General features: G+C 42.0%; 36 protein-coding genes. 16 read left to right on the plus strand and 20 right to left on the minus strand.

All coding sequences use genetic code 11. The features are described from left to right. Positions 1-163 precede the first annotated feature (163 nt). The 3 genes from ABF638_RS17870 to nfi form a co-directional block, all read right to left on the minus strand. A complete protein-coding gene (locus ABF638_RS17870; RefSeq protein ID WP_435024274.1) occupies positions 164-2,122 on the minus strand; it encodes an FHA domain-containing protein in 1,959 nt (652 codons plus the stop codon). Positions 2,123-2,184: 62 nt separating this feature from the next. Beyond that, a complete protein-coding gene (locus tag ABF638_RS17875; RefSeq protein ID WP_435024276.1) occupies positions 2,185-2,733 on the minus strand; it encodes an FHA domain-containing protein in 549 nt (182 codons plus the stop codon). Between the two features lie 107 nt (positions 2,734-2,840). Beyond that, positions 2,841-3,506: a deoxyribonuclease V gene (nfi, locus tag ABF638_RS17880; RefSeq protein ID WP_412981027.1), complete on the minus strand. Its 666-nt coding sequence runs from the start codon at positions 3,504-3,506 to the stop codon at positions 2,841-2,843. Positions 3,507-3,749: 243 nt separating this feature from the next. On the opposite strand from nfi, the gene ABF638_RS17885 reads away from it, so the two are divergent. The 5 genes from ABF638_RS17885 (at position 3,750) to ABF638_RS17905 (ending at position 7,347) form a co-directional block, all read left to right on the plus strand. Then, positions 3,750-4,271, plus strand: coding sequence for a hypothetical protein (locus ABF638_RS17885; RefSeq protein ID WP_435024279.1), 522 nt, complete (start codon positions 3,750-3,752; stop codon positions 4,269-4,271). Positions 4,272-4,439: 168 nt separating this feature from the next. Then, positions 4,440-5,597, plus strand: coding sequence for a hypothetical protein (locus ABF638_RS17890; protein ID WP_435024280.1), 1,158 nt, complete (start codon positions 4,440-4,442; stop codon positions 5,595-5,597). A 70-nt stretch (positions 5,598-5,667) separates the two neighbouring features. After that, complete coding sequence (locus ABF638_RS17895; RefSeq protein ID WP_435024282.1) at positions 5,668-5,901, plus strand: hypothetical protein; 234 nt, start codon at positions 5,668-5,670, stop codon at positions 5,899-5,901. After that, a complete protein-coding gene (locus ABF638_RS17900; RefSeq protein WP_435024283.1) occupies positions 5,889-6,338 on the plus strand; it encodes a type II toxin-antitoxin system VapC family toxin in 450 nt (149 codons plus the stop codon). The genes ABF638_RS17895 and ABF638_RS17900 overlap by 13 nt, the downstream gene beginning before the upstream one ends. A gap of 43 nt (positions 6,339-6,381) precedes the next feature. Further along, on the plus strand, positions 6,382-7,347 hold the full coding sequence (locus ABF638_RS17905; protein WP_435024285.1) for an aldo/keto reductase: 966 nt from the start codon (positions 6,382-6,384) through the stop codon (positions 7,345-7,347). 34 nt (positions 7,348-7,381) lie between these two features. On the opposite strand, the gene ABF638_RS17910 is transcribed toward ABF638_RS17905, so the two are convergent. The 7 genes from ABF638_RS17910 to purC all read right to left on the minus strand — a co-directional run bounded on the left by ABF638_RS17910 (position 7,382) and on the right by purC (position 16,274). Further along, positions 7,382-8,635 carry a DNA cytosine methyltransferase gene (locus ABF638_RS17910; protein WP_435024287.1) on the minus strand — a complete coding sequence of 418 codons (1,254 nt, stop codon included), beginning with the start codon at positions 8,633-8,635 and terminating at the stop codon, positions 7,382-7,384. A 19-nt stretch (positions 8,636-8,654) separates the two neighbouring features. Next, positions 8,655-9,821, minus strand: a complete 1,167-nt coding sequence (lpxB, locus tag ABF638_RS17915; protein WP_435024289.1) for a lipid-A-disaccharide synthase — start codon at positions 9,819-9,821, stop codon at positions 8,655-8,657. A 177-nt stretch (positions 9,822-9,998) separates the two neighbouring features. Beyond that, positions 9,999-10,817, minus strand: coding sequence for an acyl-ACP--UDP-N-acetylglucosamine O-acyltransferase (gene lpxA, locus ABF638_RS17920; RefSeq protein WP_435024291.1), 819 nt, complete (start codon positions 10,815-10,817; stop codon positions 9,999-10,001). 305 nt (positions 10,818-11,122) lie between these two features. Continuing rightward, positions 11,123-11,647 (minus strand): 3-hydroxyacyl-ACP dehydratase FabZ, encoded by a 525-nt coding sequence (fabZ, locus tag ABF638_RS17925; protein WP_435024293.1) that lies wholly within the window; start codon positions 11,645-11,647, stop codon positions 11,123-11,125. Positions 11,648-11,746: 99 nt separating this feature from the next. Next, positions 11,747-12,595 (minus strand): UDP-3-O-acyl-N-acetylglucosamine deacetylase, encoded by an 849-nt coding sequence (gene lpxC, locus ABF638_RS17930; protein WP_435024295.1) that lies wholly within the window; start codon positions 12,593-12,595, stop codon positions 11,747-11,749. 227 nt (positions 12,596-12,822) lie between these two features. After that, the gene (locus tag ABF638_RS17935; RefSeq protein WP_435024296.1) at positions 12,823-15,417 is read right to left on the minus strand and encodes a BamA/TamA family outer membrane protein; all 2,595 of its coding nucleotides are present in this window, start codon (positions 15,415-15,417) and stop codon (positions 12,823-12,825) included. A gap of 119 nt (positions 15,418-15,536) precedes the next feature. Continuing rightward, positions 15,537-16,274: a phosphoribosylaminoimidazolesuccinocarboxamide synthase gene (purC, locus tag ABF638_RS17940; RefSeq protein ID WP_435024298.1), complete on the minus strand. Its 738-nt coding sequence runs from the start codon at positions 16,272-16,274 to the stop codon at positions 15,537-15,539. A gap of 687 nt (positions 16,275-16,961) precedes the next feature. Here purC and ABF638_RS17945 point away from each other — a divergent pair. After that, positions 16,962-17,237 (plus strand): DUF7219 family protein, encoded by a 276-nt coding sequence (locus ABF638_RS17945; protein ID WP_435024300.1) that lies wholly within the window; start codon positions 16,962-16,964, stop codon positions 17,235-17,237. Positions 17,238-17,330: 93 nt separating this feature from the next. Here ABF638_RS17945 and ABF638_RS17950 read toward each other — a convergent pair whose 3' ends face one another. The 5 genes from ABF638_RS17950 to ABF638_RS17970 all read right to left on the minus strand — a co-directional run bounded on the left by ABF638_RS17950 (position 17,331) and on the right by ABF638_RS17970 (position 23,361). Beyond that, positions 17,331-19,970 (minus strand): GAF domain-containing protein, encoded by a 2,640-nt coding sequence (locus ABF638_RS17950; RefSeq protein ID WP_435024302.1) that lies wholly within the window; start codon positions 19,968-19,970, stop codon positions 17,331-17,333. A 174-nt stretch (positions 19,971-20,144) separates the two neighbouring features. Then, positions 20,145-21,275: a glycosyltransferase family 4 protein gene (locus ABF638_RS17955; RefSeq protein WP_435024304.1), complete on the minus strand. Its 1,131-nt coding sequence runs from the start codon at positions 21,273-21,275 to the stop codon at positions 20,145-20,147. Positions 21,276-21,509: 234 nt separating this feature from the next. Then, positions 21,510-22,664 (minus strand): NAD-dependent epimerase/dehydratase family protein, encoded by a 1,155-nt coding sequence (locus tag ABF638_RS17960; RefSeq protein WP_435024306.1) that lies wholly within the window; start codon positions 22,662-22,664, stop codon positions 21,510-21,512. Then, positions 22,639-22,818, minus strand: coding sequence for a hypothetical protein (locus tag ABF638_RS17965; protein WP_435024308.1), 180 nt, complete (start codon positions 22,816-22,818; stop codon positions 22,639-22,641). The genes ABF638_RS17960 and ABF638_RS17965 overlap by 26 nt, the downstream gene beginning before the upstream one ends. A 24-nt stretch (positions 22,819-22,842) precedes the next feature. Next, on the minus strand, positions 22,843-23,361 hold the full coding sequence (locus ABF638_RS17970) for a hypothetical protein (RefSeq protein ID WP_435024310.1): 519 nt from the start codon (positions 23,359-23,361) through the stop codon (positions 22,843-22,845). A 337-nt stretch (positions 23,362-23,698) separates the two neighbouring features. On the opposite strand from ABF638_RS17970, the gene ABF638_RS17975 reads away from it, so the two are divergent. From ABF638_RS17975 to ABF638_RS17985, 3 genes are all read left to right on the plus strand, one after another. Continuing rightward, positions 23,699-24,052 (plus strand): hypothetical protein, encoded by a 354-nt coding sequence (locus tag ABF638_RS17975; RefSeq protein ID WP_435024312.1) that lies wholly within the window; start codon positions 23,699-23,701, stop codon positions 24,050-24,052. A gap of 99 nt (positions 24,053-24,151) precedes the next feature. Continuing rightward, on the plus strand, positions 24,152-25,663 hold the full coding sequence (gene ycf46, locus ABF638_RS17980; protein ID WP_069074698.1) for a stress-responsive protein Ycf46: 1,512 nt from the start codon (positions 24,152-24,154) through the stop codon (positions 25,661-25,663). A 142-nt stretch (positions 25,664-25,805) separates the two neighbouring features. Beyond that, the gene (locus ABF638_RS17985) at positions 25,806-26,156 is read left to right on the plus strand and encodes a DUF1257 domain-containing protein (protein ID WP_015136553.1); all 351 of its coding nucleotides are present in this window, start codon (positions 25,806-25,808) and stop codon (positions 26,154-26,156) included. Between the two features lie 81 nt (positions 26,157-26,237). Here ABF638_RS17985 and ABF638_RS17990 read toward each other — a convergent pair whose 3' ends face one another. From ABF638_RS17990 to ABF638_RS18000, 3 genes are all read right to left on the minus strand, one after another. Further along, positions 26,238-26,804 (minus strand): HEPN domain-containing protein, encoded by a 567-nt coding sequence (locus ABF638_RS17990; RefSeq protein WP_435024316.1) that lies wholly within the window; start codon positions 26,802-26,804, stop codon positions 26,238-26,240. A 4-nt stretch (positions 26,805-26,808) separates the two neighbouring features. Beyond that, a complete protein-coding gene (locus tag ABF638_RS17995; RefSeq protein ID WP_435024318.1) occupies positions 26,809-27,996 on the minus strand; it encodes a DUF262 domain-containing protein in 1,188 nt (395 codons plus the stop codon). Positions 27,997-28,245: 249 nt separating this feature from the next. Next, positions 28,246-28,392: a hypothetical protein gene (locus ABF638_RS18000; protein ID WP_435024320.1), complete on the minus strand. Its 147-nt coding sequence runs from the start codon at positions 28,390-28,392 to the stop codon at positions 28,246-28,248. Between the two features lie 235 nt (positions 28,393-28,627). Here ABF638_RS18000 and ABF638_RS18005 point away from each other — a divergent pair, with 235 nt between their 5' ends. From ABF638_RS18005 to ABF638_RS18030, 6 genes are read left to right on the plus strand one after another with little or no spacing between them, the layout of a single operon-like run. Beyond that, positions 28,628-29,557: a polysaccharide deacetylase family protein gene (locus ABF638_RS18005; RefSeq protein WP_435024322.1), complete on the plus strand. Its 930-nt coding sequence runs from the start codon at positions 28,628-28,630 to the stop codon at positions 29,555-29,557. Between the two features lie 11 nt (positions 29,558-29,568). After that, the gene (locus ABF638_RS18010; RefSeq protein WP_435024325.1) at positions 29,569-30,423 is read left to right on the plus strand and encodes a polysaccharide deacetylase family protein; all 855 of its coding nucleotides are present in this window, start codon (positions 29,569-29,571) and stop codon (positions 30,421-30,423) included. Positions 30,424-30,427: 4 nt separating this feature from the next. Further along, positions 30,428-31,000, plus strand: a complete 573-nt coding sequence (locus tag ABF638_RS18015) for an ureidoglycolate lyase (protein WP_435024327.1) — start codon at positions 30,428-30,430, stop codon at positions 30,998-31,000. Between the two features lie 34 nt (positions 31,001-31,034). Continuing rightward, positions 31,035-31,838: an FAD binding domain-containing protein gene (locus ABF638_RS18020; protein ID WP_435024329.1), complete on the plus strand. Its 804-nt coding sequence runs from the start codon at positions 31,035-31,037 to the stop codon at positions 31,836-31,838. Continuing rightward, a complete protein-coding gene (locus ABF638_RS18025) occupies positions 31,823-34,477 on the plus strand; it encodes a molybdopterin-dependent oxidoreductase (RefSeq protein WP_435024331.1) in 2,655 nt (884 codons plus the stop codon). Before ABF638_RS18020 ends, ABF638_RS18025 begins: the two co-directional genes overlap by 16 nt. Before the next feature lie 47 nt (positions 34,478-34,524). Continuing rightward, complete coding sequence (locus ABF638_RS18030; RefSeq protein WP_435024333.1) at positions 34,525-35,487, plus strand: XdhC family protein; 963 nt, start codon at positions 34,525-34,527, stop codon at positions 35,485-35,487. A 231-nt stretch (positions 35,488-35,718) separates the two neighbouring features. Here ABF638_RS18030 and ABF638_RS18035 read toward each other — a convergent pair whose 3' ends face one another. Next, the gene (locus ABF638_RS18035) at positions 35,719-41,076 is read right to left on the minus strand and encodes a translocation/assembly module TamB domain-containing protein (RefSeq protein ID WP_435024335.1); all 5,358 of its coding nucleotides are present in this window, start codon (positions 41,074-41,076) and stop codon (positions 35,719-35,721) included. Positions 41,077-41,592: 516 nt separating this feature from the next. Between ABF638_RS18035 and ABF638_RS18040 the strand changes: the two genes are divergently transcribed. Next, positions 41,593-42,246 (plus strand): nucleotidyltransferase family protein, encoded by a 654-nt coding sequence (locus tag ABF638_RS18040; protein WP_435024338.1) that lies wholly within the window; start codon positions 41,593-41,595, stop codon positions 42,244-42,246. Between the two features lie 77 nt (positions 42,247-42,323). Here ABF638_RS18040 and ABF638_RS18045 read toward each other — a convergent pair whose 3' ends face one another. Continuing rightward, positions 42,324-42,521: a hypothetical protein gene (locus ABF638_RS18045; protein WP_435024340.1), complete on the minus strand. Its 198-nt coding sequence runs from the start codon at positions 42,519-42,521 to the stop codon at positions 42,324-42,326. Positions 42,522-42,729: the final 208 nt, after the last annotated feature.

Genomic DNA, 42,729 nt, shown 5'->3' on the forward strand with positions numbered 1-42,729 from the left:
TTTTATCCTCGAAGTTGCGCCTTTTATCCTCGAAGTTGCACCTTTTATCCTCGAAGTTGCGCCTTTTATCCTCGAAGTTGCACCTTTTATCCTCGAAATTAGGATTTGCTACTCAAAACAGCCAGATAAATACTCTATCCCTTCTGCCCCCTGCCTCCTAATATTAAGGTGACTGATTTAACACCCACTTCAACCATTGCCTAAAGGAACTTATAGTATTCAAACGATGGACTCCAGGCGCATGGGCAGCTGACAGTCCATCAACAGCGACTAATGCGGCGTACTGCAAGCCCAAGAAACTATCAACTGCTGCATAAGGGCCACCTAAAGTAATCGCTCCCGCAGCATACATTTGACCTTTATCACTACGCATTTCTACCAGTTCAAAATTGTTCGCTACAGTTAATCGCCCCAGATGATTCACTGGCAGATTGTAATGTTTCACCAAATCTGCTAGCAGGGGATTGGCATCTACTTTGGCATCCAGTCCAGTAGCGTCAACAATAAAGTCAGCTAGCAATTTCATTTCTCCAAAGCTTTGCTCTCGGATACGGGTAATAGTCCGGTTTTGGGCATCTCGTTCTACATCCAGAACCTCACCGAAAGTAATTTGATACCAGCCTTCGCTTAACCCTTGGGCGGTAATTTGCTGCCAGTCTTGGCGGTCGGCGGTGGTAGTTCCACCCCAGTCTGCTAGTAAACGCTTGCGTTCATCGGGGGTGGCTTTTTCTAACATTGCCCGGAGTTCGCCGCCCCAACAGGCTTTCGGCCAGTTAAAGGGTTGAAATTCGTAATGATTTTTGACTAGGCGCTGGGTATTTTGAAATTTGTTGCCTTGGGGTTTAGGCGATCGCATTAAATGCAAAACTGCAATATTCCGATTTCGTTTTCTGGCTTCGTAAATGCGCTGAACAATCCGCGAAGCCACAATTCCCCGCCCCCGAATCAACACCGTACCACCATGTTGCTCTAGTTGCTCATAAACATGATCGTGGGCTTCATAAGCATTAACTACAGATTTAAAATCTTGATATTTTTCTCTATAAGCTTGCAAATCTGGGAGAAACTGAATTGCTGGATACCCAGTAGCTAAATGTAAATAACGACTAACTAAAAAAGCATAATTTCCTGGGCCGCGAGAATAGGCTATGCAATACCTGCCATCATCAGTTTTGCGAATTCCCCGAACTCGCCCATAGCGATAAATTTGATTCCAGCCAATGCGTTTCGCCTCTCGGTCTATGGAATCAAAGACATTACCCGCACGGGGAGTATAAGTTTCTGCAAATGTTGGTTCAGCAAACACTTGCCATAAATACTTGAATGCTGAATTTATCTGTCCTTTGGCTAAGTCTCCCCAAGCTTCTCGCAAGGCATAACTAGGCCAGCCCCAAATATTATCAGGACAAGAGTCAGAATTAGAACGCAGTCTTTCATATAAGGGAATTTGCGAATTCAAACAAAGGCGTTTGTAACGGGCATAAGGTTCCGCCTCTAATCCCAAAGCCACAATTTTGTCAGCACGCACACCACTAATTCGCAGCAAATCAGCCCAAACGAAGCTACCCAATCCCGCCCCGATCGCAAGATAATCAGATTCATCTACTGGTAATCCTGTAGCATGAAGTGCTTGCACAGAAACCTTTTGAGCCTGAAATGCCAATGGTGGGAAATTACTTGCCACGGGCGTTAGCGGCTGGACTACAGGCAAACTGGGGTCTGGGTGATTGGTATTTGCGTTGAAATGAATCGTTGAAGGAGGGCTGGTATCTGGTGCAGAGGTGCTAGCAGCAAATGTCACCGTTATCATATAGGGGCCAATTTGCAACGTATCGCCATTAGCCAGAACACTGCGCGTTTGTGGTTGACCGTTGACATACACACCGTTAACGCTGCCTTGGTCAATCACCACCAGATGGTCTTGTTCCCAGTCAATTAGGGCATGATAGCGAGAAACTTCGTTACTGTTAAGCAGCATCCTAGAAACCCGCACTCCCCTGAGTTCAGCAGGTAAACGAGGGAATTCTCGACCAAAAGCGATCGGCATATTCAACCTTGGTTCTCGCCGTTCACCCGTCGCTGGATCGTCCCAACTCAATTGGATTTGTAAGTCATTAGTCATTTGTCATTAGTCATTAGTCATTAGTCATTTGTCATCTGTCATTGTTCCCCACTCCTAACTCCCTAATTCTTTGCTACTAAAACACTTACTGCCGCAGCTAGAGATGTCCCACACCAATGACAGCCTATGTTTAGATTTTCTCCTGGGGAGACTTTATGACATTTGGGGCATTCTAAGCCATAAACTCCTGGCGGTGGTGCGGGGGGTGTTGATGGATGGTGGTGATATCCTATATGTGCTGGTGGATTGGGTGGCAGCAAAATTGTTGCTGGAATGCTACCTGTGGAAACGCTAGTAACATTGAGTTTTATTTGTCCCAAAGAGATACTAGTGCCCTCAGTTAAAGGCATTTCACCTTGGACTAATTGCCGTCCATCGATAAGGGGGGGATTTTGCGATCGCAAATTCCTGATATAAAAGCGCTGTTGCTGGTGATGAAAAAATATTTCAACGTGTAAACCGGAGACAGTGGGGTGACTCAGAACAATATCGCACCGGAGGGGGTCACGACCGATACGGACAGTACCATGATTTTGACTTGGCTGTTGTTCGTAAATGTTCTGAGTTTTATCTTGACCAGCATCATGCCACTGTAAAGTTAGTGTGTTCATTGTTCTAACTTCGTAAATCGTATTTAGCTATTTCAACATCTTCCTGTGCGATTCCTAACACGATTGAGTAGGTGCAAGCAAGTATTTAGAAAAAACTTCAACAAGCTTTATTTCGCCGATGCTAATTTATCAGCAATGCGTGTAGTTTCTGGCAGCCGATATTTGGGCGTGCAGCGTAATACATAGTCAATTGCTGTCGGTAAACTAATTCGATGACCACTGGAGATGTATAGAGGTTTTACTCCTGTGCGCGATCGCAAAACTACCCCAATGGTTTCACCGTTATATATCAGTGGTTGCGTGCTGCCTTTGGTTTCTGCCAATTCCTCATGCTTACCTATCAACCTAGACTTGGCTACACCAATTGTTGGCATATCTATAAGTAACCCCAAATGGCTAGCTATACCTAATCTTCGGGGATGAGCAATTCCCTGACCATCACACAGAATTATATTTGGTGTTGTTTTAATCTTTTCCAGGGCATCGAGAACGGCTGGAATTTCCCGAAATGAGAGGAACCCAGGAACATAAGGAAAGGTTGTAGGACGGTGTGCTAGGCTTGTCTCGATTATTTGCAAATCAGGAAAACTCAGTACTGCGACAGCTGCACGGCTAATTGTTCCATCAGCTTCAAAACCCATATCCACTCCAGCGACGTACTGAATAGGTTCTTGCAGTTGATCCTCAGTAATTACTTGATCTCGCAGCTTTTCTTGGATAACTATGGCTTCTTCTAGCGTCGAGGGCCAAGCATGATCTCGATAAAACTTCATATTAAAAATTTGAATTAAACTGATTAATATTAAACCTGTTAATTTGGCAAGCACAAAAACACTAGTTTTTGATTTAAAAACAGAGAAAATATAATTTTTGCAAAAGTCCGTGAAAGACTATCTTTATAGTAGACATTTTAGCCCAGCTTAGTTGATATTTTGCATCATAATGTTACTTAAGGCTGTCAAGAGGGAATCCTGAGAATATAAGTTTATTTTCCCAGAGTTTTTCTTTTACTGGTTATGACACAGCCAAATATTCTAAAACTTGCAAGACAGGGAGATTCCCAGGCGATCGCATCTCTAATGAACCGCCACCTACACGCCAAAGGGATCACTGCAACAGTTGCCTTTAAAGATACTTGTTTAGAGGTAATGCTAGAATCTGTCCAAGTACCAAATCAGCAAATTTTAGTTCCATTTATCCGCAAAGGGTTAACAGCTTTAGGGGCTGCATCTGTTGAGATAGTGAAAGTTTATGGACAACAGACTGGTAAGGAATTTCCAGCTTGGAGTAAGGAATTTGATTTGGGCATAATAGAAGCTGAAATAGAAGCAGTAGATAATGAACAGTCTTCTAGTAATCCTCAAACTTTAACTATTTGTATTAACTTAAGTGGTGATACTGTACAGGGATTAACAAACCAAGATTTTGAATTTATTGCCAATCAAATCAGCACTGATATTTTATCCTCTTGTACCGACGTTTTTATTCAAAAAGTAAGCATTACTAATGGTAGCTCTGTAATTACAAAGGAACGCTAGTTTTTAATTAGGTTTATGTGGATGTTATAGAAAGATTCTAAAGTCAGAGTTTATACTATCAATAAAATAAATCTATAGTTCTAAATTATTTTGAGAATGTTGCTTTTGCCTATAAATGGGGAATCCTAAAATAGACGATTTTTTATTGTTTTTTCGCATTTATTAGTTATGAAACAACCGAATATTAAGGAAGCTACTAAGCAAAAGATACAAAAGTTTTACTGGCCTTTATGGTTTCCTTATCCTAGTTCTTGGTTAAAATCATTTATTTTGACTCTATTTTTGAGCATTATTATATTCGTAGTCAAAAATACTGGAAAGGTAGGCTATCGTATCGCATATTTTGTACAAAGTCCAGAATTACTTGCTATATTTACAATACTGTTAATCCTATCTCCAATCCCTATAATTTCTTTTGCTCATCACTGCTTACACTTGCTAGTTAGTCGGTTTACATCAGAAATTCAGGCTCCAGAAACAGGTAAAACCCAAGGGTTATTACCGGGAATAATGAGTTGGTGGGAAGGATTGTATGCTTGGCTTGTAATTGCAATTTCTACACTGATAGCAGCTTTATTTTCTACAATACTCCTACCTTTATTTAATCTTAGCTACGCCAGACCAATAGAAGATTACACACAAATACAAGATAATATAATAGTAATGTTTGGTCTGTTCCAAATTTATGGCATGGCACTAACTTATCAAATTGAATATTTGGTAATACACCGCATAATATCTGTTTATTCTGGCAACAAAGAAAGAGATGCAAGCAAATACAACACTGACTTAAAAGCAGAGAGAGAAGTTAATACATTGCCTGGAGAAATGGGCGTAAACAAAATAAAATCAGAGATTTTGTCGAATAATCAAGAAACTAATATAATCAATAACAAACATAAATATCGTAATTTAAATAAAAATTTGCTACTTGTTTCTTCTATATTTTTAATTGCTGTGGGAATATATTTTTCTTCAAAATTCCTAGAAATACTTCCCTTCACCTCTAAAATGCCAACACAACAAATACCATCAAAGTCCGTATTAGTTATACCCTCACCAGTGATCTCAGAATCTCCGACTGTGTTACTTCCAACTGATGCATTCCCAGATGCAGTAAGTAAAGCAATGAATGCAGCTAACCTTACTCAATCAGCAAAATCTCCAGATGAGTGGAAGACAGTTGTGAGTCAGTGGGAAGCTGCGATCGCGCTTCTAAAAACTGTGCCATCTTCCAGCCCAAATTATGCAATCGCTCAACAAAAAATCATAGAATATCAGAGAAATCTCAACTACGCTGAGAAAAATTCCCTTAGTAATAAGTAAAGCGATCGCACCTCAGCGCTAAACTAGAAAAAGCACTGCGATATTCCGGCACTAATGAGAATAAATTATCATGCTTAATGGAATCAGGCAACAGGCGATTGTCAAACCTGGCGGTATAGTAGAAATCTCTTCTCCAGAACTTCCAGCAGGTGCAACTGTCGAGGTGATAGTCCTTCTGGAGTCACCCCCAGAGCATTCTAAAAAACCTCTAACTAGCTTTCTCGGATCTGCTAAAGGTAGTTTTGCGACACCTGAAGAAGTGGATAAGTTTATTCGCCAAGAACGAGATGCATGGGAATTCTAGATGCCATTCAAGGCACACGGATCTACCTCGATACCAACATTTGGTGGATCTATGCTGTAGAAAGATATCCCACATTCATCCAAGATTTAACTGAGTTATTCCAAAGTATTGACCAAGGTAACTTGAGTATAGTAACTAGTGAATTATCACTTGCTGAAGTATTGGTAAAATCTTTCCAAAATCAAAACTTAGCTCAACAGACAACTTACAAACAACTGATTAGCAATTCTCAGAATTTAACAGTAATTCCTGTCAGTCGTCAGATTTTAATTGAAGCTGCTCAACTGCGTGCGAGTATTAACATTAAATTACCAGATGCTATCCATGCAACAACAGCACTTTTGGCTCAATGTTCTACTTTTCTAACTAACGATCGGCGCTTTCAGAGCGTCCCTAATCTATCAGTAATTTTGCTTTCTCAGATTAATTCTCCTTAGCTAAGATATTAGAATAAAAATAATTTCGCCCCCGAAGCCAATCATGACAGAAGGAAAAACGCGGCGTAATTTCCTAATTACCAGCATTGCTGTGACTAGCAGTATTGTGGCAACTAATGCCTTACAGCAAAATACTACCAACATCGCAACACCGGCAGCAATGATTCCAGAACGGTTACTCGGACGCACGGAAGTAAAACTCCCTATCTTTGGTTTAGGAGGAGCAGGACAAACGCCGCTATCCTGGGAAGGAAAAGAGGGTGATGCTGTGGCAATTATTCAAAGAGCGCTAGAACTTGGCATTCGCTACTTTGATACAGCCGCTAGTTATGGGCCGAGTGAAGATTATTTAGGCAAAGTGCTACCACCCCATCGCTCAAAACTGTTTCTAGCAAGCAAGACTGATCAAAGAGATCGGGATGGAGCATGGCGAGAATTAGAGCGATCGCTTAAACGTCTCAATACAGATTATCTCGATTTGTGGCAGTTGCATCACGTCTCTTTTTCTGAGGAACTCGACACCATCTTTAGTCCATCTGGTGCAATTAAAGCTTTAGAAGAAGCCATACAACAAAAATTGGTGCGGTTCGCAGGTATTACCGGACATCACGACCCTCAAGTGATTGCCGAAGGGTTACGTCGCTATCCTTTCCACACTACACTGATTCCTGTGAATGCCGCCGACAAACACCACCCACGTCCATTTATCCCGGTAGTTCTACCACTTGCTCAAGAAAAAAATGTCGGTGTGATTGCGATGAAAGTCCCGGCTTATGGTCGGCTGTTTAAATCAGGTGGGTTGACAGGTATGGAGCAAGCTTTAGGTTACGCAATGTCTCAGCCTGGAGTTCATTGTTGTGTAATTGCCGCAGAGACAGTTTCACAGTTAGAGAATAATGTCAAGATAGCGCGGGCTTTTGTGCCTCTTAAAAAGGAAGAATTAACAGCGATCGCACTGGCGACTGCTAACATCTGGGAAGATAGTACATTTTTCCGTGCTTGGACTTAGCCCAACCTTGCACATATTACAAAGTGTATTCTTACTAGTCACACTGATAATATTGTGCCGCTTGCGACATATTAAATTGTAATAGCTTCTCCTCTCCCAACTTGTATCGGAAACTCGGCTTAAAAGGCGAAATATTCAAACTGCGAATAATTTCTGATGCCACAGCCTTGGCTAGTAACGGTGGTACAGAGTTACCAACTTGCCGAAATCCGTGCCATTTAGTTACATGAAATCTAAACCAATCTGGGTAAGAGTGCAATCTCGCCGCTTCCCTGACTGTGATACAGCGGGGCGTAATCGGATGAATGGGTCTAGGAGATGTGAAAGAACCTCTGTATTTGTCTGTTCCGGCTCTTAAAGTATTACAGACGCCAGCAGGATGGAGCTTATAAAAACGACTAATTTTTTCTCTCTCGCCTTGTTGAGTCTCCTGGAAACGTTGAATAGTTTCCGCAGAATGCTTTGTTCTTAAACTTGAATAAAGTATTCGTAAATCATATTCACGTTTGTAAGAATAATCATCCTTTAGGCATTTAAGACCGCGAAGTACAAAAGCATATTTACTAGGTTTTTCGTATTCTGCTACAACCCAATCTCTTATTAGTAACTCAGGATATTTTTCTATTTCTGGTAAATCTCTAATTGCATCCCATACTGTAGGACTTAATGGAATATCAGATTTTTTTTTAGAATTTAAATTATTTGGTAATGCTTGTTTAGTAATTGGCTGAGGGTATTTCGGTAACTCTACATCCTCCCTTGCACCTATAAGAAATAATCTCTCACGGGACTGTGGTACTCCATAATTTGCAGCATTGAGAATTTGGTAATTTTCTTCTATTTTATAGCCGTAGATTTTAAATTCGCTAATTAAGCTTTGGAGGATTTTTTTATGTTCACCAACCGTTATCCCCCGGACATTTTCCATCACAAAAAATTTCGGTTTTAGCTCAAAAACTAGCCGATGGAAGTGAAATACCAAAGAATTTCGGGGGTCATCAACAGCCCGTTTACCGATTAGAGAAAATCCTTGACATGGTGAGCCACAAATTACCACATCAATTTCGCGATCGCCAATCTTAGACCGATTCCTAATTTCTTCCCCAGTTGTATCCACAACACTTTTACATAACACTGAGCAATAAGGGAAGTTAAACTCATGTGTTGCACAGTGGATCGGGTCGATTTCCACAGACGCCAGTACATCAAAACCAGCTTGCTCAAAGCCAAGAGTCATACCGCCCGCGCCAGCGAACAAATCAACTGCGATCGCTCTTTGTTTTTTCATCTCATAAGCCATAACACCTCTAAAGGGATTGGGGCAGCATTTGCAAAATTTCTTGAGCAGCGCGATCGCACACTCCAATTTCTCCTAAACTCTGCCGCATTTCATCATAATCTGCCAAAGTTTGCTCTCTGCGACTGGGATTGAGTAGCAGTTCCATCGCAGCTTGGATGATATTCTCTGCTGTGGCTTCCTCTTGTAAAAATTCTGGCACAATTGGCTTCATCACTACTAAATTGGGTGGCGATGCAAAGCTTATAGAACCTTTGAGCATTTTACGAGCTATCCAAGCAGTCAGGGCACTGAGGCGGTAAACTACAACTTGCGGCACGTTTAACAGAGCAAGTTCTAGATTGACAGTACCAGATTTGCTAATGGCTAAATCAGCAGCAGCAAAAACTTCTTTTTGTTGACCTGATAGAACTGTAGCCCGTAGACCGTAACGCTCAATAGCCTCCTCAATTGGCTGTCTATAGACTTCCAGCGATAGGGGAATCCAGAAACGAACTTCAGGTAATTTAGTTTGAATAGTTTGGGCAGCTTGAAAAATAACTGGCAAAAGATATTTTAGTTCTTGGTGGCGAGAAGCGGGGAGGAGTGCGATCGCAATTTCTTCTGGTGCAATCCCCAGTGTTGCACGGGCTGCTTGGCGATTGGGAGCGTCTTGCATCAGGTCAACCAAAGGATGCCCTACCCAACTAACTTTTGCGCCTTTCTCGCGAAAGTAACGGGCTTCCTGTGGGAAGATTGCCAAAAGCTTATCTGTAAAACCAACAATCCGGTTAGTTCTACGCAAACTTAATGACCAAGCCCACTCTTGGGGAGCAATGTAATACACCACAGGCACATCTGGTAACTGCCGTTTCATGTAAGTCCCAATTCCTATATTCGGACTCATGTAATCGATCAGCACCACTAAATCAGGTGGATTTTGTTTTAAGGAAGCGATCGCCTGACGTTGCACCTGGAGAGTCGGTAAAATATAAGGCAGCCCTTCTAAAATACCCATTGAGCCAATACTACTAGTATTACCCAGCAGAATTGCTCCAGCCTCTACCATTTTTTCCCCACCCAGCGCCACAATCTCTAATTCCAACCCAATCGCTACAGCTTGACGCTTCAGCGCTGTAATTAGTAGCGACCCTTGTAAATCGCCAGATACTTCGCCAGTGCTGATAAAAATCCGCATTTGATAATTGGTAATTAGTAAAAACTTAGGAATGAATAGTTAGAAGTGAGGAGTTAAGAGTGAGGAATGAAAAATTCAAATCATCAACTCATAACTCCTGTAAAGACGCGATTAATCGCGTCTCTACTCCCACTTTTTGTACAGACGCGATTAATCGCGTCTCTCCTAACTCATAATTCACGATTCATCACTCGTGCCTTTTTTCCCTTTACTGGGAATCAAGCCACGCCTTCCTGGCATCTGAGAAAGTAGCAGAAAGCGGCGCAGATGTTGCAATTCTTCGCTATCCCCTAACAATTCCAACTGTTCCAAAGCATCCTTAAAGGACAAATCAGAACGGTAGAGAATGCGGAAGGCTTTTTTCAGCATAAGCAAATCTGTTGAATCCATACCAGACCGTTTGAGTCCGACAAGGTTGAGGGTTCGCACCCGCGCGGGATTTCCCTCCACGAGCATATAGGGAGCCACATCCCGGTCAATACGTGCCATACCTCCCACCATTGCATGTCTACCAATATGTACAAATTGATGGACACCTAAAACCCCACTCAGCCTAGCGCGTGATTCTATATGAACATGACCTGCTAACGCCACAGAGTTAGCAATCACAACCTGGTCTTCAATCACGCAGTTATGAGCTACATGGACATAAGCCATTAGTAAGTTACCATCGCCAATTACCGTCGCTTCACCAGCCCCAGTAGCGCGGTTAATGGTAACGTACTCACGAATCAAGTTGTTATCACCAATTTTGACCCAGGTTGGTTCTCCCACAAACTTGAGATCCTGGGGTTCCATGCCGATGGCTGCACCTGTAAAAATCTGATTTTGCGCCCCAATTTCACAAGGCCCCTCTAGCACTGCATGAGCGCCGATTATTGTTTCAGGGCCCACTTTGACATGCGCTCCAATCACAGCATAGGCACCGACTTGCACTGTATGGTGGAGTTCCGATTTAGGATGAATTACAGCAGTTGGATGAATTAGCGTTTTCAAGGGTGAATCTCCAGAACTGTCTTGATAAGTCAGCGCCAGGTAGGGTGTTTGAGGCAGCGTGTTACTCTGGTTAAGAGAGTTGTACAGACTACCGTCCTATCGAGGCGGCTGGTAGAGCGTAAAGTATTTCAGTGAACGAAAGTGTCGGGCAAAGCAAGTTAAGTGTGTTCGAGTAGCATCTCGTAAAGAGGGCGTCGAAAATCAAGAAATTATCAGATGCTGTTGTGGATTTTTTTTAACTGTTATCCTTTTTCAGGATTCAGTTGGGGCATTTCACGGCTATGCCAGACCACGAAAGCAAACTTTTAGTTAACTAGAGAAAACATTAATTCCCCTTCACAAGCAAGTTGACCGTCAACTTCGGCACGGCCTTGCATCTTACCGAAACGACGTTGTTTTACCCATAACAGTTCCACTGTCATGACTAGTTGATCCCCCGGTACGACCTGGCGGCGAAAGCGAACTTTATCGATACCAGCGAAGACAAACAGCCCGCCTTCTACCGAAGACATTTGAGTTAAGACAATGCCCCCAACTTGTGCCATTGCTTCGACAATTAACACTCCTGGCATCAGTGGACGTTCAGGGAAATGTCCTTGGAAATGGGGTTCGTTGATGGTGACATTTTTAACGCCAACTGCTTTTTTACCTGGAACGTAGTCAATTATTTTGTCTACAAGTAAAAATGGGTAGCGGTGGGGTAGCAATTTCTGAATTTCTTCAGATGTGAAAGTTGTTTTAATCTCAGAACTGATTGTAGTCTCATTTATAGCCTGTGGTTCAGTAGATGTAGTCGTATCGATGGTATTCACTTCAGTGAGAATTGACATTGGCCGTGTAGTTGATTTTTCATTTTAAAGTTAAGTAGGCAGGCGTATATCCAAAACCTTAATAATCCTGGATTTTAAGCTTTAGTTCTTATCCAAAATCTAAAATCCTAAATCTAAAATTCTTTGAGCCAGTTGAATGTGTAAATTATGACTGGCTTTATACGCCAAGAAATGAGCACGAGGAAAAGTTCCTAGTAAACTTAAATCTCCTACTAAATCCAAGATTTTATGACGGACTGGCTCATTTGCAAATCTCAATGGTGGATTTAGCCAGCCTTCTGGACTACAAACGAGTGCATTATCCAAACTACCACCTTTGATTAACCCTGTTTTTTGTAAGTGTTCAATTTGATGCAATAACCCAAAAGTACGGGCAGGAGCAATTTCCGCAGCAAAGCTAGCAGAAGCTTCTCCTAATTCAGCAGTTAGTGACCAACTATGCCATTGATTGCCAATGGCGGGCAGGTTAAAATCAATACCGTAACTAAAGCGGGTTTCTGATGCTGGGAGAGCAGATACAAAGGCATCCTCTTGATAGACCCATATTGGTTCTGTAACAGCCAAGGGAACTTGGTTGTTAACGGGCTGTGATACTAAACCAACTTGGGCAATGTTGGTTGTCCACACACTTGCTGAACCATCTAAAAGTGGGATTTCTGGGCCATCAATTTCAATCCTGGCATTATCCACGCCCATACCCGAAAGCGCTGCCAACAAATGCTCTACCGTGCGAACAGATACCTCACCCTTACCCAACTGAGTTGAGAGAACAGTGTGACTAACTGCCGCCACTTGGGCTGGAATAATCGGCAAATCGGGTAAATCTACCCGCACAAAGTAACGTCCACTTCCCGCCTCAGCTGGTAGTATCCGTACCTGAGTACTCACACCGCTATGCAGTCCCACCCCTATTTGAGTGATTTCCGCTGCTAGAGTGTGCTGTTGCATAGCCGAAAAGTCAATATATTTCCTTTAGTATTGTTCATCGTCTGTTTTGGTAAAACCCCTGATATTCCCCTAAAAATGTCATTAATCCCTTTATCGGAACAGTATTGAGGTAAATGTAAAAATTAGCAAGCTAATCCAAAAAAAGATAATTGTCATTTGTCCTTTGTCCTTTGTCCAATTGCGATTCACTAATCACAACTGACTAATGACAACTGACTAATGACAAATTAAAATCTTTCGCCAATACCGAAATTAATCCGGCTATCACCATCATCGTTAATACCGTAGTCAATCCGAATTGGCCCCAGTGGAGACTGGACGCGAACGCCAAGACCATAGCCGAAGCCACTGCCATTTTTGTTCAATACTTCAGCCGCCCTAGTACTAGTTCCCAAGTCAGTGCCGAGATCAAAAAATAGTGCGCCGCTGACTACTGAAAAAACTGGAAACCGATACTCAACTGATGCTTGCACATAAGAGCGTCCACTACCTAATGCTCCTTCTTCATAACCCCGAACGGAATTGCTACCGCCAATGGTAAAGGCTTCATAGGGAGGCAAGTCACCAAGGATAGTTCCTGCTTGCACATTAAATGCTAAAGTTTGTGCCCCTTTGCTGAGGTTAATCAATTGGACAGGTAAATATTGACTGTAGCTACCCCGCAATCTGGTAAGGAAAATGTTACCTTGTCCCACAGGCACTGATTGGTCTACCCCGAAGCGGAGGTAAGAACCGCTAGTGGGTTGCAGAGGGTTATTACGGAGATCGCGCTGTGCCCCTAGTTGCAATAGTACTAAATCATCTTCACCTGAACCAGAGAAGCTCAATGGAACATCTGTTCCGGGGATAAGGTTGCCATTATCATCGAATACTGCACCATTTTCTCTGACATCGCCTTCGGCATCACGGGCTGAAACTCGTTGATACTGGAAACCCGCTGAGGCAGTCCATACTGAACTTTTGTAGGGATTAGCAGATAGGGGACGGGTAAAGGTGACACCACCACCTAGACGGAGAATACGGGGGCGATCTTGAGAATCTGTATTACTAGGATTAACTGGGTCAAATGTTCTAATATCTTGATCTTTGCCATCAAAAATCAACGAAATGGAACTACGGCGGAAAAGATTGGTTGTGTAAGAAGTCCGGTAAGGATCTCCCGCAATCCAGGGGTCGGTGAACCGCAAGTCAAACAGCAGTTCCCGTTCTCCCACCTGCACTTCTGCCCCCAGTTTTTGGTTCCTACCATTCAGGTTTTGCTGTTGATAGCTAACTGTTCCAAAAAGTCCGCTGGCAGAACTAATCCCTGCCCCAGCCGCAATAGAACCGCTGCTACGTTCAGCGACATTCACTACTACATCTACCTTGCTGGGGTCAGTACCAGGGTCAAGGGACACATTCACATCTTCAAACAGTCCCAGTCCATACACGCGCTGTAAGTCTCTTTGGACTGTGTTGCGATTGAATACTTGTCCTGGCTTCAACTCCACTTCTCGTGTAATGATGTAATCCTGTGTTCGTCCCCGAATTGGTTGTCCTTTCTCGTCTGTCTCCTGACCATCTTTATTGCGGAACCGGACTCTAATATTCTCTACTACCCCTTCTGCTACTTGTAAGGTAACAACTCCGCTTTCAGAGACTTGTGGCGCTCCAATCACGTTGGCTAGTACATAACCTTGGTCTTGATACCGCTTGTTTAACTGCTTGATGCCTTCTTGCAAGTCACGCAAGTTGAGGATTTTGCCATACTGATCCTTAAATACTTCATCCACAGTATTAGCTGGGAGTACAGAAGCGACACCAGTGCCAGGATTGGCTTGCACTTCTACTTTGCTCAGGACGGGGTTAGGCTGCACAACAAAGCTCACCCGCACTCCCAAGGGGGTATCTTCTGGCGCTGCTTGGACGTTGGAGAAGAAGCCAGTCCCAAAGATGGCGTTAATATCTTCTTGCAGTTGGCTGCGGGTTGTCGTTTGTCCTGGTTGGGTACGAATTACTCTGTAAACTTGGTCTTCTAATTCTGATGATAGTTGCCCAGTCTGTGATCTAATTACTACTTCCGACACCAGTACGCGGGGGTCATTGGCTTCTGGGGCTGTGTTGGGTTGAGTGTCTTCGGGAGTTGTCGACGGGTTAACATTCTCCGGACTGGGAGTAGCACCTGGGTTTGGGGCCGGTGTTCGTTGTTGACTATCTGGAAATGGAATGTCGGGAGTGGGAGATGGCTGTTGAATATCTCCTGGAGTTCCTGGGCTTGGGGCAGGTGTTCGTTGTTGACTACCTGGGAGTGGAATATCAAGAGTGGGAGATGGCTGTTGAGTATCTCCTGGAATTGTGGGTAATACAGGTTCTGTTACAGGGGGGTTGACATTTTCTGGGACTGGAGTTGTCTCAGGAGTTGGGGAAGGCGTTGTTTGTTGAATTTCTGGCGGTGGAATGTCTGGAGCGGGAGACGGCTGTTGAGTAGGGCTAGGAGCTATTTCAGGGGTTTGTGCCGTTTTTGATGTTGTGGAGGTTGGCACTATTAACCCTGGGGTCGTGTAGGCGTAGCCCAACCCAGGCATCGCTGCTGGATTGGCAGGATAAACTGCAACAATGCGGGATTTCTCCGCCTCTATAACCCCAGTGGAATTAGATCGAGATTCTAAACTTTTACTAGAGTCAACCTGACCAGTATCCTTTTCTGGCTGCTGATTCGTTTCTAGTGTCAAAACTTCTGTTGTCTGTTTTGAACTGTTGGCGGTTTCTGCATTTGCACTCAATGAACCGCCCAAAGGGACTGTAATTGCTACTACTGCCAGCAATACGGGAGATAAACGCATTTTACTTATGATTCCTCTTCACGACCACACACCATCACAATTAGTCATTAGTCATTGGTGAACAACAAAGGACAACTGACAAATGACAATCCACACGAGTTTAATTGATTTTTACCCACTTAACTATTACTCTCTACTGCTTTTAGCACTCTTTGTAAAACCTCCTGGTAAGCATCCTCTACATTTCCTAAGTCTCGGCGAAAACGGTCTTTGTCCATTACCCGGCGGTTTAAGTCTTCTTCTGCGGTATCCCACAAACGGCAGGTGTCGGGGCTAATTTCATCTGCCAAGAGCAACTGCTGTTGTGAGTCCAAACCAAATTCTAGTTTGAAGTCTACTAGAGTAATGCCGCACCGCTGCCAAAAATTCTTGAGAAATTCGTTGATTTGCAATGCAAGATGTGTAATTGCGTCTACTTGTTCCGCAGTAGCTAGTTCTAGCAGGTATAGGCGATCGCGTGTCAATAATGGATCTCCTAACTGATCGTTTTTGTAATAAAACTCAACCATTGGCTGTTTCAGAATTGTACCCACTGGTAAACCTGTTTGCTGACACAGACTACCAGCAGCAATATTTCTGATCACCACTTCTAAGGGTAAAATCTTTACTGCTCTCACCCGCATCTGATTCGGGGCAGGGCTATCGATAAAGTGAGTCTTTATACCATAAGCCTCTAGCTGTTTAAAAAGCTGGCTGGAAATGCTACAATTTATTTTTCCTTTACCTTCGATATTGCCACGTTTTTGGGCGTTAAACGCCGTGGCGTCGTCCTTAAAATCAGCCAACAGGATTTCCGGATCGTCCGTTGTATAGAGAATTTTAGCTTTGCCTTCGTATAACTTGGAATTAACAGACATGGTGGCAGGTAAAGTTTTAGGCGATGGACACAAATTGTCCTTTGAGGCTTCACCATTTTATCTTTAGTTATTAACTATTAGCCATTGTTGAAGAGGAAGCGGAGCTACCGATAATTGGGCAGAGGAAAACAAGGGAAATAAAAGGGACAAGGAGGACAAGGAAAATAACCATGCCCAACGCCCCTCAGATTGCTGAATCTGACTTTTCACGGGTTCTGGAAAACCTCTGCTAAATATTCACTACTAAATCTCTAACTTTTAACAGAGGACAATTAGCTTTGGTATCTAGTATATTCTTCTAAGTAGTTTTACAGTTTAAAATGTAGCTATTCTTGCGGGTAAAATTTTAGCAAGATATACGGATATGTTTTAATAGTTTTTGACTCCGGGTTTCGACTGAAGTTAATTACAATTGGAACTTCATAAATTAAGATGAGATAAATTGACAACTGGGAGGAAAATCAAATATTCTCTCTAGTTACTTTAGCAGAAACTTTTTTCTGTAACATTTACAACAAAAGTATTTTAAGCTTTCTCCTTTAGTATCAAAATCTGAGTCAACCAATTCCGGCATCGCCAATTGAAAAAGGAGTTGAATGATTTGATTTCCCCAAATCTGACGAAAGTAAAGATCAAGGCAGCTAGTGAGTCAGCTTAAGAGATCCAAACACAAAGAAAATTGAATAAATGGAAAAAAACATAGTGAACAAAGATGATTTTCTCTTTCCTCGTGGCCGCTACTACGGTCAGGTAAAGCCTGAAAACTTGGTTTTTAATGCAAATCTACAGGAATTTGCCCAGCGAGTAAGCTACATTTGCAATTTAGAAACAGGTGGAAAACTGCCTCCAGGTGAAGCTTACAGACAAATAAAGGAGCTATGGAAACAGTTGAAACACTCAAAGAAAGAACTGCGAATTGGCGAAGACCCGTTTCAGGATGACCAGGGAGAGGTTCAAGGTTGAAGGCGAGACGCAAAGATGAGGGAGATGAGGGAGCAGGGGAGCAGGGGAGCAGGGGAGCAAAATTAATAACCAATTCCCCATGCCCCATGACGACTACTTAGTAAGCATTGTCCAGACACCATCCCAGGACTCTGGGGGCGGCGTTTGTTGATAATTATGTGCACGTTCTAGGTGGATATCAACAGCTTGGTCTTTGGGTTGGATGCATTTAGCGGCTTTAAAACTGGCGATCGCTTGTGAGAAGTTGCGCGATAAATAAGCCGCGCGTCCAGTATGATAGTGAAACAAAAACTCTTGGATTTTGGCATCTAGGGGAGTATTGCGATCGCCAATTAACTCGTAGATATTTACAGCCTGGTGTTTCCCTTTGACTCGGATTTTATCTAACTGACGTACCCAAATGCGATCGCTGCACAATTGGTAAGTAAATTCACTTAAAAGAATATCACAGCCATAATCCTTGGTTACTGCTTCCAAGCGCGAACTCAAATTTACACCATCCCCAATTACGGTGTAATCCATCCGTTTGCGGGAACCAATATTACCCGAAACCACATCCCCAGAACTAATCCCAATACCAATACGAATTTGTGGCTGCGCCTGGACAATTCGCCGCTGGTTAAATTCCTCTAGGCGGCGTCGCATATCTAATGCTGACTGCACAGCCCTCCACGCATGATTTTCTGTCAGTGGTAGCGGCGCACCAAATACCGCCATTAAGGCATCACCAATAAATTTATCGAGAGTGCCTTCATAGTTAAAAACTGCCTCCACCATTGTTTCAAAATACTGATTGAGCAGCAATACCACTTCAGCTGCACCGAGATTTTCCGTAAGTGTTGTGTAGCCCCGGATATCAGAAAACAAGATGGTTACTTCCTTGCGCTCACCCACCATTAAAGCGTCTTCCCCTAGTGCCATCACTTGCTCGGCTACATGGGGCGTCAGGTAGCGAGACATGGTAGTTTTCATCCGTTTTTCCTGACTAATGTCTTCCAATACCACCAAACCACCGCGGACACCGCCTTCTGGGTTAGTTAGGGGATTAACGGTGAGATTGATACTGCGCTCTAGTGTTTGTACTTCATCAGCGGTGAGAAATTCAGATTGGGGAGTGAGGGGTAGATTCCAGGGAATGAAAAAATCGGGGTTAGTGCGATCGGGTACTGCTAAGATTGAGTGCTGAGTGCTGTTAATGGGGCTTTTAGCCCGTGCTGTTAGTGGTAGCGTGGCGTTGAGCCAGTGCTGAGTTTCAGTCAGCACTCGACATTCAGGAGTCAGGACTTGATAAAGTCCCAGTATCAAACTTTGCTCTGGCACATAATGTTTAGCTCCAGTTTTTAAACTATCTTCTAGTCGCATTTGGAGATTTTCAATTGGCACAACTTCCCAAACTAAGCGGCCAATCAAATTTTGTTCCCACAACAGCTTGTTGTTCTTGCTATTAGCATCTCCTATCGGACAACCCAGCAATTCCAGGGCCGCATCATTAATCGTAACAATCTGTCCTGCCATATCTGTAGAAATCACCGCATCTGACAGACTTTGTAAAATGTCTTTTTGATACTGTTTTTCTAACAGCACATTTTCAAACAGGCGGGCATTTTCTAAAGCAATTCCTGCCTGAATATTAAAAGCCCGCATAAATTCTTCATCAGAAGCAGTAAAACTGCTTTGTTGCTTATTGATTAATTGAGTGACCCCAATCAATTCATTTGCAGAATTAAATACTGGCAAACACAGGATATTGCGAGTAACATAACCAGTTTTGCTATCTGTCGTTGGGTCAAAGCGGGGATCTTTATAGGCATCGGAAATATTTAAGGCTTCACCAGTGGAAGCTACATAACCAGCAATGCCACGGTTAGCGGGAATGCGGATTTCTATCAAGTTTGTGCCATCCGCCGCCGCTGCAACTTTCGTCCAGAGTTCGCTCATCTCTTTACGATATAAAAACAGTGTGCTGCGGTCTGCTTGCATTAAAATCCGAGCTTGTTCCATGACTATCTGCAAAGTTGCTTCTAAATCAAGACTTTGGCCCAGTGTCTGAGTTGCCCGCAACAAAGCTGTTGCGCCTCTTTGATTACGAGCGGCTACATAAAAAGATTGGCAGCTTTCCAGAATAATACCAATAGAAGCAGCAAAGTCTCGAAAACGTTCTTCATCATCATGATTAAACGGAACATTCCCGGTTTTATTAGCCAGTTGCACTACTGCGACAGTCTGATTTTTGCTACTAATAACAGGCATACATAAAATATTACGGATTTTGTAGCCCATTTGTTTTTCAAGTTCTGGGCTAAATAGAGGATGAGTATAAGTTTCAGATATATTGAGATATTGACCGGTACTGGCAACATGACCGGGGATACCCACTGTAATGGGAGTACGAATTTCTAAAAATTTCTGGCTATTATCTTGAGGAACTTTTGACCACAATTGACCTTTGTCATAGTCAACTAAAAAAATGGCTGTGTGTTCTGCTTGCAGTATTTGACCAATTTTGAGTGTGATAGCTTCTAGCACCTTCTCCAACATAGTTTCTAGAGCTTCATTATTGATCAGTTCAATAGCTCTAAGAAATTGCTGGAACTCAGCAGTTATGAAGTCGAGTAAGCAAACAAATTCATTAACAGATAAGTCTTTGACGCGACGCAGTAGAGCGTGAGTACGATTAACTTGAGTCAGTTCAGTTAATGTAGCCAAGACGCTGCCAGGATTGGGGAGTGTCACGTCGCTTCGCTCCGAATTAAAAATTCAAAATTCAAAATTAATAATCCCCATAAATAAATGGGCTTGTATCATAAGTCTGTTTTGGGCATAGCACATAGGGCATGGTTATTAATTCTTCTTCCCCTGCCTCCCCTGCTCCCCCTGCCTCCCCTGCTCCCTCATCTCCCCACTCCCCTATTTTGCCAACTGTTGAGAAAATATCACCTTTTGGTAATAATCTTGTAGCTGCCTGGTGGCAGCTGCCCAACCCCAACTTTCTGCTTCCTGGCGAGCATTTTGACGAATGATGTCTCGTTGTTGTTTTTGTTCTAAAAGGCGAACAGTAGCAGCTAACGCTCCTTGAACATCTGCTTTTGGCTCAAAAAGATATCCATTTACCCCATCTGTCACAATATCAGGAATTCCCCCCGAACGGGCTGCTACCACTGGACAGCCAGCTGCCATTGCTTCTAGTAGTACTAAGCCTAGTGTTTCTGTACGGGAGGGAAAGATAAAGGCATCAGCACTTGCAAAGGCAGAACCTAATTCTTGCCCCATGAGATACCCAACAAAATAAGTGTTTGTGCCAGCAAAGTGTTTTTCCAGTGCTTGACGGTGGGGCCCATCCCCAACCAATGCTAACCGCGCTTGGGGAATTGCCTCTAAAATTGGTTTGATGCGCTCAATTTCTTTTTCAGCAGAAAGCCGTCCAACGTAAAGTAGCAATGGACTTTCTGGATGATTTTGTGATAGCTGCGATCGCATCTCTACATTAGCTAAATCGGGGTGAAATAATTCCGTATCTACCCCACGCTGCCATAAATCTACACGTTCAATACCGTGTGCTGTCAGTTCCTCTATCATTGCTGTGGAGGTACATAGATTCAACGCTGCTTGATTATGAGCGCCTTTCAATAGTTCCCAAAGAACACCTTCCAGCATACCCAAGCCATAATGCTGGAGATATTGGGGTAAATGGGTATGGTAAGACGCCACTAAGGGTATTTTGAGGATTTTACTGTAGAATATGCCTGCTAAACCCAAAACGGCTGGATTTACGACATGAATAACATCTGGCTTAAACTCTTCTAAAACATAACCAATAGCTGGGCGGGGTAATGCCATTTGCAATTCTGGATACAATGGCAGAGGAAAGCCACTAACGCCGTAAACTTTAGCGCCTTTGTGTTCTGTGATGCCTCCATCAGGGGCAATCACCATCACTTGATTACCACTACGCTGTAGATGATCAACAGTATGGCGCAGGCGCGTTACAATGCCGTCAACCTTGGGTAAAAAGGTTTCGGTAAATAGAGCAATTCTCATATAAAACTATTCAGTCCAGGCAGATAATCTCAGCTTAAGAGTGCATTTTGCTTTAAAGACAGAATAAACTGTCTCGTGTGCTGCAATCAATTTTGCACAGTCAAAATAACTGTAGTAAACGGCAATATTTAGTAGTAGCTGGACGATACGCCTGATAAATAATAACTGGTTGGTCGTCATATTGTGCTAAAATACGACGACCAATTTTAGACCCACGATTTACTGGGGTTTAACTTAATTTCTGTGCCAAGAGACTTTAGGCAGAATTTGTTTGTGATCAACTCGTTTCTGATACTTGATGGCAAAGTTTAACAGAGAATCGAGTAGAGAATCAGAGAGCAAGTGAGGCTGTAAACCTAAATCGAGCAATTTTGTATTTTTAGCGTTGAAATAATGTTCTTCTTTTTCAACTCTGGGATTATCTAGGTGATTGATTTCTACGCTCAATCCCATAGCGTTACCAGCTTTTTTCACCATCAAGGCCAAGTCGCCGACGCTGAATTGTTCGGTAAATTGGTTAAATACGCGGAATTCACCTGGTTGTGCAGGGTTAGCGATCGCTAATTCTACACATCTTACTGTATCCCGAATATCCAAAAATCCGCGAGTTTGCCCACCTTTACCGTAGACAGTTAACGGATGTCCAATTGCTGCTTGAATACAAAAGCGGTTCAGTGCTGTACCAAACACACCATCGTAATCCAGGCGATTAATCAATAGTTCGTCCATTCCCGTTTCTTCGGTTAAGACGCCATAAACTATACCCTGATTTAAATCTGTTGCCCGCAATCCCCAAATCCGGCAAGCAAAGTGGATGTTATGACTATCATGAACTTTGCTTAGATGGTACATTGAACCGGGCTGCTTGGGATAAGGTAGGGTATCCTTGCGTCCATTGTGTTCAATGGTGATATACCCTTCTTCTATATCGATGTTGGGTGTCCCGTATTCGCCCATCGTTCCCAGCTTCACCAAATGACAGTCGGGGAAATCTTCCCGCATGGCGTACAGTAAGTTCAACGTCCCAACTACATTATTGACCTGGGTAACAACTGCATGTTCTCGGTCAATCATGGAAAATGGGGCCGAACGCTGTTCGCCAAAATGCACCAGAGCATTTGGCTGAAATTGCTGTAATGTTTTATGGAGAAACTCGTAATTCGTAATATCGCCGATGAACAAGTCGATCGATTTACCCGTCAAATCTTGCCAGCGCTGGAGACGTTGTTGAATTAGTGCGATCGGAGTGAGAGTTTCAACACCAAGTTCATTATCCCAGTGCCGCCGCACCAAACTATCTAAAATTCCAACTTCATAACCTCGATTGGAAAGGTAAAGAGCAGTTGCCCAACCGCAATATCCATCACCACCAATAACCAGGACTTTCATCTTCACCAGTTTTTACTCGCTGATAGCTAAATCTACCAGGTTTCTGTCCCCTCTTAATCATCATTTTGGGGGAAATGTGGATTTTGGGGAATTGGAGAGTGGAGAAGAAGTAGGGAGTAGGGGAAGCATGGGGAGAAGCGGGAGAAGAATTCACAACTAAATGTCCAATGCCCATATTTCAGAACTTTAAAATCCGATACTGCTGGGCAATGTAATAAAACAAACGATAGTAATCTGGAAATTCTTGGCTCTTGCTTCGTCCCTGCAAATAGTATTTCACTTGATTCTGAGTTAGTGTCAGTGTCATTGAACCTACTTGTTGATCAACTTCTACAACCATTACCCCAGATACTCCTTGGGTGGTTTGAAAGTTGTGTTTCATCTTTTTCACAGACTCTTGAGCATTTGGTAGCTGATGACTTGCCCATCCCCGAATTTCCACTGAGTTATCCTGTGGTGAAATAAACGCAATTCCATCACCATTTTCTGAGGCTGCTAAAGAAGTCCAGTTACTCGGATATGGAAATTCAAAGCCATAACGGGAGTTGCTATAAGTTTTCCAGGCGATCGCTCCGGCGTTAAAATCATTTGCAGTACAACCCCACAGAATTATTAACAGGGCAATGACTCCGCTAACGCTGGCGGCAAACCGATAAATTATTCGCCCCAAACTACAGGTTTTATTAGCAGTCGCCATTTACATTACACATTTTGTCAAAGTCACTGATTTTATAGAAATACCAGAAACTCAGAGATTGCACCATTCTCAATCAGCCAACTAGTAGTCTGCCACATTAGATTTGTAGTCAGCGATAAATCGCTCAATTTCAAGAGTTAGAGCCACTGACTACGAACCACAACCCATGAAATTTTCTGCTGTATACAGTTGATGATGGCTATTTGTAAATAGCATCTCAGTCGAGAATGTAAACGAATGTAACAAAATTGGCGTCAAAACGCTTTACTGTCTTGACAACTAATAAAAGAACCTATAACTTGATATACATACCCGGGTAAGACCGTTAAAGAGTTATATGCAAACGCAAACTAAGCAAAAGGTCACTTTGTATTTATCGCCAGAGTTGCACAAGAAACTGAAGATTCGTTCAGCAGTCGATTCCGAACCAATGTCAGAGCTTGCCGAACGTGCCCTCGTTTTTTACCTATCTAATTCAGAATTGGTTGACGAGGCAGAAGATTCTTCTTATGGGCGGACTCATAGAGTTTATTCATGCCCAACTTGTGATAGTTCACTAGTCTTACGTGATGGGGAACTGGTTGCTTTGGGCAATCAACCAGGATTAGTTGGTCAAGAGCATCTTTCCATTGATGAGATGGATGAAGATGAAACCAATCCCAAAGGTGAGGAAGAGTTAGTTCCTTGCTAAATAATAGATAGGAATTATGAATTATTCATTCATGATTCGGTTGTCTTTACCAGAAGCAATGTCTCTACTGTCTCTATAAGGTCTCAAGTAGGTCGAAGTATGAAAGAAGAGCTCAATATCCTAATTCAAGCTCAATACCCTTTAATCTACCTTGTGACCTCCGAGGAAGAGAGGGCCGAGCAAGCAATTTCCACAATCGCTCAGTTGTTAAAGCCCCAGCGCCGAGTATTTATTTGGACAGTAACACACGGGATTGTGGAGTATGGTCAACCCCGGAATGTCACCCAACATAATACCGTGTCTCCAGAGGCGGCGATTGAGTGGATCATTAGGCAGAAAGAACCAAGTATATTTATTCTTAAAGATTTACATCCCTTTATAGATGCGCCTGCGACTAACAGATCGTTGCGTGATGCGATCGCTAGTTTCAAAGGTATGCAGAAGAACATCGTTTTGATGTCTCCGATGCAACAAGTGCCTATAGAACTGGAAAAGGAAGTTGTCGTTCTCGACTTTACCTTGCCAGATATGGTTGAGTTGAATAAAGTACTAACTCACCATATAGAGCAAAATCGTGGTCGGCGGCTGACAACAGAAGCCAGAGAAAAACTACTCAGAGCTGCTTTGGGTCTAACTAAAGATGAAGCTGAGAAAGTCTACCGTAAGGCACAGGTAACAACAGGGCGATTGACGGAAGATGAAGTAGATATCGTTTTATCTGAGAAAAAGCAGCTAATTCGGCGCAACGGCATCTTAGAATACATTGAAGAAGATGAAACCATTGATGCTGTAGGTGGCTTAGAAGAGTTAAAAAGATGGCTCAAGCAACGCTCTAACGCTTTCACAGAAAGAGCGAGAGAGTATGGTTTGCCTCAACCAAAGGGGATGTTAATTCTAGGTGTTCCCGGTTGTGGTAAGTCATTGATTGCCAAAACTACTTCCCGGCTGTGGGGTTTACCACTGTTGCGGTTGGATATGGGGCGAGTCTACGACGGCTCAATGGTGGGACGAAGTGAGGCAAATCTGCGAAACGCCCTGAAAACAGCAGAATCTATTTCTCCAGCGATTTTGTTTATCGATGAATTAGATAAATCCTTTGCTGGTAGTGGAGGTTCCTCAGATTCTGATGGGGGGACTTCAAGTAGAATCTTCGGCTCTTTCCTCACATGGATGCAAGATAAGAAGTCACCAGTGTTTGTCATGGCAACCGCCAACCGAGTAGAACGCTTACCTGGCGAGTTTTTGAGGAAAGGACGCTTTGATGAAATTTTCTTTGTGGATCTGCCAACACCAGAAGAACGGCAGGATATTTTTAATATCCACCTGACGAAACGCCGTGAAGACATCTCTCGATTTGATCTTGAGCAACTAGCTAAGATGTCTGATGGCTTTTCTGGGGCAGAAGTTGAGCAAGCGATCGTTGCGGCAATGTATGAAGCTTTTGCCCAAGATCGGGAGTTCACCCAACTAGATATTATTGCTGCACTGAAGGCAACATTGCCGCTGTCTCGAACGATGCAAGAACAAGTAACGGCTCTGAGAGATTGGGCCAGACAGCGTGCACGCCCCGCAGCATCCTCCGTAGCTGAATATCAGCGAATGGAGTTTTAAAAGCTTTCCTCTGCCATCCCAGGGGGAAAGGCTAGCTGAAAATGCTAGCAGTTATAAGAAAAGCCGCATCCTAATTAAGCGCGGCTTCGCCCAAAACAAACCGTTGTCGTTTTTCTCAATCTTCTCATTGGAGGAAACCCAAATGTCTCACTTTAGCACCCTGCGTACCAAGATCACCGATGCCGAAATCCTCAAAGCTTCTTTGCGCGACCTCGGTATCAGCGTAAAGACTGAAGCTGATGTCCGTGGTTATAACGGTCAGCGTGTCCGTTCTGACATCGTTGCCGTGTTGGAAGGCGAATATGACCTCGGCTGGTCTCGCAATAGCGATGGTTCTTTTGACCTAATCGCTGACTTGTGGGGCGTTGCTAAGAAGCACAACCAAACCGAGTTGATCAACTCAATCAACCAAAAGTATGCCGTTAACAAAACTTTGGCTGAAGTAAAACAGCGCGGTCTGCAAAACGCCAATGTGAAGTTGGTATTGCAATAACAATTTCTCTGCGCGTTCCCAAAGCTGCACGGGTTAACCATATAAATAGCGGTTAGCCCGCTTTTTTATCGGGACTGAGATTTATTTCTCAGTCCCTATTTTTTCGGCTTCATTTTTTTGTAAGCATTGGCGAAGTTTATCAGGTAAATCATTCACAAATACTAGAGCATCTTTGTAAAGTAGATAGATTTCATCAGATGTTTTTTCTAGAGAAAATGTACCAAAATCTTGATGAACTAATCTATTTCTTTCGCGTCCTATTTCAAGAAATGCCTTAATAGATGAACTCAGCTGTTCGCTATTTCTAACTTCTTGTTTGATAAAATTTGAAAATATATCACCAAATAAACCAAAAAAACTATTTGCATTTGTATCTTTCCAACTGAAATACGTGTGATATTGTCTACTTATAGCCTTATTATTCACAAAGGAAACTAAAAGCTCGTTTTTGTTAGATATTTCACCCATGTATTCGAGAATGTCATTAGTTATACGGTGTTCAAAATAACTTGCTGCGGATAAAAGTAAAGCTTTTCTAAAATTTTCATCTACTGTATTTCGGAGTGATATTTCATTTCCTTGTTCAAGATATTCTATTAAAGTTTTAAACTCTCTATAGAGCCTATCAACACCTGTTTCTTCTAGCACTTTTCTACCCTTGAATACCTAAAATATCTTTAGCCCGTTTTAAACGAATTTCAACATTTGTCTTTTTTGTTGTGCCTTCTGAGGAAGCTTTTATAAACTGTCCATCGATTTCTATTTGCTTAATTTTACTAATGTCTACAGGAGAATCTAAAAACTCATGCTGTAAAAATATTGGTTTACATACACTGGCAAATACAGCTTCAAAAAGTGCTATATGAAAGCGTTTGTTACGTTTTCCAATAAATGGATCTTCAGGTAAAGATTCAAACTGCCTTAGAAATGATTTAAACAAGTTCTCAAGATAATTATTTTGATCTTGAGTGTTTTTTCTACTCTTTCTTGAAAAATTATTTAAAAATTTTGGTAGTGAAGGAGCATAGTCTTCTCCATCAATCAGCATGGCAAAACCTCGAAGTAAAAGCTCAACATCTTTCATATGAATATCTGGCTCATTCATTTGTAATAATTTTCGCCATCCTTCTTCCATATTTAGACGATTAAGCATTTCGTAAAAAGGAGAATGATATAAGCTGGCTCTAATCTCTTGCGGATACAAATTAACACCACCCGAATTTAAACGATTAAATATTTCATATATTGAAGAGCTATCATCTTTAGGGAAATTTTGTTTAACTATTACGTTCCGAATAGGTCTAAGCTCAAACTGTGTTTTGTAGTCACCTAAAGTGTGGTAATTAAGTCCTTTAAACTTATTAGGCTGTTCGGGAAGCTTTTGTGTAAGACTTAGATCAAACTTACTAAAATAATTTTCGTTGTTCAAGATTGTATCAGGAATAGAACCATCTTTTTCAAATATTCTTCTTAGTTCAACACGTTTCTCCTTAAGAGGAAATCTACCTTTAATGAAATAGTATATAGACATTAATCGTTGCTGTCCGTCAATAATTAAAAACTTATTTCTTGCTTCTTCATATAGAAAAATTTGTGGAATTGGTAAACCTAAAATTATTGATTCAATCAGCTTAGATGCTCTGCTTATATCCCAAACATAATTTCTTTGAAACCCTGGTATTTTAACAGCACCAGATTCCATAAAATTGTAAATCGTTATTACATTAAAATCATTTGGTGTAGAGGTTAAATCATATTCGTCAATTTGAAAATCATCCTCTTCGTCAGCATAATCATTAAACCAAATTTGTTCTTCATCAAAAGGGTAATTATTATCCATAACAATAATTGTTGCTTTTACTATGCACTGTTAGGTTAGTAATACATTATACTCTTAGACCTTACATCTATAGCATCTTCCTTTGTTCCGTATTTTAGGGTAATCTAATACCTCAACCGCAATATTAGGACGATAAATAAAAACTTGGCGTTGTTTTCTATCACTTAATCAACCAAGTTGTGTCCCATTATCTATATACTCTCGCATCTTTTCTTGTAAAACTTGTAAGCGATCGCTCTCAGAACGCAATTAAATCACAACTTTTTTTAGCAGTTCCGCTGGTATCGCTTCCCAAACCCTACACCTATAACATTTTGCTTGTTTCTGGTAATGTGTAATGTGCGATCGCAGAAGATCCACTTTTGTACGCTCATTTTCATGAAAGTCTTTTTCCATAAAGTGTTTTCGGTACTTGATATCTATGCTGATTCAATTTTTGTTTTCAGCGTGCGGGTAGTTGGTTCGATTCCCAAGACTGCGGTGTATGCTGGGATAAAGAGCGATATCTACGACGGGCTATGCCTACGCATTATTTAGCTAACTCTCCTAATTAGTGGTGGATTAGCAGGTTTAGCTGGTGTCTGCGAAGTCCTTGACCCTATTGGTTAACTACTATTTGAGGAGATTCAATGTGTCCAGTCGTAAATTATCTTTGTTACTTAAATTAGTAATCATTACATTGCTTACTGGTGCTAGTAGTTTAGCTATCAGTTTGCTTTTAGCTACAAGCGGATTTGAAAATCTGCTGGGAATTGTAAAGCCAAAAAGCGAGAGTAGTAAAGCTAGTCAGAACAAGCTGATAAGTGCATCCGCACAGAATATCAGCCCAGCTACAGACCAGATGAATCAAGTGCCAAAGGCATTTCAGGGAACAATCATTTATCAAGCAAAACTCAAAGCAAATGAGAAAGTTATCGCCCTAACTTTTGATGATGGGCCCAGCCCCAAAAATACGGCGCAGATTTTAGAAATTTTGAAGAAAAATGATGTCAAGGCAACGTTCTTCATGCTCGGACAAATGGTGAAATATTTTCCCCAAGTTGCCAAGCAAGTGGCTGCTGATGGTCACGTAATTGGTAACCATACATGGCATCATTGGTATTTTCAAATGGATGGGGCGACTGCGGCTAGTGAAATTGATCGCACAGCAGACATCATCTACAAGACTACAGGAGAGAAAACTACTCTGTTTCGCCCCCCTGGTGGCTTTCTGAATAATGGACTAGCCCAATATGCCAAAAACGAGAAGTACGCTGTCATAATGTGGTCTGAAGAGTCGGGAGATGCTAGACTTCGTTCGCCTCAAGTAGCAATGCTGGTTAAAAATGTGCTGAAATATGCTAAACCTGGTGCAATTGTACTGATGCATGATGGGGGCGGAAACCGTTCCAAATCTGTTAAGGCTTTACCAGGAATGATCGCAGGTTTGAAGACTCAAGGCTATCGATTTGTGACGATTCCCCAACTTTTGGAAATGCAAGCCAAAGAACAAAACCTGCTGGAGGTAGCTTCACCTACAGTTACAAAAGGTGAACATCCAAACCATCAGCTGAATCATTAGTGATAAAGACAATGCAACCTCCATCTTTTCAACCAATTACGCAACGTCCAGGATTAAAATTGCCGAATAATGCCAGAGTTGCTGTGTGGGTGGTGATGAATGTAGAACATTTCACTTTTGGCAAACTAGGAACAGCAATTCAACCTCATTTAAATAGTCACCCAGAAATTGCTAACTATGGTTGGCGAGACTATGGGAATCGCGTTGGTATTTGGCGTTTGTTTAAACTATTTGATGAATTAAAAATTCCGGTAACAGCCGCAGTTAATGGTGATATTTGTACATTTTATCCCGAAATTATGGCAGCTATACAGCAATATGGCTGGGAAGTGATGGCGCATGGCATTAATAATTCCACTGGACATAGTGGCATAGATCGGGAAACAGAAATAGATATAATTGATAGAACTCTAATTTTGCTCCGTCAAGCTACTGGTAAAACTCCTAAAGGTTGGTTAACACCAGGATTTTCGATTACCGAGTCAACTTTTGAATTATTGCATTCAGCCGGAATTGTTTATACCGCTGATTGGGTAAACGATGACCAACCTTATTGGTATCCATTACCCAATGGTCAGTTGTTGGCAATTCCTTACACTATCGAAGCAAATGATATTAGCTTGTGTTTGAGTAACCGCTTTTCTGGTGTAGAATTTGCCCAAGCAATAACAGACCAATTTGACCAACTTTGGCAAGATGGAGAATCTGAAGGACGAGTAATGGCGATTGGCTTGCATCCATTTATTGTTGGTCAACCACTACGGTTAAAATATTTAAAACAATGTTTACTACATATTAAAAATAAACCTAATACTTGGCTAACGACAGGTGAAGGTATTTACAATTGGATAAATCAATCACAATGAAATCATGACTCTTTCACAAACCCAAATTCTAAAAATACCCGTAATCGAAGCCAATACAGAAAACATCAAACCCTATGGACATCTCTTAGGCGATGATGTCAGCAAACCCGGATTAGGAATTCCCTTTTATCAAGAAAGAGTACTAGAAGGCGAAAATATTGATTTTACCTATCGGGGAACAGCAACTTTCCGAACAGCCAAAATTATGCCAGGATATCCGCCGATTGTCTGGCTAGAACGCCATATACACATGACCCAAATGTTTATCGGTTTGGGACAATCACCATTTATTATGGTCTTAGCGTCGCCTAATCACGATAATGGCGAAACCTTGCCAGACTTAAATCAAGTGAAAGCGCTGCGGTTTCCTCCTGGCTACGGACTATTGCTGCATATTGGCACTTGGCATGATTTTCCCATAGCTTGCGATCGCTCCGTTATCATCCTCACGGCAAATTCTGATGAAGTCGTCACCGCCTTGAGTCAAATGCAGACACCAGACGAGATGAATCAAGGCGATGTTTATAAGATTTCCCTACCGAAAAGATTAGGTTATACAATTCAGCTAGATATTTGAAAAACCTCTGCGCTACTCTGCCTTTAAATAAAAGATGGATTTGCCAAACGTCGAAACTTATTTAAATCCTGATAATATTCAAACTATCACCAATTGGGGTGAAGATTGGGCTTGGTTAGCGGGTGGAACATGGCTATTTTCTGAACCACAACCACATCTGAAAGCGCTGGTAGATATTCAGCATTTGGGATGGTCAGAAATTGAAGTTAAAGAAAATTATTTAATTATTGGTGCTACTTGTCCATTAATTAAATTATTAGAATATCCTTGGTTAGCGGAATGGACAGCAGTCGAGGGATTAAAAAGTGCGGTTGCTGCATTAGCCGCATCATTAAAAATAATTAATGTGGCGACGGTGGGAGGCAATATTTGTCTGGCTTTATCAGTGGGAACCTTAGCACCATTGATGGTGGTCTTAGATGCAAGTTACGAAATTTGGAATATCACAGGAGAGTCGCATCAAGTTGCAGCAAAAGATTTTCAGCTTGGTTTTAAATCCACAATTTTGCAATCAGGAGAAATATTAAGGCGGGTTTTAATTCCGCTATCTAATTTAAAATGGAAGGTTAATTATCAACGATTTGGTATTGCTACAAGTGACCCAGCTTTAGCAATAGTTGTCAGTGCTAGAAATCATCAACAGGTGCGCTGTGTTATTGGTGCTAGTGTTGCTGCACCTGAACTGCTGGAATTTGACGATATAGAGACGCAAGATTTCGCATTTTTACAGAAGGTAAATTTTATTGAAGATGCCAAGGCGAGTGCAATTTATCGTCAAGAATTGACGGCAGTTTTAATCAAGCGATCGCTATCAGCTTTATTATGCCAGAACAGTTAAAATTTAAAGTTAATCATCAGTCTTATACAGAAAATTGTCACCCCGGAACTAGCCTTTTAAGTTTATTACGTCAATTAGGCTGGTTTGGTGTTCATCGTGTTTGCGATTCTGGCGATTGTGGTGCTTGCACAGTTTGGGTAAATGATACACCTATCCATAGTTGCATTTATCCGGCAATGCGAATTAAGAATCAATCGGTAACTACTATAGAAGGACTTTCCCAGAATGCTGAACTTGCGCCGATGCAGCAAGCATTTCTAGAAGCACAAGGTTTTCAATGTGGTTTTTGCACTCCTGGGATGATTATGAGTGCGGCAAAGTTACCCGAATTATCAGAGGATGAACTGCGTTTAGCTTTAAAAGGCAACCTCTGTCGCTGTACTGGATATCAAGCGATTATTGACAGTATTCGACTTTCTCAAAACTCCCCACTCAGTACAGACACGATTAATCGCGTCTCTCCCCACTCAGTAGGAGAAAGCATTCCCAAACAAGATGGTACAGCCATTGTCACCGGGAAAGCGTCCTATACAGGAGATATTTCACCACCTGGATTATTACATCTTAAAGTACTGCGATCGCCACATCCCCACGCCCGTATCTGCAAAATTGACACCCAGGAAGCCAAAGCACTCCCCGGTGTTGTTGCCATTTTCACCCACGGAGATGTACCCAGAATACCCTACACCACTGCCGGACACGCTGAACCAGTACCCGATCCGTTAGATCATTACCTATTAGATAATAAAGTAAGATTTGTAGGCGATCGCGTTGCGGCTGTAGTTGCAGAATCAGTAACTATTGCCGAACAAGCTTGTCAATTAATTGCCGTCGATTATGAAATATTACCCCATGTCATCGACCCAACACAGGCAATGAATGATATCGGTGTTGTGATTCATGATGAACCAGAATCATCACAAATTCCTGATAGAAATCGCAATATTGCTGGACATATATTTCTCGAATCTGGTGATTTAGAACAGGGATTTACTGAAGCAGATTTAATTGTCGAGAACACTTACAAACTACCAGCAGTACAACACGTCCACCTCGAACCGCATATAACTATTAGTTGGCTAGAATCAGATGGTAATCTAGTTGTGCGTTCTAGTACTCAAGTCCCATTTCACTGCCAGCGCTTACTCTCACAAATTTTCAACTTTCCTCAAGATAAAATCCGCGTTTATAAAGCACAACTTGGCGGTGGATTTGGTAACAAACAAGAAATTTTATCAGAAGACCTCTGTGTTTTAGCAACCCTCCGCACAGGTAAACCCGTGCAGTGGGAATTTACCAGAAAAGAGGAATTTATTGCCACAAATAGCCGCCATGCTATGACAATAAAAATTAAAAGTGGTGTCAAGGCAGATGGTACAATTATTGCCCAAGATATGGAAATAATTGGCAACACAGGTGCTTATGGTAATCATGGACAAACAGTAGTATTTTTATCAGGTTATATCCCTCTAGGTTTATATCGTTGTCCAAATAAAAGATTGCGGGGTTTTGCCGTTTATACAAATACAATGCCAGCGGGTGCATTTCGCGGTTATGGTGCAACTCAAGGCACTTTTGCAATGGAAAGTCAAATCCATGAAATTGCTCATAAGCTCAATATTGACCCTATAGAAATACGTTTGAAAAATCTCATTCGTCCGGGAGATGTAATTAATTTAGGGAAGTCTGAAGACCACTTTAACTTAATTGGTAGTTATGCGGTTCTCGAATGTTGGGAAAAAGTTACCCAGTCACTTGGTTATGTTCCTGGTACACCACCAATTGTAGAAGGTTCTCGCCGCCGTGGTGTCGGATTCGCTGTTTCTATGCAAGGTAGTGGATTATCTAAAATTCATCTTGCCAAAGTCAAATTATCACTTTTAGCTGATGGCAAATATGAATTAAGAACTGGTTCTGTAGATGTTGGGACTGGTTCAGATACTACATTGCGGCAAATAGCAGCAGAAGTTTTAGGCGTGAGTGTTGGAGATATCAATATTATTTCTGGAGATACTCAACGCACACCTTTTGATGCTGGTTCTTATGCTTCTGCGACAATTTATATTTCTGGACAAGCAGTTAAACTAGCTGCGGAAAAATTACGGGAGAGATTAGAAAACAAACCGCAGAGGCGTGGAGATAACAGAGAAGAATTAAGTGAAGAGGTAACTTATGCAGCAGATGAATCAACTTTAACTTTCGCTGTTCAAGGTGTGGAAGTAGAAGTTGATATAGAAACTGGTAAAATTCAAGTTTTACGATGTGTGCAAGCTATTGATTTAGGTAAAGCAATTAATCCGCGAATTTGTCACGGACAAGCAATGGGGGGAATAGCAATGGGAATTGGCTATGCTTTAAGTGAAGAACTATTATTTGATGAACAAGGATGTATTTTAAACCCCACATTGCGAGAATATCGCATCCCCACAGCGGCAGATATGCCACCAATAGAAGTAATTTTAGTAGAACAAGCCGACCCTCACGGCCCTTATGGCGCTAAAGGAGTTGGGGAAATCACCACCAATTGTACAGCGCCAGCCATAGCAAATGCAATTCGCGCTGCGATCGCTACAGATTGTAGACTATACGAACTTCCCATAACACCCGAAAGGGTTTGGCAAAAACTAAACAACTTTTAAACTGAAACTCTTTCTTCCTTTGTGTCCTTTGCGGTTCGTTATCATCAATGCTTGACTTCTACCAACAACTAGCAAAAACCTTAAAAAAAAGCCCTGTAGTTTTAGCTACCGTCACCAGCATTAAAGGTTCCACACCCAGAGAAGTAGGCGCGAAAATGTTCATTAGCGCCGATGGTAAAATATTTGGAACAATTGGCGGTGGTGCTGGAGAAGCAAAAGTTTATCAGCAAGCTTTGCAAGTACTGCAAATAGGTAAAAAACAATTTGTAGAAATTGATTTATCTGGCGCACCGCAACGAGAAACTCAAGGCGTTTGTGGTGGCACAATGCAAGTATTATTAGAGTTATGGTCAGGAAGTGAAAGCTTAAATTTAGTTAATCAGATTATAGATACTTTAACATCTGGGCGTTCTGGAACAATTATCACGCCCTTGAGTACAGATGAAAAACCTTATCTACTACTAGAAACAGAAATAATTGCATCTCTACACACCACAGCATTAATTGAACCTTTGCTAGCGCCACCAACACTTTTGATTATTGGTGCAGGACATATTGCTGTTTCTCTAACGCAGGTTGCAAAAATAGCAGGTTTTCAAGTTATTGTACAAGACGATCGCTCAGAGTTTGCCACAAAAGAAAGATTTCCTGATGCTTCGCGGGTGTTAGCAGAACCTATCACGTCAATTCAAAAGATATTAGAGAAAAATACTAATTTATATATCGCTTTAGTTACTAGAGGTTATCTTCAAGATTTAGCCGTTTTACGCTTGCTATGGAAGTATCCAGTAAAATACATCGGCATGGTTGGTAGCAATAAACGAGTCACCACTGTGTACAAAATTCTGCAAAATGAAGGTTACGAACCGGAATTTCTACATCAAATATATGCACCAATTGGTTTAGATATTGGTGCTTTAACGCCAGAGGAAATTGCAGTTAGTATCTGTGCTGAGTTAATTAAAGTTCGTCGTGGTGGTTCTGGGACTTCTTTATCTGCAAAAATTTAAGTCTGGATGATTATAGCGCAATACAGTTCAGAATGAGCAACAAAACACTTGTACAGACGGCGATTCATCGCGTCTTCAAAGACAAATTATCTACACCAGTAACCTTAACTGAACCGCATTGGATTATAGCGCTTCTCAGTTGAGTTTAATACAGACGTACCTCTAGCCCCTTCCCTACAATGGCTACGGTGTACACACAAGTCTCTTGACTGACAATGCCAATGCAGTAATTTAAAATCGAGTTTCATACTCAACTAAGAATCGGTTTTCATCTCCCAAATTACTTGAGCCTCGCATCAGAATTTCGTCATTGACTCGATATAGGACGTTGTAAAGGAAAGATTCATTGCTAGAAAGAGGACGTGATAAAGAAAGAGATACATTTCTATTGATGTCAAACACACCTTCTGCTGATAAATTAAGAATTGAACTTCTGGATGCTTCGTTGGTAGATGGAGTAGGAAATATCCGAAATTCACTGAAACCAACAGCTTGTCCGATCGCAGTGATTGTTCCTTGTAAACCACCTAAAATGGTAGAACTAGCGAAATTAGTCAGCCCTTGGGTTGCATCTGTTTGACCGAAAGAACTAAGAATTGAGCCACCCAACAGAGCAACTATTTCTCCTCGACTACGATTCGGTTCACTCGTCAGTTCTAGATTGTCGCCTAATCTACTAGCTGGCCCGTCTACCCTAGCTTGAACGCGAACGCTACGTAAAGTCCCAAAGTTGTTTACAGAAACATCACTAATTTCAGCAGACAATGGTGATTCCAATATTCGACTGTTCCTTGCTGATGCTTCCGGGACAATTGCAATCAGTCGGACATCCAGATTCGGGTCAAGTCCTTGACTGGGAATAAACTCCGCGGTGTGGTCGAAGCCCCGCGCTAAGGTAAACTCAGTGGAAAATATGCTCAGTCGTCCTCCTGTCAAACGGATGACTCCTTCAGGAAGCGGCTTGGCTAATGTACCATTAATGGTTAAGTCGCCTTTTGCGTCAAAGCTCAATATCGGCTGACTAAAAGCGGCTCCTCCTGGTACAAAGTCGAGTAGAGACTGACTGGTAACACGAACATCGTCGTCTAAAGTCAATTTTAAATCTGCAAACTCTATAGGTAAATTGGGTGGAGTGACTGCGCTAGTGCTACTTTCTGGTGTAGCTACTGGTTCAGCGCTATTCTCTGGTGTAGGTTTGAGGTTAGGGTTAACCTCTTCTCTATTTATGACGGTAGTATTAGTCTCTGCTGTGGCTGCTGCTGTTTTCTCAGCAGTAGCCGAACTTCCAATAATTACCTGACCATCACTCAGTCGAATATCTCCACCAATTACAGGTTTTAATGCTGTTCCGCGAATTACGATATCGCCGCCAACACCGCCTTCATACAGTCCGGCAATTTCAAAGTCGAGTTTATCTGCTATTGAGACTGTGAGAGGATTTGCTGCTTGCTGAGGATCAAAAATTGGCAGGATGCCTGATACATTTATTTGCCCTTCGTTGTAAGTACCTTGGATACTTTCAACACTCACCGTATTACCATTAAATTGCGCTGTTCCTGTGACATTCGTCAAGGGTTCAGATAAAGCTTCAGCGCTAAAAGTTGCATTATTAAGTGTGGCATTGCCGTTAATAATCGGTTCTTCTAAAGTACCTTGAACATTTAAATCTACTTGTCCTTGACCGTCTACCCAAGCGACTTGATTGTTGGTAAACAGGTTTAATAATGCCAATCCTTCATTGTTCACATTGGCGTTGATGCTGATTTGATTGCTATCCGGTTGCACTTCGGCAAAAGGTAACGGAGCAGGTACGCTACCTGTAATGGCAACTGGCTGGGTTCCTGTCACTAATAAGGTACTATCAAAATTCAAACGAGCATTGTTGTAATCAAAGTTCACTTGTCCTGTTTGCAGAGGTTGTTTGTTAACAGTTGCATTTGCTAACGTCACTTCCCCTTTAACACTAGGGTCTTGTAAACTACCTGCTAATGTGGCATCAGCATTTACATTACCAGTGATATCTATGGGGTATTGTTCGATGAAAGGCTCTAAAAGTGATAAAGGTAAACTTGCTACATTCAAGTTTCCAGATAGTTGCTCAGTTCCTAACTGTCCTGAAAACGCCACTAATCCTTGATTGATTCCAACGCTTAAGGGCGAAAGTGTGACGATACCATCGGCAAAACTGCCTTGAGCAACTACTTGATTAATGGAATAATCTCCCCATTGCCAGTTAGCACCTTGAAAATTAAAGCCGACGTTCAACCCAGATTTTAACGAGCCACTAGCTGCAATTGCTCCGCTCAAAGTACCCGTTAATTCTGCAAGGGTGGGCAAAGATGGGGTTGCTTGTCTCTCTTCTTGCTGTTGTTGTGCTACCAATCTTCTAATTTTTGAGAAATATGCTAGCTGTGTGAGCAAATCTGCATCGGGTAAACTGACAGACTCAGTGTCAAGTACTTCTGCTCCGGCTAATGTCGGTGGCTGCAACCCGCTACCAAAGTCTTGAAGGTCGAAGATATTAAACGTTTGTAAAAGTCTCTGGATTCTGGCTTGGTCAAAATTAGCTTGGAATTGAAATTGCGGGTCATTCCCTGTTTGCACATTTCCACTGAGGGCGATGTTGCTATCTCCAATCCGCAATTGACCATTAGATAAGCTAGCAGTACCATCAGCATAATTGATGCTGCCGCGAAATTCATCTGCTGTAATTCTCGCAATCCGAGGCTGGGCGATCGCAACGTCTCCCGCAATGGCATAATTATTCAGATTAACAACTAAGTTTCCCGATAGTTGCCCTCCCAATGGTTGCAATTGATTGTTCGGTAAAAAGCCGCCAATCAAAGCGATGGGAAACTGTTGGGCGTTGATGAACAAGTTCTCTCCCTCAGTTCTACCTGTGGTGATAGCTTCATCACGCTGCACCAAAAATGAAGTTGGGCGATAATCTGCACCCAGATTCAAAGCTATCCTATCTTGCTGCCCAGCTAATCGCAGACTTGCTCCTTGTCCCCCTTGAAAATTCACATTTCCGGTTAACAGTGGGTCAAATGCCAAGTCACTAACCTGGAAATTCCGCAGCCGGATATTGCCAGTGGCTTGCGGTACATCTGGAGTCCCTGTAACTTGTCCTTTAAAATCGAGTAACCCTGCGATAGCCACGTCACCAGGAACTTCAAAGCCAGTATTTTGTAAGTTGAAATTCTGCGCCAGTACATTTAAATTAAATCCGGCAATTTCCGGTGCGCCAGTTGGTGGAAACTGAATAGCGATCGCACCATTAGCACTCAATCCTGGGGTACTTGCGTTTTCAACTATAATCTGCTGCCCATTCCATTGAAATTGAGCGGTGAGCGGTTGTGCTAGCAGCGCTACTCCTTGGGAAAGGCGGATTTGGCCGGCGGCGCGAATATCTGCAAGCTGGAAAGATTCTGTTGTCCCTGCTAACTGAATATTGCTATTTAGCCGTCCTCGCAGTTCTGGTGAGAAGCGGTTGAGTTGAATTTGAGAAGTACTGACAACCCCTTGCCAACGTTGTTGTGCCAGTTGACCTCTAGCTCTGACTGTCCCCCCTGCGACATTCAAAACCGCATCGGGCAAAAGGATATTTTTTCCTTGTTGAGCAACAACAACTCGTCCGGTAGTGGGATAGGTGGCGGTAGGCGCTTGTACCCGCGCTACTGCTTGCAGATTGCTCAGAGTGCCGGAAATATTGGTATTTGCGGATACATTGCCAATGGTGATGCCGGGTGAAGAATTGTATGCCCGTGCGATCGCATCTCCTGGTAAATTTTGTGCTTGAACATTCAACGCCACCCTACCTTGGGGTGCAAGCTGAAGTTGACCGCTAGCCGTTACTTGCCCGCCCACCTCTGGATTTGCCTGAACACGGGCAACATTCACGTTTAAGGGTTTACCCAGAGAGCCAGAAACTCTAGCGTTCGCAGATATACCACCAATATTGAGCGGGGTTGAAATATTGTAACCTTGAGCGATCGCATTTCCTGGTATACCTTGAGCTTGAATATTTACGCCTACCTGACCTTGGGGAGCGAGTTGAATTTGACCATTGGCTGTGATTTTCCCCCCGGCTGGTGGCGTTACTTGAACATTAGAAATATTAAGGTTCAAGGGCTGTTTGCTAAGTGAGCCAGAGATTTGTGCTTTTGCCGAAACATTTCCAACTGCGATCGGTAGAGTCACGCCATAGCTGCGTGCTAGTATATCCCCTGATATACCATCAGCTTGAGCGCTAAACATTACCTCATCTTTAGCTCCCAGTACAGCTTCACCGCCGCCTGTAATTTGACCACCGGCTGCGGGGACAATATTCAGATTGGAAACAGCAAGTTGAGATGCCGTTTCAGAGACATTCAAGCGGAAATCAGTGTTGATAGTTTTAAATTGAATGCGGTCAATTTGAATAGGTTTAGTGTTGCTTACTTTACCGCTCAGGACTGGTTTTTGAAGTGCGCCTAGTACTTGAATATTTGCTTGAATTTCGCCATTAGCCGGGACTGTCGAATTTACATTCAGCGTATCTAAGATATTTTTTGCACTAACAGGTTTTATTTGAGCAAAGACATTAAAACCTGTTTGAGTATTAATTGTTCCATTAGCCAGAATGGGAACTTTGCCAATGTTCGTACTCAGATTATCTAAAGTAACTGTCTGACCTTGAAATATAAATCTCCCATTAAAATTAGAAACCTGTTGAGGAATATTTGGAATTTTAGCAGTGACTTGATTAGCGCTAGCTGTTCCTGTAACGGCTATTTCTGATAGCTTGGGTGGAATCTGAACTCCTAAATCAGCATTTAAATCCCCTCCTAGCAGAGCAATAGGTAACTGAATTAAACGACTGATATCAGATGCTTTTAAATTTTGTGCTTGCAGTTGGAGGTTAGTTTGTTGAGCTTTTAATTGTGTTTCGCCAACAATTTTAACAGCGCCTCCCCTAGTGAGTTGAGCATTGATGTCATAACCAATCCTTTGATTTTGCTCTGAAAATCGGGCAACACCACCAACTTGATCTAATATTACCGAGCCTTTCGGTTTAGTTGGTGCAGCGAATGGCATCAACTCGATATCGCCATCTTGAATTTGAAGCGTCTGCAACTCAGTTTGAATAAAACCTTCTCCCTCCCCAGCCTTAACTTCGGCTGTCACCCAACGACCATCTTTATCCTCTTGAATGTAGACATTGGGTTGAACTAACATGACATTTAATGCCAGTTTTCGGCTGAGGATAAGTTGCAATGGCGAGAACTGCACCTCCAAAGCTTTTGCTACCACTTGATCTTGATCAGTAGGAGTTGCTGGTATTGATAGAGAGCTAAATCTTAGACTAGAAAGCGAAAAACGTTCAACATTTCCAACTTTCACCGGACGCCCAAGCAATTGCTCAAGATTTTGCTGCACTAATGGCGCTAAATCTTTATATACATAGCTTCTAGCCCACCAAGCACCAACTGCAATTCCAACCAGCAAAACCCCACCCAAAGCCAAACTGGTACGTCCTAAAAGCAGGAGCCACACACGACGATTAGGTGGTTCCTGATTGTTTCCTGAATTGGGAGATGGCGTCATGATTGTTACCAGTACCAGTACTTTTTTCTGGAGTAAGGCTAGAGACAGTTGTATTAACTAGTCACAAGCTATGTTTTCACAATATTAGGACTTAAGCAAGAACTTTGCAGAAAAGTGCTTATATTCTCTATTAGAGGCTGCGCCAAAGAGACGCACTGCAAAGCTATCTATGTTATTTCATAATTTGGTGTAATTATTGAATATATTTTGAGTAATATGTCATCAGATATTATTTTTGTTGAGCTGCAATTTTGGAAATCTTGCTGAAACTAGGAGAAATATTTAGAAGTTACTAAATCTGAGCAGTATTTTAAGGTAATTATATAATCATTTAAATTGAAGATATATTTTATTTACGAAAATATTTTTCTGAATAAATTAGGTAATGTTTTATTATTAAATTACTTTGAGATAACTCCTGTATATACAACCCTGGTTATAGAAATTAATCTTTGTAGAATCTAACTTAGTATAGATGACGATGGTAAGTAATCTTAGGTTTGGGAGCAATGTAGAGTGGAATGTCACTTCCTGAAGCTAGATTTAGATCCCCGACTTCTTCATGAAGTCGGGGATCTGAGTAGCAACTTTGCTATTGTCCTCGCAGCGGGTAAATCTACTCGCATGGGTACTTGCAAAACTTCACTCCCTTGGGGTGAAGATAAAACATTATTAACTTATCAACTAGAACAGTGGTTAAGTGTAGATTTTACCCCTGTTGTAGTTTTAGGTTCACACAACAGCAATAAACAAAAAGATTGTCCTGATGGCAGTTCCGCTGTAATTAATCCTCATGCCAATGTTGGTAAAACAACTTCTCTACTCACAGGATTGCAACATATTCCCCCAAACTTTGAAATATTAGCAATTTCCGCAGTTGATCAACCCAGAGAATTAGAGGTTTACCAGCGATTAATCCTAGCACACCAAGACAATTCAGCAATGATTACTGCACCCAGTTATGAAGGGAAAATTGGACATCCATTGTTATTCAGTAATGGGATGCGATCGCACTTACAAAATATCCGTGAGGAAAGCTTAGGTTTACGCCAAATTATCAAAGAATTTTATCCAGTAATTCATCAAGTTAAATTTGATAATCCGGCTGTACTATTAGATATCAACACGCCGGAAATATATCAAGAACAACTGCATAATTTGAGATATTAATAGATTACAAACAAGATTCCCGACTTTTTGGAGAAGTCGGGAATCTGAACTTTATGATTACTCTTTCACAAACCCAATCATTGATCAGTTGGATCATCAATCATTTCCGGTACTAAAGCTGGGTTACTTTTACGTTCTTCTGGTGATTGCTCCCGAATAACATCGTCTATTCTCGCAGGGTGTTTGATTTTGTCCAGCACCTCTGGACTTAATTGTGATGCATCACCTTCTGGATTAGACTTTTCCGCTTGACTAGGAACTGTTTCCTTGTTCATCACTATTTCCCTCAACTTCTACGCTAAGTTTAAGTTCTTTTATGGTGAAGTACACACTATCTAGGGACTTAATTTCACATAGTGCTGGGTAAGAAACACGATCTACACAGCAAAAAGGAGGTTATCTTCGCTTATATTTAATACCCTCTGTTGCAAAAGTGTTGAATGTTAAGAAAAATCCGATAAAAACAGCCCAAAATATGTTAAA

The organism is Nostoc sp. CALU 1950 (assembly GCF_051172895.1).
Lineage (GTDB): Bacteria > Cyanobacteriota > Cyanobacteriia > Cyanobacteriales > Nostocaceae > Nostoc > Nostoc edaphicum_A.

What these genes read in the sequence shown, in the direction of transcription:
- ABF638_RS17870 (WP_435024274.1), bottom strand. Translation starts at nt 2,122, where the DNA reads ATGACTAATGACTTACAAATCCAATTGAGTTGGGACGATCCAGCGACG.
- ABF638_RS17875 (WP_435024276.1), bottom strand. Translation starts at nt 2,733, where the DNA reads ATGAACACACTAACTTTACAGTGGCATGATGCTGGTCAAGATAAAACT.
- nfi (WP_412981027.1), bottom strand. Translation starts at nt 3,506, where the DNA reads ATGAAGTTTTATCGAGATCATGCTTGGCCCTCGACGCTAGAAGAAGCC.
- ABF638_RS17885 (WP_435024279.1), top strand. Translation starts at nt 3,750, where the DNA reads ATGACACAGCCAAATATTCTAAAACTTGCAAGACAGGGAGATTCCCAG.
- ABF638_RS17890 (WP_435024280.1), top strand. Translation starts at nt 4,440, where the DNA reads ATGAAACAACCGAATATTAAGGAAGCTACTAAGCAAAAGATACAAAAG.
- ABF638_RS17895 (WP_435024282.1), top strand. Translation starts at nt 5,668, where the DNA reads ATGCTTAATGGAATCAGGCAACAGGCGATTGTCAAACCTGGCGGTATA.
- ABF638_RS17900 (WP_435024283.1), top strand. Translation starts at nt 5,889, where the DNA reads ATGGGAATTCTAGATGCCATTCAAGGCACACGGATCTACCTCGATACC.
- ABF638_RS17905 (WP_435024285.1), top strand. Translation starts at nt 6,382, where the DNA reads ATGACAGAAGGAAAAACGCGGCGTAATTTCCTAATTACCAGCATTGCT.
- ABF638_RS17910 (WP_435024287.1), bottom strand. Translation starts at nt 8,635, where the DNA reads ATGAAAAAACAAAGAGCGATCGCAGTTGATTTGTTCGCTGGCGCGGGC.
- lpxB (WP_435024289.1), bottom strand. Translation starts at nt 9,821, where the DNA reads ATGCGGATTTTTATCAGCACTGGCGAAGTATCTGGCGATTTACAAGGG.
- fabZ (WP_435024293.1), bottom strand. Translation starts at nt 11,647, where the DNA reads ATGTCAATTCTCACTGAAGTGAATACCATCGATACGACTACATCTACT.
- lpxC (WP_435024295.1), bottom strand. Translation starts at nt 12,595, where the DNA reads ATGCAACAGCACACTCTAGCAGCGGAAATCACTCAAATAGGGGTGGGA.
- ABF638_RS17935 (WP_435024296.1), bottom strand. Translation starts at nt 15,417, where the DNA reads ATGCGTTTATCTCCCGTATTGCTGGCAGTAGTAGCAATTACAGTCCCT.
- purC (WP_435024298.1), bottom strand. Translation starts at nt 16,274, where the DNA reads ATGTCTGTTAATTCCAAGTTATACGAAGGCAAAGCTAAAATTCTCTAT.
- ABF638_RS17945 (WP_435024300.1), top strand. Translation starts at nt 16,962, where the DNA reads ATGGAAAAAAACATAGTGAACAAAGATGATTTTCTCTTTCCTCGTGGC.
- ABF638_RS17955 (WP_435024304.1), bottom strand. Translation starts at nt 21,275, where the DNA reads ATGAGAATTGCTCTATTTACCGAAACCTTTTTACCCAAGGTTGACGGC.
- ABF638_RS17960 (WP_435024306.1), bottom strand. Translation starts at nt 22,664, where the DNA reads ATGAAAGTCCTGGTTATTGGTGGTGATGGATATTGCGGTTGGGCAACT.
- ABF638_RS17970 (WP_435024310.1), bottom strand. Translation starts at nt 23,361, where the DNA reads ATGGCGACTGCTAATAAAACCTGTAGTTTGGGGCGAATAATTTATCGG.
- ABF638_RS17975 (WP_435024312.1), top strand. Translation starts at nt 23,699, where the DNA reads ATGCAAACGCAAACTAAGCAAAAGGTCACTTTGTATTTATCGCCAGAG.
- ycf46 (WP_069074698.1), top strand. Translation starts at nt 24,152, where the DNA reads ATGAAAGAAGAGCTCAATATCCTAATTCAAGCTCAATACCCTTTAATC.
- ABF638_RS17985 (WP_015136553.1), top strand. Translation starts at nt 25,806, where the DNA reads ATGTCTCACTTTAGCACCCTGCGTACCAAGATCACCGATGCCGAAATC.
- ABF638_RS17995 (WP_435024318.1), bottom strand. Translation starts at nt 27,996, where the DNA reads ATGGATAATAATTACCCTTTTGATGAAGAACAAATTTGGTTTAATGAT.
- ABF638_RS18000 (WP_435024320.1), bottom strand. Translation starts at nt 28,392, where the DNA reads ATGGAAAAAGACTTTCATGAAAATGAGCGTACAAAAGTGGATCTTCTG.
- ABF638_RS18010 (WP_435024325.1), top strand. Translation starts at nt 29,569, where the DNA reads ATGCAACCTCCATCTTTTCAACCAATTACGCAACGTCCAGGATTAAAA.
- ABF638_RS18015 (WP_435024327.1), top strand. Translation starts at nt 30,428, where the DNA reads ATGACTCTTTCACAAACCCAAATTCTAAAAATACCCGTAATCGAAGCC.
- ABF638_RS18020 (WP_435024329.1), top strand. Translation starts at nt 31,035, where the DNA reads ATGGATTTGCCAAACGTCGAAACTTATTTAAATCCTGATAATATTCAA.
- ABF638_RS18025 (WP_435024331.1), top strand. Translation starts at nt 31,823, where the DNA reads ATGCCAGAACAGTTAAAATTTAAAGTTAATCATCAGTCTTATACAGAA.
- ABF638_RS18030 (WP_435024333.1), top strand. Translation starts at nt 34,525, where the DNA reads ATGCTTGACTTCTACCAACAACTAGCAAAAACCTTAAAAAAAAGCCCT.
- ABF638_RS18035 (WP_435024335.1), bottom strand. Translation starts at nt 41,076, where the DNA reads ATGACGCCATCTCCCAATTCAGGAAACAATCAGGAACCACCTAATCGT.
- ABF638_RS18045 (WP_435024340.1), bottom strand. Translation starts at nt 42,521, where the DNA reads ATGAACAAGGAAACAGTTCCTAGTCAAGCGGAAAAGTCTAATCCAGAA.